The sequence below is a fragment of the Vibrio sp. 10N genome (genome assembly GCF_036245475.1).
GTDB lineage: Bacteria > Pseudomonadota > Gammaproteobacteria > Enterobacterales > Vibrionaceae > Vibrio.
This window is the reverse complement of sequence record NZ_BTPM01000002.1, coordinates 519,041-576,711: the sequence shown is the minus strand read 5'-3', so window position 1 is coordinate 576,711 and position 57,671 is coordinate 519,041. Positions and strand designations below refer to the sequence as shown.

Genomic DNA, 57,671 nt, shown 5'->3' with positions numbered 1-57,671 from the left:
GCAATGCCAAGGCGAAAATTGATTCTCTCATTGAGCTTGCTGGCGTGGGCGATAGGTTCAATGGCTCGCATTATGTCGGCGCGGTCCATCATCGAATTGATAAAGGTCAGTGGCTAACAACGGCAGAGCTAGGTCTATCCCCTATGTGGTCCACTGAACACCGAGATCTTGGCGCGCCACCAGCTGCCGGCTGGATACCACCAGCCGACGGTCTGCAAATTGGCGTGGTTAAAAAACTCGATGAAGACCCAGAGTCACAATATCGCATCCAAATTGAGGTACCAGCACTTGGCGATAGTGACAACCTCGTTTGGGCACGTATCGCTAACTACTATGCCACCAGTGAAAGTGGCAATTTCTTTATTCCTGAAATTGGTGATGAAGTCATCCTTGGTTACATCAATCAAGACCCGGGACAGCCAATCATCTTAGGTAGTCTATACAGCAGTAAACACACGGCCCCGTATGACCTGACCTCAGATAATTACACCAAAGCAATCGTCACCAAAAGCAAACTCAAGATTGAGTTTGATGATGAAAACAAAGTCATCACCATCACTACACCCGAAAATAATTGCGTCACTCTGAGCGACGAGGACAAATCCATCAAATTGTCGGACCAAAATAGCAACACCATCACTATGAATGAGAGCGGGATCAAAATCGATACGCCCAAAGATCTCACTCTTTCTGCCACTGGTGACATTTCCATTAAATCGACCGGCGGCACCAGCATCGAAGCCACATCGGATGCCAGTTTGAAAGGGCTTAACGTCACCGTCGAGGCGCAAACAGGACTGACAGCCAAAGGTTCTGCTACCGCCGAGTTTTCTGCTTCCGGCATCAACACCATTAAAGGTGCGATGGTCAAAATTAACTAACGCGATAGAGAGGAGACAAGGAATGCCCTTTGCAGCGCGAATTACAGATATGCACGTCTGCCCGATGGTAACACCGGGTCTGCCCCCTGTTCCTCATGTCGGCGGTCCCGTGATTGGGCCAGGTGTACCGACAGTCCTGATTGGCAGCATTCCTGCATCTATCGTTGGAGACATGTGCACATGCGTAGGGCCACCTTCAACGATTATTAAAGGCTCAGCTACCGTCATGATTGGTGGCATGCCAGCGGCAAGAGTGGGTGATACTACAGACCATGGTGGCAATGTTGCCATGGGCTGTCTTACCGTGCTCATTGGCGGTTAATAGGAGTCTATCAAGATGAGTCGTAACAATGGTTTTCTAGGCACTGGATGGGCGTTTCCGCCAAGCTTCGATTCTGAAAGCCGCAGCGCCAAATTGTGCAGCAATGAGCAAGATATTCGACAAAGCTTGACCATTTTACTCTCCACTGCACCGGGAGAGAGAATCATGCACCCTGAATTTGGCTGTGGCATTCAAAAATTTGTCTTCGCGGAACTTAATCGAACTACCCTCACCGAGCTGGAGTCGGAAATACGACGCGCCATTTTGCTGTTTGAATCACGAATCGACTTACGAACCCTTGTACTAACCCCTGAGCCATTAGAAGGAAAGATTGTTATAGAGATCGATTACGACATCGTCAGCACTAACACACGCGACAACATGGTGTATCCCTATTACCTGCAAGAAGGCACACTCATTAGTCCAGATCTTCTGCCTCTTGATGCCTCTGGGAGCCGCCTATGACCACTCAGGCCGAGCGCCACAATCCCGCTCTTGATAACGGTTTCTTCCAGCCGCATGAGCTTAGCTTCGAGCAATTGATATTGTGGGCTAAGCAGTTCGCCTCGCTTATCCCTTACCGTAATGAATTTGACCAACAAACCGGTGACTGGGGCGCGTTGTTTGAAAAGAACGAACTGGTTGTGTGTGCAGCAATCCTTTCTGTCGACGAAAAAGCGTGGAAACAGCAATTCAAACAAACTCAACATGGCGATGTTGAACAGACGCTCAGTTTTATACTGAGTGTGTTTAAACAGCTTGAAGATTGGTATCACCATCTGCCAACTACACCGGAGGTGAGCTATCGACTCAAGTTCACCCTTCTCAACGCATGCCAAACGCAATTACGAGAATCATTCCAACAGTTGTATCGCGTCACACCCACACAATATCACGCGCAATTTGTGCCATTTGATGCCATGTGGCAGCTTTCTAGTCCCAAAGCGACCAGTGGAAAAACCACTGTTTACGAAGAAGCGCAACATTGTCTGTCGCGCATTTTGGTGGTGATTGCCTCTCTCAAATCAGAATGTCGAAAGACGTTTGATGTGTCATTAAAGCATGGTGAGCACCCCCCTCAATTGGCGCTGTACCTTAGCTTTCTGAAACTATTTGAACGTGCGCAAGCTCGCATCAATACTTTCTCTCACCGTCATTTGCTGTTTTATTATCGCGATGTGCTCAAACAAGCACCTCAGCAAGCGACCCAGTCGCCTGTTTTCCTAAAGCTCTCAAAGAGCCAAGCAAGCCAAAAGCCGGTGGTTATCGAGCAAGGCCATAAATTCAGCCCGGGTAACGCGCCAGACTTTACACCGATTATCTATCACGCTGCTTATGGGATGAGCGTCACCGATGCCGAAGTGTGTAACCTTTTTCATTTTAGTCTGCGCCGTGACCCATTAATCTCACCAGAAAAAGAGCTGGGATTACCTTCAAGTGTGATCGGACAGAGACGAAGTCTCGATCCCGAAATGGCCGGGCATAAAAAAGACGAACAGAGTTCATTTGCACTGTTTGATAGCACTAAGCCGCTGAATGTCGGTGTCGACTCCGAACTGCAAGCAATGGGGTTAACAGTATCAGACCCAATCTTCGCGATGGCTGAGGGAGAGCGCTCTCTTAGCCTATTCTTTGAGCTTCAAGAAGTGGGCAGTAGCCAACTCTACCAAAGGTTGTCACTGCTTAGCCGAGAAGACAGTGATAACAATGCTACGACGTCAGATGACACCAGCGACGCATTAATCATAATCATCAAAGAGATCCTGGAGCTACAAATCCCTATATTCAGAGATTGGCAGATCCACATCGACAGCACTGAAATCGTTAATCATATTGACGAAACCGTGCTAAACAAGTTGCTTTCCATGCCTGCAGAAGCGCAGCTGCGTGCCCTCTATCGTGAGCTCTATCTCGCCCTTCTTTCCATCACATCACAAGCGCTGTTAGAGCAAGGCGTCAACACCAACGGTAAAGGCGACAAAGCACTACTATTTCGAGTAATAGGTCAACTCATCGCGAGGCAAGCGCTGTATAAGCAGCAATGGTTAAGCAAGGAACATATCACCACGGTCAGTACTCTCATTCAATCGCTAGTCGATGCGAAGCTCATCGATAAAACCGTGCATGCCACGCTAAGTCGATTGTTGGTTCACTCAAATACTCAAACCTTCTATGAGCTGTTTGAGGATGCATTTAACGTCGAGATCACGACAGAGGGCGGGTGGCAACATGTGAATCACGCCCAGCTCGTTCCCATTGAAGGCAGTCACAATGCTCAAATGGGTTTTGCACTGAATGTAACCTTGGAGCCCGGGTTCTCAGCGGTAAAACCAATAAAGCCCCTCAAACCGAATGCGCAAGCACAAGTCTATCCCGCTTTGCGCCTAACACTAAAGCCCCAGTGTCACTGTTTCCTCTATGCGGTACTCAGAGACTTTGAACTCGCAGAGGTGGTCATTAATTGTGAGGTATCAGGCGTATCTCAATTACAGCTGTTCAATCAAGATGGTCAAACAGATCCGAGCCAACCCTTCTATCCTTTTGGCGCTCAACCTAAAGACAACGCCTATTTGGTCATCGCCAGTAGAGAACTCGCCGCTAAACCTATTAAATCCATGTGTTTTCACTTCGATTGGGCTGACCTACCCCAGAGTCATGACGGCTTTAGGGCGCATTACGCTGAGTACCCATTTGATTTCAATAATCACAGTTTTCAGATCTCGACTCAGGTACTCAATAATGGGCGCTGGGGCGCCATCGGCCCCGACATGCAGCCTTTGTTTTCCCCTAAATATGGGCAATTAGAGCGCCACCACCACGTCCGAGTTAAGAGCATGCAAAACAGCTATCTGCCAAATACTCAGCCTTGGCCCATCATGCCTTACAGCCCACAGTCTCCGATTCGAAATGGGCTGTTCAAGCTCACTCTGAACGAACCAGATTGTGCATTTGGCCATAATGACTACGCCCTACTGCTCACTCAAACATTGAGTGAGAACGTCAAAACCAAAAAGCCTAAACCATTGCCAAATGCCCCTTATACGCCCTTGGTTGACAAACTAACAATAAGTTATCGTGCGACAAAGAAGGTTAACTTAACCGATATTAACGATGCACAAAGCTGCCGTATCGTTCATCTCCATCCTTTTGGGGAATCGCAAGTTTACCCACGCATCGGTAATCGTAGAGTCCATGTAGCAAGAATGCTGCCACAATACAGTGAAGATGGTCATGTGTTGCTTGGGATCCGAGCCTCCGACCTATCCGGCTATCTCAATTTGTATTTCTTGCTGGCTGAAGAATCCAGCCTACTTACACCGTTCTCGTCGCAGGATTACCAATGGTATTACTTGGTGGACAATATCTGGATGCCGCTGCCAGCCAAAAATATGATTCACGATACGACGCAAGGGTTCCTCAATTCTGGCGTAGTGACTCTCGACATTCCAGATGCAGCCAATACAGAACATACCGTAATGCCAACAGGCATGTATTGGCTTCGGGTCAGTACCAATAAAGGATTGGGACAATACCCTAAGTGCTATCACGTCGCGACGCATGTCATTCAAGCCAACCCGAGCGATGGCTTGAGCCAAGCGACCCAACCCTTTGCTCAATGGCAGCATCAACCAAAACTTGCCAATTTAGGCACGGTTGCTCAGCTCACTCCTATGGCGCAATGGCAGGCCAGTGAAGGTGAGCGCGAATGGATAACCAAAACCAGTGAATTACTCAGACATAAAGGAAAAGCAGAGAGTCCTTGGGACTATGAGCGCATAGTATTACAACACTTCCCTGCTATTGGTGCTGTCGATTGTTTCGCAGGCCGCCAATTTGATAGCGACAAGCCACAGCCAGGCCACGTTCTAGTCACTGTATTGCCCAACCAACTGAGCTGTGAACACGATCCGTGTGAGAGAAAAAACGTCAGTGCAGCCGACCTACTCGCCATTCAGACTTATTTGGCGGGCGTTAGTCGCCCTCAAACTCAGATTGCTGTCCGAAATCCCGGCTATGAAGAGATCCAAGTGCGCTGCACCGTCGCGTTTGCCGAAGGCGTTCATCATGGGTTAGCACTGCGCCAATTGGAGTACACCATCACGCAAGCATTATGCCCGTGGCATCAAGGTAGCCTCAACAAAGGTCTCGGCTGGACATTGTCCTTATCTAAGCTCACCGCGTTCATCAATCAACAGCCCAATGTCACTCATGTGAGTGGCTTATCAGTACTAAAGGTGACTCAGGATCCAAACAAAGAGTATGAGCTACTCGATAGCGCGCGCGTTGACGAACCCATATCCGCCAAACTGCCTTGGTACCTGCTCATTTCAGCCAAACATCATTTGATTAAACTGTCTTCACAGCCCCACTCTGTCGACCCAATACCCGCCGGCGTGGGCGATCTGACTATTGGCGAACAATTCATTTTAGCTGGACGTGACGGCGCTTCGGGAACCCTAGCAAACCGTCATACCAGCGATACGAACAAAGGGAGTCATTAACCATGCCTAAACGAAATCGAAGCACGTTAAAGAATTTCTTTCGCCCTGGAAACATGCCTTCTGCCGAGCACTTTTCGGATCTCATCGACTCTTGTGTTAACCAGGTCGAAGATGGATTTGAAAAGCCGCCCGCAACCGGATTACAACTTACCGCTCTCGACCAAGAACATTTACTCAGTTTCTATCAACAAAGTGATCGCGATACTGCACTTTGGCACATGGGGCTGGATGCCAAAACAACCAATCTGCACTTTAGGGCCAATCCCGCTGCAGATATCACCGATAGCCACATCGTCGCAAAGCCCAATCTGACTCTGACACCCACGGGTTTGGTTGGTGTTAACACCGCAGAGCCGAAGCAGGCATTAGACATCAACGGCACATTGGCATCACATGGCCGTGTCGGCGCACAAACGGTAGACACTCTGATCCCAGCCGACGGGCAATGGCATGACATCACTGAAAAGCTAGAAGGTTGCCAGATGCTGGAAGTCGTCGCCGGTATTGGAATTCGCCATACGGGGCGCTACGCAATGCTCCATGCTATCGCTACCAATACCTGCGCTCCGAACCATTGGTGGTGGCAGTGGCGACGCAAAAACCCAATCAAGGCACAGCATGCATTTTTCCGCTCTGCGGCGGATAAACTCCGACTTCGTTGGCTCCATGAAACTGAGTCTGGCACTGAGCGGCCGTACCGATTGCAAATTCGGACCAATACCAGCTATGGAGAGAATCGCTACATTCGCTATCACATCACTAAACTCTGGCACGACGACTACATGTCCGAATGTGAAGTTAGCAGTGATGATCAACAGGCATAACGATGACAAGCACCATATCTAGGCAAGCGCACCAAGAAGACCCAGACAAGTTTGAACGACTGTTCCAACTTGGGATCACTTATATCCAAGCGCTCAGTGGCAAGGTATGGACGGACTACAACACTCACGATCCGGGCGTTACGATATTAGAGCAGGTATGCTTCGCACTCACCGACTTAATTTATCGCTGTGATTTCGAGGTTCAAGACGTTCTTGCCAACGAATATGGTGTGATAGATTATGAACGGTTAGGGCTAGTCACTCACGACGCCATTTTTGCGGCACCACCACAGCTACCTTCAGAGTATGAATCTCTATTAAGCAACAGTATTCCAGAGTTAGAGAAACTCTGGTTCCAAGTGGATGACACTCACCCATACAGTGGCCTTTATCAAGTGTCGGGATTACTACAGCGCTTCTATCGCCAGCGTAGCAAAAACCAACAAGATGCCCATATTCAGAGCCCACCTCTCGATCACGCGAGTGTCGCCAGTGCCATTCGCTCTGTCTATTACTCCGTACGCGGCCTCAATGAAGACATTGCACACATCACAGTAACCGGTGAACACGAAGTCGCACTGCATGCTCGCATCGAGTTAAGTGACGAAGAAAGTGATGTCAACCACATCGCAGCCAAGGTCTATCAATATGCAGCTGAGTGGCTGCGTGAGAGGAACAATGACGATGTATCGGTATTACAAGAATCACTACTTTCTATATCGAGCGTCGTTTCAATCGCCAATCTAGTCGTCGTCCCGTATCAATCGGTCGAAGACGCACAAGCATCAAGCAAGCTTCCCAAACATGCCAGTTTGATCCTGCCTGAGAATCAAACTGAAATAGGCATAACACTGGTACAAAACCAACACGCGTTGCTGCTTGATGCCGCAGATATCATGATCCAGCTCGAACAGCTACGAGAATTGGAGACAGCCAATGAAAATCAAAACATTCCGTTTTACGACCTTCCTAGCGGACAATATCGCCAACTAGGTGGTTATGAATCGATTCAGACGTTATTTCCCCGTAACTATCAACTTGCGACTAAGCTGATCAATCGTTATGACCCTAAGTCTCAAGCTGAACGACATCAACTACGAAGCTACCTGCTGCTCTTTGATCAGTTAATGGCTAACTTTTGTGAAGACATTAATCAATTACCTGCTCTCTACTCTACGGAGTATCAAGGACTTGCCAGCTACCAACATCATGAGCTCCATGAGCATGAGTTTGTGAACATCGACAACCACTACCCGGCAAATGCGGAGGAAAGCCTTAAAGCACTACAGCAACACTTCGACCCTTACCCACAGCGAAAAGGACGTATATTTGATTACCTCATTGCCCTCTACGGAGAGCAATTTCCTGACGCCTTTCATCGAGCTTTTAATCCGTATTTCAGTGACAAGGAATTAGAATGGCGTCTGCTCGCTCACAAACAACACTTTATCCGTCATATCGCCACCATCACAAATCAGCGAGCAATCAGTGACAACCTACTAAACCCAGAACATCGCGGGGGCTATGCACAGAGGCTCTCCACACTATTGGGTCTCTCCTCGGCAGCGTACAACACAGAAAACCAAGACCGTACAGAGGGTGGCAAAAGCCATAGTGTTAGCCCAACGATCACTGAATATCTGCTAAACGTAGTCTCAGACGACGACTATCGTTGCAGTGACATTGGGAAGACCGCACTGTTTGAGCTTCAGCCCGCCGTTGAGCCATTCATGACGTCGATCCCTGAGCCTAGCGAACCTATCTCTCTCACCATTCAACAAAAACGTCAGTTGCGTGCTTCCGTCTATGCCATTAGTGGTCAAACACTGCCTGAATCTCTGCTGCAGTTTGGGGTAGACCATCGCCGCTATCGAATCTTACGAAATGGTCAGGAAGGTGAGTTTCGACTGCTGTTTGATATGGGAAGTGAACACCCGCAGCGCTGGCTCTATTTAGCGCGCTATAACCGTCACGACAAACTGGTGCGCTTTTGTGAGTGGTTACAAGCCTGGTTAATCGAATTGAATCAGCGCTCCGAAACCTTGTATGTCGTTGAACCGTTGATGTTAAGAAGCGATAAGGTCAATTCTCAAGGCGATAACAGTGTTGAAGATATCGATACGCTTGCCAATCGATTGTGTTTAGTCCTACCCAATTTCACCGCTCGCCACCAAAACTCCCTGTTTCAGAAACAGACAGAAGCAATGATACGCAGCAATACTCCTGCACACCTCTGTGTTCAAGTGCTTTGGTTAGATTTCTGCACCTTCTACGAATTTGAAAACCGTTATCATAGCTGGCGCCAGGCAAAATCCACCGCACTGACTTCACCGAATAACGAGTCCCAAGCTCACTGCGATGATGCCGCACAACAGTTATGGGCGCTTTTACGCCAGCCTCATGTCACCAGCGAGGCACTACTATTATGATGGACAACCAATCACTCGCACTCGATCCTAACGCTCAAAATCATGCCATTCATAAGGTGTTGCTAGAGGTAGATTTCGACAGCACTACCCATGCAGAGAGGTTTGCCGCCGAGATTTGTCCCAAGCTGGTTGCGGAGATCCTTCCTGCGGTGGAGGCAAAACTAAACGCCCTGATTCCCGCTGACACCGTAGTTAAGTTAGACGCGCTCACTATTGATTTAGGGACCATTTATCTAACGGATTCGGATAATGCTCACTTGTATTCTGTTTTGAAAGAACAGCTAACATGGCAACTCTATGACCAGCTATCGCATCAAATAAGTCACACGAACAGCAACCGCGATCGTTTACCTGCAGCGTCTAATCCACATCCGTCATCCTCCACGGCTGCAACAGAAACATTGAGCTTATTTGAATGGCAGCAAGCTTGGCATTTCCTCAATACAGGTCTACTGGAATGGCCATTTAAACAAACTCGTGACTGGCAGGATAACCAGCTGGAAAACGTATTATTAAATAACATTCAACGCTTTAGTCTAGCTATGTCTCAAAGTCGCAATGCGAGAGCCATCTATAAAAGAATGGCCCACCAGCTTTCTTCAGGGACGCTTTCCAAGTTGCTCCCTAGACTAAATTGTGATCAACGTATCTCTCTAATGAAGGTCTTGCTGGGCACCACCCACCATGAGCCCACTTTGCAATCAGCATTACACCAAGGCTGGCAAACTCGAATGTTAGACGCCATCCGTGCCCATCAGCTACAGCCTATGATGAGCATCTGGGATAGCCTGCTCACCCACTATCACAGTGCCATTATAAGTGCGCTATATCAGCAATCTCATAATAGCTCGCTACCCTTGCTACTGGTAAACTCGCTTTCCGTACCACAACGACTGGCGCTGCTGTATCGTTTGGAGCCATTAGAATACCCATTTCTACACCAACTCCTGAGTTTGCCTGACTTGTGGCAGCCGAAGGATAACCAACAGCAACCTAGTGACTCCCAATCATCTCGAGTCGTGCCGTCGCTTCTTTGGCAATTCACATTCCACTTTGTTTTAGTCGAGCGTGGCAGCCGATTTAATAAACTGCAGTACATGCGCAGCCTAATCGGACGTATGGCTGCCGAACGCAACGTGGACACCGCTACACTCATTAGTGAGCTTCGACGCCATCTCGACTCAACGCAAATTGACGGTGCACTGAGACAACAAATGTTGTTGATGCTGGACGACTTTTCAATATACGAACGTTCAGATCCCGATAAACGCGCTCATACACAAGGCCATCCATCAGAAACGAAACCGCACGGTAATCAGAACGCCGGTGCTGTGAAGCGCATTTCTCAGCTCGTCATACGTTTAAAAGCATCCAACATTGATCAGTCTTTGTTGAGCGAACTAGAGAGTGTGCTGAGTGAAGGCGCATTGTCCAAGGAGCTTTATAAGCAGTTTATTTCCGATGAAGATCTGCGCGAAGCGTTGTGGACATCGTTGTCTGATGATGCGTTAACGCTATTGCTGGACGTTTTTATCCAACAGCATTTTGATGAAAACCAGTCTGTCCCATTGGTTTCATCGTCAATCAATAAAATCGGTACTGACGATCCAGTAGACTCTTCTATTGAACAAAAATGGGAGTTACTAACTAAAAGCAAAACTGAGACAACAAGCTTTAATCATCGACTACTCATCGCCTTGCAATCAGGCAATGAAACCAGCCTTAAACAAGCATGGCCTAAAGATCCTAGCATCCTAAAATCATTATTGCTTTGGTCTGGTCAGCTCGCAGCTGTTCGCCGCCATTGGGTGGAAAGTTACACTAATCAAACGCTTCTCAACTTTACCGAACTCATTGAGCCTGCAGCGCTTCCAATCGTAAGCCAAGTGTTCAGTGAACAAGAAACGATTCGCCAGTCATTAATCGAATTGGTCACGCCAACCCCTGTCGAAACCCATATTCTGCGAGATAGCTTATGGGAGTTCACTTTTAGCTACTTGCTTATTGAACGCGGAAGTGAGTTCAACAATCGAAGTTACTTACTGTCTCTGACTGAGCAGATGGCAGCGCGGCGCAATATCGAACATCACGCATTACTGACGTCATTGATCACTGTGTTCTCCTCAGGTGCCAACGAAGTCCTTAAGCAAACCTTGCTCACGATGTCATCGCAGGTTAAAGCTTCCAACCAAACAACTGATGAATCCCCCATCACTGTTGCTCACTCTGTCGTTGAGTTCAACGTACAAACACATGAACTTTGGCTGGCAGTAACACAGCAGCTACCTAAGCTCTCCACGCAATTCTGGGTTGCACTGCTCAATGGACAACCAAAAGTTATCAAGTCATTCATTGATCATTCCAGCCGCGAAGCGAATGTGGATACTCGCCAAGCACAGAGGCTAATCCTAGCGATGATGAGTACGCCAAGGATTCAACATCGCTGGCTCAAAGCGATGTCTAACGAGGATCTGCTTACCGTAGTTAATTGGCTATTCCCCAATCAGCAGCCTCACCTGCAAACTTTGCTTTCACTCATCCAAACGCTGGAAACACACAAGGCAGCCCTGCGCTCACAAGGCTTGTCTTTTGGTTATATCGATACCAAGTCGCTCATTTGGACACCGCTATTTGTTAGGCTCTCCGTGTCAAGTTCTCAGCAAGCAATCCTAGAACAAGCAGTACTAGACTCGGCGCTACTTGCGCTGGTGTCAGCCATTGCAAAGCGCAGCCTTCAGTCTGAAGCTAACGTAGCCAGTAAACTGCTTAGTTTCGTTGCCGCTCACGCTCAAAGCCAACAGCGCGAATGGGTAAGCGACTTGTTAAGCTCGCTGTCAACGAGTCATGTCAATACTAATACGATGGCTCAGTGGCTAGATGAGATCCAAGCTTCAAACTCGGCCACCATTTGGCGCGCTGAACAGCGTCGACTCATTATCGCCGCGATCTTCGATACCCGCTCATCACTCGGTCAAAGTGCATTAACGCTAAATAGCCAAACAACTCAACGTGTTCTCACTCGCTTAGAGCAACCCATTAGCACGTCGCTCAAACAAAGCCTTGAGCTACTTTGTGGATTACTCGCTAAATGCAATGTTCCTGCTGTGTGGCTCTACCAACAGTTGCTGAGCACCAACCCGCCACAAACGCCAACCGAGTGGATAGAAGCCCTGTTTCACCAGCTCAATAAACAGTATCCCCAAAAAAGCCAAACCAAGCTTTACGCCGAGATGGTTGAGTGGATTAAGACCCAAGAACCTGCTCATCATCAAGTCTGGCTTTCAGCCGTGCCGGTTTCTTACCCCGCGCCTAAGTTAATTGAAACCTTGCTTGATGATGGTCAGACAGAATCTGCAGTGGCAGCCCTAGACGTCGCGTTAGCTTCGAAGCCACACACGATCAAAAGCCAACTGTCCAAAGCGCTACTCACTACTCACAAACTAGAACGCTGGATTACTGCGCTTTCTGCTTCAAGACATCTGTCGTTAATTTCAACATTGGCTCCAAACCTCTGGCCGATATTGGCTATCTATCAGTCACTTATGTCACACAGTCAAAACAACAAATATATTCATTTTGCGTTTTGGAAGATGCTATACCAACGAGTAATTGTAATCGGTGTGTCCGGTAATACATCTCAAACACTGGACTGGTTACTGACCGAACTATGCCAACTACCGCAGCTACAACAGATCTTCCAACTTTCCGCAGCAGACTCAACACAGCTTATGTCTAAACTCGAATTACCAAACTCTGTGATGGCGCTAGACAAAGTTTCGACCAGCAACGCTCAACGAGTGTCAAACATAGGCAGCTTTGTCGATCAGCCTAACAGCGTCGACAGCGCTCACCCTGTGGTAGAACAAATCAACCAAGCCCTGCGTCCTGCGCACAGCTTTGAGCGTGAAAAAACGGAAAGCGAACCTTTGTCCTGGCCATATCGCCAAGATGAGGTCGAAACATCAGAGCCCATCACCATCACCAATGCTGGGCTCGTTATTGCCGCGACTTACATCCCTGCTCTGTTTCAGCGCCTTGCCCTCACCCAAAACCAAGCGTTTGTTGATGAAGAGCACCAAGTCCAAGCGCTGTTTTGTTTGCAGTACTTGGTAGAAGGACTGACTGAGACGCCTGAGTATCTACTGGTGCTCAACAAACTATTGTGTGGAATGGATATACACCAGCCCATACCAAGCGACGTCGAACTTCCAGAAAACGCAAAACAAACCATCGATGGTTTGCTAACAGCAATGATAGCCCACTGGAGCGCCATCGGTTCCACCTCCATAGAAGGCTTACGAAGCACATTTTTACAACGCGAAGGCTATTTGACCAAAGAGGACAACCAATGGCAGCTACAAGTGATCCCCGGCACCTTTGACGTGCTGCTCGATCAACTGCCATGGAGTTTTCAGACCATCAAATACCCATGGATGGACCAACCCCTATTCGTGACTTGGCGCTAAGGATAACGTGATATGAACGACTATTTACTCGACTTTTACTATGACCCAAAGCGAAGACAGCGATTTACACAGCTGTGCAAGTTGGTTGGGTTAGTGTTTATTGTCTGGCTATCCTTTATTGCGCTCTCATCAAACATTGCTCACGGCGATACTGCGAGCACTCAACCTATAAGCTGCGAGGCAAGTCTGCCGACGAAGGACAGCCGTTATCAAGGGCGAGTCATACAGCAACAACTTAATGCGCTGTATCAGCACAACAAAGCCTTTCAGGCTGCGCTCAAAACCAACGGAAAAATGCTGACTGATGGAATTTTTGGCCCTGTCACTCATAAGTGGCTAGTGTACTTCTGCAGTGAATTCGATGTGGCCACCGCCTATCAAGTTGGTGGCGCGCGCAACACCACTTTTGTCGATACAACCTTAATTGATTTAGGTCGCGCTACCGAGATCAACGCACTATTCCCAGATTGGCGTGATAGTATCCCGGCCGCAGAGGTGCTCAGGTTAAGTTCCCAGCAGTTGCAACAGTTACTCGCACCTAACACGAATAACACCGAAAGTGCCCCTGTGGAGCCAAGTACCAGCAATACGGCAGCCATCACTAGCTATTATTTCCAACTCACTGACGAAGACCTTAATCGACAAGCGACTTTAAAAGCACTGATGGCACTTGCTAAACAACAGTTCCCCGAGCGAAGTAGCTTATATAACGAACTGGTCAAACTCATTGATCAGTTAGACGCCACGTTCAACCCAGCTCTCAATTTAAATACGTACATTCAATTGCAAAGCTTAAACCACACTAGTGAATCCAATAGTGAAACCGAAGCTACCAGCACCAGCCAAACAAGCAAGAATGCTGCCGCAAGCACGGATGCCAGTGCGACATCGGGCAATTCAAAACCCGCTAGTACCGCTTCTAGCTCTAGCACGAGTTCATCAAGTACCACTGCTGCGAGTTCTGACAGTACATCTAGCACTAGCACATCTGACTCGAGCGCCAGCAATAGCGACAGTCCTGTAACGCAAACCAACACAACGAGTACCACCAAAACCACAGCGCCACTGGTTCACTGGCAGCTAGACAGTAACGCCCTGTTTGCAGAGCTTAAAAAACAGGCGGTCTTCGCTATTCCCGCTAGCTTGCAAAAACAGTTGGTGCCGCTCGCCAATCAAGTGTTTGCCAGCCAGTATTTGTTTGAATCCGCGATGGCTCTTGAAGGCGTTGACCTCACCTCACCAGATGTCGCCAATGTCATCCAAGTCGCTTATAAGCAAGGAATAGCGCAAAACGACGCCTCTCCGATTCTATGGCAGGCGACTGAAGACTGCGGTTGCCAAGACAGTCGGCTGTCCATATTCAGCGATGCCACCTTTTACGGCTTTTACCCATATTGGGCAGGGGGTGATAATGCACAAGTCATCAATTTTAGTCAGCTAGACCGAATTGGCCTGTTTGGCGCCGTCGCAAAACCAAGCAGCAGCGGCAGTTTGTTAGCACTGCCACCTAATTGGCAAGCGGACAAACAGTACACAGAGTTTATACGTACTGCCCATCGCTATCGAAGCCAAGTGGACTTAGTGATAACGACACCCAGAGACCTCTCTGAGCTTGAGCTTATCGAGTTGCTCAATCAAAGTCTGATTGACCAAATAGTCGATGCTATCACGACACCTCTCGATAACACGCTGATTAACCGAATGAAACCAGTCATGACACTCGGGATGAAACCCGTGCCAACCATAGGTGACGGCGTCACACTTGACATTGATGTAAGCCGACTAACCACCACAGCTGGTCACAATGCTTACCTTAATTTCGTTCGCGAACTCAAACAGGCACTCCTTAAGAGTCAAGGTGATGACATAACGAAAAGCAGTGAGGTGATTGCTCAACCAAGTGATAGGTTTTTCCTAAACATCGTCGTGCCTGTTGATTCGCTACTGAGCGAGAACACTCAAAACTTCTATCAATTTAATCATGTCGACACACTTACTGAAATTGCCAACCATCTCATCATGCGCCCTCACGTGCAGCAAAGCAGTGACAGTCAATCACTGAGTGCAGCGGAGAAAGCACAACAGGAACGCCATCAAATACAACAGCTGCATAATTGGCTGAGCCATCAAAGTGAACAGCTTAAGGTCGAGCACATGTTTAAAAAAATGGTGCCGATGTTAATCACTCAAGACAACCGCCAATCAGAAACTGAACTCATGCAACTACTTCGGTTGTCGAGCTGGAGCTTTATCGGAGCGGCTTACCAGCCCATTCCTTTAAATGCGCTGAGTCAGGAGTTGGTGAACCAAACATTTTATCCAGACTCACCAGCGTTTTTACCGGCTTTTCAAGCTATGGAAGCCAAAATCACCGCATTGATGGATTGGGTTTGCCCCAACCGCTGGCTTCTTCGAGCCATCCTATTTGTCGTCTTTACCGCCATCGCTGCTATCTTGGTTATCAGCAAATGGTATTACCCAATTAGACCCTATTTGCTTAAACAACCCTTTGTACTGCTCTGTGTCGGTTCTCTAGCCACGCTGATGCTGGTGTTCATTGCTGATCCCTATTTTGCAGAATACCGAGTGGCAATCCTACTGGGTTTCATGGCGGTGATAATTTGGATATTGCTATTAGTGAGATGGTTAACTGTTGAGGGGGATAGGCCCTAAGTATCCAAAACTTAGGGCCTATCCAGAGGTGGATTCAATGGGCGCGCGGAGGTTACTTCACCGTCAAGGTGTCCGTTCGTTTGGCATCTTTGACTGCTTCTTTGGCATCATTTCTTAATGTTGTATAACTTGCTCGTCTTATTGGATTAATTTCACCGATGGTTGCAGCGAGATTATCCGCCCCATTATGGATATTTGCGATTTGTTGCAAATCCGTAAGGTGACTATCTCCGACTATGTAACCATTGTATCCTTTAGTTGGATTCGCCGTTTTGTATGCTTGGTTCTGCGTATGAATACCGGATATCTGTGTCAGTGTGCGAGCTAAAGCAGCAACCGCATGCATCCTTCCTAAAATTCGGTCTCCACCATGATATTTGGCCGCCGCAATATCCGTAATAAGTTGCTGCGATTGAGGGTTAGTGTGCACCGGCGCAGCCATAACTGCCCCTAGCCTTGCCGCTAAATGATTGAGCGTTTGGTTGAGGATATGCCCTAACCCATCGTTAATATTGCTCGTGGTGGTTCTGACCCACTGCTGCCTTGCAGATACTTGCTCCAAGCCTTGTGGTCCGGGTACCAAAACGTGAGGACTGGTTGGGTTGGTCGCGACTCTACTTAAAAATCCCGTTGTTTTTTCTGTATTCCATATCCCTTTAAGCGTTGCATCGGCATACTTAAGTACCGAAGCCTCATTCAACCCACAATGCTGCAGCACCGCAAACCCGCTCCCATTGGGGTAAAGCGCATCGACCTGTGCTTCAGTGATATTATGTTGTGCTGAAGACAGGGCAATAGATCTAAGAAAGACAGCCATATTACGTACTTGGGGATCTTCGATATGAGTTCTCGTGTCTTTCGGTGCTCGGGTTCCGCCTTCGGAGTGGCTGCCATACCCAATTAAGTTATCCTCCGCCCCCCATCTGGGTGAGTTGCCGCTGGCAATGCTCTCGGCATTTTGCATAACAGACTTAAAGTCGCCACTGGCCTCCATACTCGTCTTCATTAAAGTGCGCCAACTCCCTGGTGCATTCCAATGGTTTCTCTCAACCAATGCAGCGGCTAACTTACTCGGTTCGACTTTTACCGCCCATCCAAAACCTGAGCGCCCTAACAGGTTAGTGGTTCTTGTTACTTCTATTTTCTTTTCACCATGTGCTTCACCAATAACTGCCGAAGAAAAACACTGGATTGGGCTGTTGTCTGATGCGCTCCCTTCACCCAGCTTTGAAGATACACCGTACGACTGGCGTTGAAGTGCTTTGGCGCCTAATTCGTCCGCCTCTTTTTCTAACGCAGGATCGTCATTAATCTGCGTTTTTCCTTTTAGCTGTTTCGTCGGTTTGACCCGACCTTGCATCTGCTGAACAACGTGGCCTAACTCATGAGGGAGGTGTTTCTCTTGTCCGGATGCGAGATGAATGTCACTGCCTTGTGCATAGGCATGAGCCTGCACTGTCGCGGGTTTACTGGAATTATAATGCACTTTAACGTGGTCGAGATTCATGCCACTTAGGCTTTCCATGCCTGATTTTAGATTGTCTGGCAGTCCCGTTTGGTTTGCTTTTCTTTGCAATGCACTCGTAGCGCGATTATCTTCCAAAGCCAAAGAAGGGCTACTATTTTGCTTGCGTTGGACGGACTTACTTATGGCGCTTTTTTTTGCCGTCTCCTGCTCAGTAAACACAGTGATTACCTCGAACGATTACAATGAGTTAGTAAAAGTGTAGAAGCTCTCAGCCAATAAGCAACCAAATGACTATTGAGTTAATGTTCTCACCCTAGACAAGCTTATTATCTTTCTTTAACTCAGTTCGAATACTGTCAATGATATCTTGGTGATACACGACTTTCTCTCCACGTCGAATAGCGGTTAACGCACATTGACGCAGTACGTTGATGACCTGTCCACCAGCTATTGCATAGTCTTCAGCAATGCTCGTGAGGTTGACATCATCCGCGAGATCGCAAACATTGCTAAATGCTTTTTCCCAGAGCAATAAGCGCTCCTCTGGTCCTGGGATCGTAAAATAGACCATATTCTGAAATCGACGCGTAAAGGCCTCATCCATGTTACTTTTTAGGTTAGTTGCTACGATGACAGTCCCTGGAAAGTCCTCTATTTTTTGCAATAGGTACCCCGTTAGTTGGTTTGCATGACGGTCATTTGAACTGCTCGCTTCGGTTCTTTTTCCAAATAGAGCGTCGCCCTCATCAAAAAACAAAATCCAATCTTTGTAACTGGCAGCATCGAATACTCTCGATAAGTTCTTTTCCGTTTCACCAATATACTTTGATACCACCATAGATAAGTCGACCCGATACACTTCTCGACCTGTCACTTTGCCCAATAGAGCAGCCGTCAGTGTTTTTCCGGTACCCGGTGGGCCAAAAAAGACCGCTCTATAGCCTGGTTTTACCTTCTTGGCCAAAGACCACTCTTGCATCAGCGTATCGCCGTGGGATAACCATGCACGCAACTCCTCTATCTTGGACATGACCGAGTACTCCAACACTAAGTCGTCCCACTCTAATGGCGTATCAAGGTGATGAGCTGGAAAACTGGCACTCAACTCAGGGCGGTGTTGCTCCCCGCTGATAAAATAATTGAGCCACTGTTCAGACAGGTGAAAAACGCCTGCCAAAGCTGGGGCGCCTGGATCGACGTGCAATAACTCGATGACTTGTTCGGCCATGAGTTTGTGGTTACTGGAAAGTATTGATGCAGTGTGAAGACGCCATTCCGGATTATTGGCACTAAGAAGAAAGTTAAGCGTTTGTCCCGTAGGCACAAACCCATTGTGAGTACGGTCTACCACACCACCAAACTCAGTAAACGGCCTATCAATCAAGCCATTAACACCAAAAAAATAATCTAACGCATCAGGCCTTATAGAAGGGGCCATTGCCAATGCAAGTGCAAGTCTTTCAAATTGGTTTAAACGCCAATCCAAAATCGTATCGGCGTAGACACTATCACCACGTTTAAGCTGTGGCGCCTCAATATCGAGCCAGTGCTTCTCATGCCCTTCTTGCTTAAGGTAACTGCAAATAACTTGCCCGATGACTTGCGCTAACCAGTCTACCTCTCGATACAAGGCCAACAGGTTTTGCTGTTGCTGACCATTAACCGTTAAATCAGTATTCCAATCCAATACTGCCATATCTGCTCCTGCTATCCTTGCGCAAGCCTCATGACTAAAAATGGCTTCAGTCATGATTTAATTGAGCCTTTAATATCATGTGGTTAGCAGTATAGGAGAGATGATCAGAACCTCAAGCAAGAACCTTGGTTAAGAATGTGAGTTGAATTCAAAAAAGGCCAATGAAGTTTCAAGGCAACGAATACTATTCCGCTTCAGTAGAAACCGTGTAGAAACGTTTTACATTCACCGTCACTCGTCCCCAATCGGAATCGGCGACGCGCGCTTGGTGATACTCGAATGCCGCTTTGTTTACGAACTCTTCGTAAACACTAAATCGGGTTGGCTGATTAGTATCTTGCTCTACCGTAAACACCAGACAGCCCGGTTCGGCATAGGTCAGCGCTTTGTGTTGATGCAGCGCTTCTATCACGACAGAAAGCTCATCTTCCGGCACCTCGATATGACCTTTGAGGATCGTTTTTGACATAGTACTCCCTTACAACGTCACTTTGTTACACTGTCATTTTGTACCATCACTACGCTCAACATGCCAATATTTGTTTAATATTGAACTCCTTACCGGATAGAAGCCCCCATTCTTTACTTTGGCACTCAGGGCAAATGGAATGATTTTTCAAAACCGCAAAAACCTGCCCACACCCCCTGCAACGTGCATTCGCTTCAATGATCTCAATATCTAACTTAGTCTGTTCCAGTTCCGTGCCGTCCACTGCGACGGGATAACACGCCTCCACGTACTTGGGGATCATCGATGACAACTCGCCTATTTGCAGCACTATGGTATCTACGGCGGTAACCTGATGCTGCTTGGCAAAGCGCTGCACCGTTTTCACCACTTCAATGACGACTCCTAGTTCATGCATGGCACCTCCCTATCGGCTGGCAACCGTTCGATTGCCAGCGAATTTAGCTTACCTACCCTATCCAATATGCTATCCAATCGGCATCAAGGATTTGATTTTCTTGATTGGTTTATACATGGTCACTTTCACTTTACGCTTAATGGCATACTTGATAATTTGCTTACGTGCGTCACGCAGTTCACTGCCTTCCGCGTCATACGCTCTCACCAATGAGATGGCACCAAACTTACACTTGGTTGTACAAGAGCCGCAGCCTACGCACATAAAATCATCCGTAGTTACCACGCCACAGCCTAAGCAGCGCTCGGCTTCTTTTTGTACTTGTTCAGCGGTCAGATTACCGCGCAAGTCACGAAACGTAGTGCGAGACTGAGCGCCATCCACGTGGTGTAAAGTTTGACGCGGCGCCGTGTCATAGCCCGCCAATTGCACATTCGATTTATCAAAAGAAGTATAAGCCCGCTCTAGTCTGCCAAGTCGCAGGCTTTGACCTGGTTGAACATAACGATGAATAGAAATCGCCCCCTCTTTCCCCTGTGCAATCGCATCAATAGCAAACCTTGGGCCTGTTAACGCGTCACCACCGACAAAAATATCTGGCTGTGCCGTTTGATAAGTCACTTCGTCCGCCTGCACTTGTTGATTTGGCGAAACTGAAACATCACTTCCGTTTAATAGCTCGCCCCAATCAATTGCCTGTCCGACGGAAATCAACACACGATCCGCTTTGACATAGCGAACTTCGCTCTCATCAAACACAGGGGAAAATCGCCCTTCGGCATCTATCACCGACAAACAGCGTTTGAACACCACACCAACGACCCTGCCTTCTTCGCTCACGATACGTGACGGTCCCCAACCGTTGTTGATTGTGATGCCTTCATCTAGCGCCTCAGAGATTTCCTCTCCATGAGCGGGCATTGTTGCTCGACTTTCCAAGCAGTACATCGCAACATCTTCGACCTCCGTTCTTACAGCCGTTCGCGCCACATCAATTGCGACATTCCCGCCGCCAATCACCACAATGTTGCCCTCAATCGTTGAGGGGTGGCCAAGGTTGATATCCCGAAGAAACTCGACGCCCGTCATCACGCCTTTTGCATTGGCCCCATCAATGGGCAGTGCTTTGCCTTGCTGCGCACCGATAGCTAAGTAGAACGCGCGATAGCCTTGCTGACGTAACTGATCCAGCGTGACCGAGTGTCCGACATTCACACCGGTGCGAAACTCGACGCCTAGCTCTCTAAGTACCTCAATTTCCGCCTCTATCACATTCTTTTCTAAGCGATAAGAAGGGATCCCAAGCGTTAGCATACCTCCCAGCGCAGGCTGCTTCTCAAATACGGTCACGCTATAGCCTTCAACTGCCAAGAAGTACGCACATGACAAACCGGCAGGGCCGCTGCCTACTACCGCGATTTTCTTATCGGTATAGTTATGGCGCTTAGTGGGGATATAACGAGTGTCTGAATCTAAGTCTTGCTGCGCGATAAATTTTTTAATGTCATCGATGGCAACAGGATCATCGATATCTCCGCGAGTACATTCAGACTCACAATTGCGTGGACAAATACGGCCACAAACTGCCGGCAGTGGGTTTTCTTGCTTGATCAGCTCAAGAGCTTCAATGTATCTACCTTGCGACGCTAATTTAATGTAGCCCTGTATACCGATATGGGCAGGACAGCCCGCTTTACACGGTGCAGAACCGTCGTCGTTAGCGACCTGACGATTCACACGATAGTCGGGATTAAACTTATCGTCTCCCCACTCATTGGTGTATGGAAGTTCTCGTTCTGGTTTGATTTTGGGCTGAGTGGCACAAAGCTTTTGCCCCAGTCTGAGCGCGTTGGTTGGGCAGGTCTCAACACACTCTCCGCACGCTACACATTTGGTCTCATCAATCTTCACCACATAGTTGGATCGAATCATGTCGGGGTTTTGCCACTGCTCTGCCAACCGCAAAGCAAAACAGCCACATCCGCAACAATTGCAGATGGCGTGCGTCTCTCCTGAACCGTCAAAATTGGGGATTTGATGCATCAAGCCGTTTTCTTCTGCTTTGCGCAGTACCGCTTTGGCCTCATCTCGGGAGATTTCTTTGCCTCTGCCAGTGCGAATGTAGTACTCAGCGGCATGCCCCATCTGGATACAAATGTCGTCTTTGATATGCCCACAGCCCTCCCCCTGAGCTTCACGTGATGCTCGACATGCGCAATCGGACAGCGAGAACACGTGGTTGTCATCAAGGTATTTAGACACCTCCTCATAAGAAGCGCTCCTAGTATCCCCATTAATCGCGGTTTCGATAGGAATAACCCGCATCGGCCCTTTTCCAATGGGAACATTACCTGCAGCAATGGGGCCGCGCTTCTTACCAAAGTCATCAAACGCTTTGCCAAGCTGCGGGTATTGCTCAATAAGAGCCTTATTGTTGACCACCATCTCCATATGGCCCGGCACCCATACGTCATGCCAGTACTTGTCAACACCATCGATTTTATTCACGAACGCCGCACCTATTACGGCGAGTTCCCAAAGCAAAGTCTCTGTTACTTCGACAGATTTACCACATTTCTTGGCGACCTCAACTGCGCTCAGTGGCTGTTTTAATTCCAGTGCCAGTCCCACCTCTGCCATTTCATCACTCATGATGGGCTCAAAAATTCGGTACTCCGGGTCCGTGGCAGTGACAGCGCGCTTCGACCCATCCTTGACCATACTGATTTTATTCGCGTATGAGATTACCTTCTGCTTAACTACCTGTTCCATCGCCTTGCCCCTTAGTTAGCATTCCAATCACTCACTTGCTGACATAACCACCCAGTCCAATCCGCTATACCTGCGCCTGTTTTGGCAGAGATGGCAAAGATTTGAATGTCAGGATTAAGTGCTTTGGCGCGCTCTATGACCGCATCTAAATCGAAATCAAAATACTCCAGTGTGTCGATTTTATTAATTAGCAACACATCGCAGATCGAGAACATCAGTGGGTACTTGAGAGGCTTGTCGTCCCCCTCTGGTACACTCAAAATCATCGCGTTTTTTACTGCCCCAGTATCAAACTCAGCTGGACAAACAAGGTTGCCTACATTTTCGAGTATGACTAAGTCGAGTTCATCGGCTTGCAGTCCCTCCAAGCCTTGTGCGGTCATATCAGCGTCTAAGTGACACATGCCACCTGTATGAACCTGAATAACTTTAACGCCTTGCTTTGCGATAGTATGAGCATCAACATCCGAGTCGATATCCGCTTCCATGACACCAACACGAACGTCATGTTTGATTTGCTCTAAGGTTTGAACCAAGGTCGTGGTTTTACCGGATCCTGGAGACGACATTAGATTGAGAAGGAACAGCTTGCGTGCTTTTAGAGAGTCCCTCAACAAGTCTGCTTGACGATCATTGTTTTCAAACACACTCTCTTTAATTTCCATTACTTTGAAATCTGACATCACCCTTCCCCTCTAGCCAATAACGCCAATCAAAACACCACAACTCACAATAGCTGCTGCCAATTTTTGTGACGACACCAACTTCACCAATTGACTCCCTAGTACCATGATGACGACCGACCCCATCAACATCCCAATGGCAAATGTAGCTAGAGACGCATGACCCACTTCAACGCCGTGAGCCCAGCCATGGATGGAAACCGCTAACAATGAAGTTGTCACAAGTGCTTTTGCCAGCCAAGAGCCCGAGTTAAGCTTCCAGACAGCAAACCCGGCGACGAAAACTGAGCCTAGTATCAAGGCTTCCATCACACTGCGGGCCTCCCACCAAAGTCCAAATACAAAGCCAGCCCCCATCATGCAAAGAGCCGCTAGGATAAATAACCCGCCTTTTAACTTTTCAAAGCAAGACATTTGGCTAGCTATACCCATGGCAAGCAAGATCAACAGATGATCCAGCCCGAGGAAAGGGTGGAAAAAACCATTCAATAACGAAACTGATAGCCCGTCATGAATGCCGTGAGCGTGTGCGAATGGCGATACCAAAATCACCGCTACACTGAGTAACTTCATTACCTTTTTCATTGCAGTTTCCTTCCATATTTAAAATGAAATTAGAGTAAAAGCTCTATTTTGTAAAAACAATAATATGGAATCACAATGGTTTGCTGTGATTGCTCTCTCAAATACGAATTAGGGAAATGGCTAGATAAGAAACATGTTCAAATTTGCTACAAAGATCGAATTTATATGCGGCTATTTATTTAGGTAACGTCCAGGAATATAAAGAAAAAACCCGAAGCAAACTGCTTCGGGTAGATGCTTGACCAATGCGAATAACAAGTGAGTCAAGAAAGTGGAAGAACTATAGAGCTTCACAAAAAAGTTAGCAATCTCTTCTCGCATACCATTTAAATTAGGCAACACATCTTGTACTTCAACCAAAACTAACAATCTGATTGTTTGTTTACTATTCCACCTACTGTAGAACAGAACTTTGTGTTGCGTTCCCACTCTCTTGAGCAGCAAAGTACACCAATAATAATAGTGAACCTGCTGCACAAACTAAACAGACATAGAAAGCGTCGAAATAGCTATACAGCTCCCCGACCACACCAACGGAAAGACTCGCCAACAACATGCTAATTTGTAGCAGACTGGTGAACAGCGTTGATGCCGTACCTAAACGCTCTTTCATCATATCCTGCAACGCTACCATGCCGAGAGTGGCGGTAATACCAATGAAAATACCATTGAGGATTTGCGCGGCGAGTAATTGCCAAATCTGGGTAACATTGAGCATGACGAGATAGAATGCGGTACCACTAACTAAAGAAATAAGTAGCAGCTTCATGGTCCCAAACTTTATCGCCATGCGCCCTGCTTTTATCATGATTGGCAATTCGCACAGTGCTGCCATACCAAACATATAGCCCACCCAACTGGCATCAACGTTTAGCTCCTGTGATAAGTAAAGGGGCATACTGACGATATAGAGATTGTTGGCACAGAACATCAATATCAACGCAAGACAAAAAAGCGGTACCTTACTTCCAATCGGCGCACGAGGCTTGGGTTCTGACGTTTGTGGTTTAACGATACTGTTTGGCAAATAGAGCGCGGCAAGCACCATAGCGACTAACGTTGCGAAAGCTGCAATTAAAAACGAAGCGCTATAGCCAAAATGAGCTTTTAACGTGAATGCCATAGGAGGGCCGACTACCCAAGCAATCGCCGTTCCTGCTCGCATAATTGAAAGAAAGCTGGCGCTGTCCTTAATATGCTCATCGGCATACTCTCGCCCTAAAGCGAACAACTGGCCAAAAATAGCACCACTCACACTACCAAACACGACGGCAAAACCCACCGCGAGATAATAGTTACGAGTAAAGCTAAAACCCAGCACCGTAATTAAGTAGCAACCAAGCGCAACCAGCAGTATGTGTTTTCTATCCCAACCTTGATCAGACTTCATCGCGATGTATTGCGACACAATAACGGCCGAGAGAAATGAAGCAATCATGTAAACACTGAGCATGGTTGGGCTTGCGCCCAGCGCTTCAATAACAAACAGACTAGAAAGTGGATAGAAAAATGACCCACATATCCCAGCGACAAAGGTCATTATCAAAAAAATGATGGATTCTTTGGTTTTAAACATAGCGCGCTCCCCTCGCTTAGCCGTTTTACTCATTCGGTATAGTCGTTAGTTTACGGTCACTCCTCTTAAATCATTAATGGCAATCCGTCGATTGTTGATACTTTTCATTCATTTAATGAATTGGTTTTGACTGAATCGGCTAACTTTCTTATTCTGATGACAATTCAAGGACGAGAGTAAGGACGACAGAGCGTGAAGCCGCTGATAGAAAACGTGCTAAGTGAAAACGACTTTAATTGGTCGGTTAAAGAGTTTTATTGTCACAGTGGTAGCGCACAGCGCACCTGCACTTGGCATTACCATTCTGAGTATGAGCTGGTGTTGTATCGAGATCCTCAAAAGCAGGTCTCTGGTCACTATTTTGCTGGCGATTCCGTGAATGATATTCACCACAACTGTTTACTTTTATACGGGCCCGGCCTGCCTCATATGGTGACGGGCTCAATCAAAAATTGTCAGCAACCAGAGCACAGCACCCTAATTCTCTGGTTTCGACACCAATGGATAGAATCACTCATTGAAACGCTTCCTGAGTTCAGGCACTTAAAGCGAATACTTGCCAAAGCGGCCTGTGGCTTAACCTTTAGCGCAGAGACCGCAGAGTTTATTTATGAACAGCTACGCCATTTAGAGCAGTATGAGACGCACCATCAGCTTATCAGGGTGCTACGCGCACTCAGTGCATTAGTCGATGATGAAAATGCGCAAGCACTGTCGATTACGCCTTATGGAATGCAGCATATTGACGATCATGAATCAACAAGGCGTGTCGAACTGGCTCGACGTTTTATCGAGCAACACTACGCCGAACCAATAAAAGTCGGCGATTTGTGCCAAGCATTACACATCAGTGAGAGCTCCGCCTATCGATTGTTTGAGCGTCACTTTCTGGAAAATTTTAGTGAACACCTAAAAAGGTTTCGGATTGGGAAAGCGTGTGAGATGTTGGTCAATGGCGATATGCCTGTGGCATCGATTGCAGAGTTATCAGGGTTTAATAACGTCTCGAACTTTAACCGACAGTTCAAAGGCGTTAAAGGGATAACGCCATCCCAATTCCGAGCGCAGTACTTAACTGGCAAAGTGACCGCTTAACCGGCATCAATTACCGGTTAATAGTTGCTGCACGTTTCTAAGAGTTAGACGTCAACCACCATACTGCCATCTTCCGACTGGTAGCGAGACCATAGTTCAGCCAGAGTCTCTTTGTTAAGCTCAATTTCCTTATCCTTCAAAAACGCTTCATTGTATAACTTGGAGTACGAACGCTCAGCCAGATCGCAGCTGAAGGTAACAATAGTCTTTCCCTTACCCATTCTTGCGGCTGCATAGAGAGCCCCAGCTACATTTAGTGCAGAGCTACTGCCTAATAAAATACCGTCGTGCTCGGAAACTAGGCGCGATATCGTTACCAAGTCCTGATCCGGCAAAGTGATAGCATGATTGATTTTGGCCTGCCTGAAGTTCTCCACTTCTCGCATGATACCAATGCCTTCCGTGAAGGAACTGCCACTTGACTGATACTGCCCAGACTTCAGAAATAAATAAATACCCGAACCATCAGGGTCGACTAACCAGGTTTTACAGCTTGGCTTTTGCTGGGATAAATAATGAGAGTTACCCGCAATGGTTCCACCCGTCCCAGCCACCGTAACAAGAGCATCAATCTTACCCTCGGTTTGCTGCCAGATTTCCGGGCCAGTATGCAAATAGTGAGCTCGGTAGTTGCTCAAGTTCTCGAATTGATTGGCCCACCAATAGTCGTCGTGCTCAGCACCAATACGCTTAGCGGTATGGTAAAAATGATCCGGGTTTGAAAAAGGGCAAGGGTCGACCAACAGCAGGTCTGCACCATGCAAAGCAACCATACGCTCTTTTTCTTGCGCTTGCCCTTTTGGCATAACCACCAGCATTTTATAACCCATTGACTTGGCCACCAATGCCAATCCAATACCGGTATTACCCGCAGTCCCCTCGACAATCGTCATGCCCGGCTTGAGCTCGCCACTATCAATCGCATCTTTCACGAGCTGAAGCGCCGCCCTATCTTTTATCGAGCCTCCAGGGTTTTGATGCTCGCATTTAAGGAGAATGTCACAGCCGGATATTTCGGAAAGACTATTGATTCGAACTAAGTCGGTGTTACCGATGAGTTCACTAACATTGTTTGCGATAGGGGCAAAGGACATAACCGCTCCGTTTGGTATCAGATTCACTAATTAATCGATTTGTTACTTGAACATCATAAGCTTAGCCGCGCAGGGTGTGGAGTCAAGACTGGGCATTAGCGGGATCATAGCGACAAGTCGACTTACTTGTCATATCGACAGAAACGGATTTTAATAGAGCAAATCACCCAATTTTTGATATGTTACATCTGAGAACCTAGACAGCTGACCAAGAACTTGGCGAAAACTTAGGATTCAGGGATACCGTAAAAAGAGTAAAGGAATCAAATTTAAATGACACTCAAACCAAAACACGCTTTGGTCGTTGAAGGCGGCGCGATGCGAGGCATATTTGCGGCTGGGGTTTTGGACGGCTTTATCGATCATAACTACAACCCATTTGATTTCTGTATTGGTGTGTCTGCAGGCGCAACCAACATCGCTTCTTGGCTATCAAATCAGCGTGGACGAACCTATACCATCATTGCCGACTACTCTTGTCGTCCTGAGTTTATCAACTTTGGTAAGTTTGCGAGAGGTGGGCATTGGTTAGATCTCGACTGGCTCTGGGATCATATTGCATTGCACTACCCCTATGATATGCAAACCTTTAGCAAGCAATCTATTCCCTTCCATATTGTGACCACCGATGTCACTACGGGTGCCCCTGTCTATACATTAGGCACTGAAAGTAATTTAGAAAGCATACTCAAGGCATCTTGTTCACTGCCCGTTGCCTATCGAACCCCTATCAGTTACGAAGGTCGAAAAATGATTGATGGCGGAGTGGCTGACTCTATCCCAGTTGTTGAGGCATACAAAAAAGGGGCAAGAGTCATCACAGTAATCCTGTCTCAAAAGCAAGGCTATATAAAGCGTCCCCCAAAGGCACCATGGATACTCCGCCGGCTGATGAGAAACACACCCAAACTCGCGGAGGCTATGATTAATCGTGCCGAGCAATACAACCAAACGATGGCATTCATTAACAATCCTCCAAAGGATTGCACAATCAAAGTGATTACACCCGAAGATAGCTTTGCAGTGGGCAGGCTAACGACAAACAAGGACAAGCTTGAAGCTGGGTATCAAATGGGATTAAGCGCTGCGCACAAAGTGGCTGCGCAAGAGACCTAACTGCTGCTTCCCAATATTCGGCCTTGGCTTACTAACGGCTGACCATCAGGCAGCCTTCATATTCGACAACCATGGTGTTGGTTTTCTCTATAGTAACCCTGGCAAGCAACCTGTGATACATTTGTCTTCATAGCTCATTGTGTGGGGGAACTTTTCATGGATATGGCGAATTTCGTTGGGCCGATCGTCACAGCTGGCGACTACAACCAAGACATATTAATGAATCTCAGGAAGCTGTTCCGGCAGTTTAAAGTCGTCAATGCCGTAAGCGTAGAGATTGATCAGTTACTTATTGAAAATCAGAGTGTTGACATCGCTAGGCTTAAAACCTTGCAACGAGAATCAATAGAATCATTGATACGTGAAGGCCATTGTGAAGCCGGCTTTGCATTGGGGAAGTTATTTTCAATCGAGAGTTTCGGTAGCTTCAACATTGCATTACAAAGTTCACCTAATCTTTCCAGCGCCATTCGTTTACTCTCTTTGTATACACCTCAATTAGAAGCCATTTTAAAGATCAGGCTCTGTGAAACCTCTGGCACTCTATTCATCGACTTTCAACAACAAGAGCAAACCCAACCTTGGCAGTACGAAGATGCGCTTGTGGCTTGCTGGCAACTATTATTGCAATTAACTGGCGCTCCATTGAAAGCACAAAGAGTCAGCATACAGGCCCCGGAGTCCGGCAATCGCCTAGAGCTCACAACGGTGTTTTCTGTCGATATAAACTTCGATGCCAAGCAAACATACATTCAATTGTCTGCCGAAGATTGGGCAAGGCCAACGGGGGCGCCATCGCCGTTAATAACCTCACTGTTCCAGTCTTGGACTGAACAAGATGACCAAAGTAGTAACCAGTTTCTCTCGGATATTTATCGTTCCATTTATCAACTATTATCGCTGCGCGATCAGCAACTCACGTTACCTAACATCGCGAATCAACACCATTGCAGTGTTGCAACTATGAAACGGCGGTTAGCGAAGCACAACAAGACGTTAACTCAGATGAAAGACGAAGTTTCGATGCTGGTCTGCTACCACTACGTCACCATGACAGTACTGCCCTTTTCGAGTGTTGCCGAGTGGCTTAGTTTTAGTGATGGAGCGAATCTCTGCCGAGCATGTAAACGTTGGTTTGGTATGTCACCCAGTAAGCTCAGAAAACTAAGTAGCATGTAGGTTCATTTGTTTACCGCACACTCAACAACGTCAGTGCTCTAATCTACTGCACGCAATAAAAAAGCGAGCCATATAGGCTCGCTTTTTACACTGAAAGATAAAACTTACTACAGAAGTTCCACCGACTGCTGTGCAATCACAAACTCTTCATTAGTTGGGATAACCATCGCCACTGCATTTAGCATCTCAGATTTCGCGATAACGCCTGCGTTACCAAAGCGAGCGTCTTCGTTGCCTTTCACGTCTTCTTTAAAGCCAAGAAGTTTCAGGTTGTTTAAGATCTCGCGGCGAATTGGCATAGAGTTTTCACCGATACCACCAGTAAAGATGATACCGTCGAATGAATCTAGGGCCGCTAGGTAGGATGCAATGTACTTAGATACACGGTAAGTAAATACTTGGAATGCCAGCGCTGCACCTTCGTGACCCTGCTCCATTGCCTCTAGAATGCCACGAGCATCGCTCGTTAGACCAGACACACCCAGGAAGCCAGACTCCTTGTTAAGCGCATTGAACACTTTGTCTTGTGACCAACCTTTCTTAAGAAGGTACTCAATGATGCCTGGATCGAGGTCACCACAACGTGTGCCCATCATAAGACCAGATAGCGGTGTAAAGCCCATCGACGTGTCTACAGACTCACCGTTGTTAATCGCACATACTGATGCGCCGTTACCAAGGTGGACAGAGATGAAGCTTGCTTGCTCTACAGGCTTGTTAATCATCTTCGCTGCTTCACGGCTCACGAAGTAGTGACTCGTGCCGTGGAAGCCGTAGCGACGGATACCGTAGTCGGTATATAGCTCATTCGCGATAGCGCCCGTGTACGCGCGTTTAGGCATAGACTGGTGGAACGCAGTGTCGAATACAGCGAATTGCGGCAGTGACGGGAAAGCTTCCATTGCAGCGCGAATGCCGATAGCTCCAGCTGGGTTATGAAGCGGCGCAAGATCAGCCAGCTTTTCAATTTCAGCAGTCACTTCTTCGTTGATTCGTACAGTTTGAGTGAATTTCTCACCACCGTGAACAATACGGTGACCGACTGCAACAATGCTCTCTTGCAGGCCTAGCTCATCTGTAAGGCCAACGAGTTTACCGATGGCAATTTTGTGGTGGCTGTCATCGCCTTCGATTGCGATTTCAGTTTTTTCACCATTGAATTTCCAGCTCATACGAGACTCTGGAAGACCGAAACACTCACCGAGACCAGACAGTACAGCTTCACCAGTTTGAGAATCAATCACTGCAAACTTTAGCGATGAGCTACCAGAGTTGATGACAAGAACAAACGAATTCGACATTGGGGGGATTATCCTGTTATTGAGCATGGATGGAAGACGACTTCCTTACATTGATTTGTATTATTCAATATTTTTTGAATCATTCAACTTTCTTTTAAGGTTTTGAATGTATCAAAATGATATTTATTGATAATGATCAAACTAGGATTTAATTCATGAGTTGAATTTAATCGATTGCATCCCTTGATTATAGTAGCCTCAGAGACAGGCTGCTTAGCACAGATACAAAAAAGCCGAGCTTACGCTCGGCTTTCAACTATTTTTGAGTGCTCAACTTTAATTAAGCTTCATCACGACGGTTGCGTGAGAAAGAACGCTCGCCACGGTGGCTTCCACGGTGATCGCCACCACGGTTACGGTCAAAACGACGCTCGCCATCACGACCACGGCCACGACCGCCTTCACGGTTACCGTCACGGTTGCCACGGTAGCCACCGCCATCACGGTTGCCATCGCGGTTACCACGGTAGCCGCCACCATCGCGACGACCGCCGTCACGACGACCACGAGGCTCACGGAAGTCATTGAAATCAACCACTACTGCACCCGCTTCTTTTTGACGGATACGTAGTTTCTGTAGCTTACCAGCAACATCTGAAGTCATTGCTTTTGGAAGCTGAACGTAAGTTGATTCACGGTCTAGCTTGATAGCACCGATAGAACCTTTAGTTAGACCTAGCTCGTTTGCTAGTGCGCCAACGATGTCTTTAACTTGAACGCCTTGCTCGCGACCCACTTGAAGCTGGTATGTATCCCAGTCTTGAGTGTTGAAGTTACGGCCACCATCACGACCACCGTCGCGATCGCGGTTTTCACGGCGCTCTTTACGACGCTGCTTGTCACGCTCGATAGCAGCAATCATTGGGTCTTCACCAATGTAGAACAGTGGACGTTTCCCCTGCTGGCGCTTAAGTAGAATTGCCGCTAGAGTTGCTGCGTCAATTTCTAGAGTTTCTTGTAGCTTCTCAACAAGCTCAGCAAACTTATCAAGTGACTTGTGCTCAGTTTCTTGAGCTAGCTCTTCACCAAGTTTAACTAGACGAGCTTCTGCAACCTTGTCACGTAGAGGAAGTTGGATTTCTTCCATTGAAGACTTAGTTACGCGCTCGATAGTGCGAAGCATACGGATTTGGTTTGTGCGAACAAGAAGGATCGCTTTACCTTTACGTCCAGCACGACCAGTACGGCCGATACGGTGGATGTAAGACTCAACATCGAATGGGATGTCGTAGTTGAATACGTGTGTAATACGTGGAACGTCTAGGCCACGTGCAACAACGTCAGTCGCAACTAGGATGTCGATAACACCTTGTTTAATGTGATCAACAGTGCGCTCACGTAGAGACTGAGGAATGTCACCGTGAAGTGCTGCTGCTTTGAAGCCGCGCGCTGATAGCCAGTCTGCAAGACGCTCAGTGTCTTGACGAGTACGTACGAATACGATTGACGCGTCAGTTTCTTCTGTTTCTAGAAGACGAGACATTGCTTCGTCTTTTTCTACACCTTTAACAACCCAGAACTGCTGCTCTACTTTGTCAACAGTGTGGTTTTTACCAGCAACGTCGATGTACTCTGGCTCACGCAAGAAACGATCAACGATCTTCTTAAGCATTGGAGGCATTGTTGCAGAGAACAGTACGCGCTGTGCAGTTTCTGGAGCGTGCTCCATGATCTCTGTTACGTCGTCAACAAAGCCCATGTTTAGCATTTCATCTGCTTCATCAAGAACAAACGTGTGTACTTCGTCTAGGTGTAGACGGTCACGGTTGATAAGGTCTTGAACACGGCCTGGAGTACCAACAACGATGTGAGCACCAGATTTAAGCGCACGCATTTGATCAACGATAGATGCACCACCGTAGATCTCTAGAACTTTAAGACCAGCAACATTTTTACCAAGGTTCTTAACTTCAGCAGCAACCTGAATCGCAAGTTCGCGAGTTGGTGCAAGAACAACAGCCTGTGGCTTACGTTGACCAAGATCTAGCTTGTTAAGTAGAGGAAGAGAGAAAGCCGCTGTTTTACCAGTACCGGTTTGTGCTTTACCTAGCGCATCTTTACCTTCTAGAAGGTGAGGAATAGCTGCAGCCTGGATAGGAGTAGGAGAAACAAAACCCATTCCGTCAAGAGCAGAAAGGATTGCGTCGTTCAGCGCTAAATCGCTAAACTGGATAGTAGAATCTGTCATTGGGATCCCATTCTTAGATTAATAACTAGGTCCCACGAGCTCTACCAATTCCAAACTGATCCAGATTGTCTCTAAAAACAATCGATTAAGAGCTGATTCCATTCAGATGCGGAAAAGTAGCAAATCGCATCAAGCCGCTAGGGACGTAAACAAGGAGGCGGATTATTCCCTAAAAGCACAAAAAAAGCCAGAAAAAATTGAAATACATCACAATTTTCTCCTATCTAGCAAAAATCTGTATAAAGCATAGTCAAATTGACACACTTCCCGCCTACAAACTAAGCACATTGGTGTTTACGCTCATTTCTTTCACTCGTTCTCTTCGCGATAAGATCGTCGAATTGCCATAACTTGTGTGTGACGGCATTCCTTTCCAATGATAGAATCCAGCGCAATATTCGCTTCTCTTAAGCAAAGGTTAACAAACACTACATGTTCCAAGACAATCCGTTACTCGCTCAACTTAAGCAGCAAATCCAAGAAAACCTTCCTAAAAAAGAAGGTACCATCAAGGCTACTGAGAAAGGCTTTGGCTTCCTTGAAGTCGATGCCAAGAACAGCTTCTTTATTCCGCCTCCATACATGAAGAAATGTATGCACGGCGACAAAGTCGTTGCGATTATCCGTACGGAAAAAGAGCGTGAAGTGGCAGAGCCACAAGAGCTAGTCGAACAAGCCGTTACGCGCTTTATTGGTCGCGTTAAGCTATTTAAAGGCAAACTGAACGTTACTCCAGATCATCCTCAGCTTAAAAAGCTAACGCTAAAGGCGAAAACGACCAAAGGTCTTAAGTCTGACGATCTAAAAGAAGGTGACTGGATTGTTGCCCAACTGATTCGCCACCCATTGAAAGGTGACAACGGCTTCTTTGCAGAAATCACAGAGAAAATCACAGACGCTGACGACAAGATCGCACCATGGTGGGTAACACTGGCGCAGAACGACTTGCCGAATACTGAGCCAGAAGGTCTTGAGCAGTGGGACATCAAAGATGACGCAGCACTAGAACGCGTTGACCTTACCGAGATGCCATTTGTCACTATCGATGGTGAATCGACCAAAGATATGGACGACGCTCTCTACGTTAAGAAAAACGACAACGGTCAATTTGAACTGACCATCGCTATCGCAGACCCAACCGCTTACATCACTCCAGAAGATAATATGGACAAAGTGGCGCGCGAGCGTGGTTTTACTATCTATCTTCCTGGTCGCAACATCCCAATGTTGCCACGTGATTTGGCTGACGACCTGTGTTCATTAATTGAAAACGAAGTACGTCCAGCGATTTGCTGCCAAGTTACCGTTGACGCTGACGGCGTGATCGGTGATGACATTCGCTTCTTCGCAGCCAGCATTAAATCACACGCTCGCCTCGCGTATGATCATGTGTCTGACTGGCTAGAAAACGGCAGCAGTGACAAATGGCAGCCTTCTGAAGAAATTGCTACCGTTGTACGTGAGCTAAGCGAATTTGCACAAGCACGTGCGACTTGGCGCGAAACACACGCTGTTGTATTCCCAGACCGTCCAGACTATCGCTTCGAACTTAGCGAAGATAACGATGTAGTGGCAATCCATGCTGACATGCGTCGTACAGCGAACCGCTTGGTTGAAGAGTCGATGATCACTGCGAACATCTGTGCCGGCCGTGCGTTAAGTAAAGCGTTTGGTTATGGTGTCTTTAATACCCACCTTGGCTTTAAAGCTGAGAAGCTAAAAGACGTGGTAGAACTCGTAAACCAAGATAAAGAAGAAGCAGCTTACACAGCAGAATCTCTATCGACACTTGAAGGTTTCGCAGCGCTTCGTCGTGACTTAGGTGCACTGGAATCTAGCTACCTAGATAACCGCATTCGCAAGTACCAAGCGTACAGTGAAATCAGTAACCAACCTGATGCTCACTTCGCAATGGGTCTAGACGTTTACGCTACATGGACATCGCCTATTCGTAAGTACGGCGACATGGTTAACCACCGTCTTCTTAAGGCGCTTATTCTTGGCAATGAGCCAGTGCAAAAGCCAGATGACGAATTGGGCGAAGAACTGGCTATCCACCGCAAGCATCACAAGATTGCTGAGCGTACGGTAGGTGACTGGTTGTATGCTCGTACGCTAGAAAATGAGCCAAAAGCCGGTACTGAGTTTACTGCAGAGATCTTCGACATTAACCGTGCTGGTATGCGTGCTCGCCTTCTTGAAAACGGCGCAGGCGTGTTTATTCCAAACCCACTTATCGTTGCGAACAAAGAACGTATCGAAAGCAACAACGAAACAGGCACTGTCGCTATCGACAAAGAAGTGGTTTACCGCTTGGGCGATACTCTGAAAGTAGTATTGGCTGACGTTAACCAAGAAACACGTAGTCTTGTTGCTAAGCCTGTTGAAGTGTTTGCAGAAGCACCAGTGGAAGCTGAAGCTAGCACTGAAGAAGTGCAAAAGTAATTCATTGAAAATCAGTGTGTTAACGTAAAAATGGGAGCCTTTGGCTCCCATTTTTTATGTCAATAAAACTAACTAAATAACATCATTACCAAAAGTACGCCTTCGGATCTTTCTCAATTTCACGCATGACTGCTGTTAAATCTGAACTCTTGCCGAGAAACGGGTACGGTATCCACACTTCACCATCTTGTTCATCAGGAACATACAGTAGCCATTGATTATCATGAGTATCGAGCAAAACTTTCGCGACGGCGCTGGTGTAGCTTGATGATTTTGAATCGAGCAAGTAATGAGCTTTAGAGAACACAACGCCATGTTCCAACATTTCAAACTGAGACTTGCCAAGCTCTACGGGCATACTACGGTTTCGGTTACTACAAACAATTTCTGCACACCGCTCTAGGCGACACTGCGACATTTGAATTAACGTCATACACCCTTCCTCTCGATTATTACCTTTAATATAACTGCTTTTTGACCACTTTGTTAGCGTTGCATAAGCCAAATCGATGCATTTGAGAGATAACTCCACCACAAGCAAACCCGGTTCACAAAACTGTCACACTAACGAAATATGATGTGGCAAATTCGTACTTTACTTGGAGTTTCCCTATGCTTCGCATTGCGCTAGCCACCCTACTCTCAATTACTTGCATTGCTCACGTTCAAGCAGAAGAAGTGAACGTATCCGGTTCGACCTCTGTCGCTCGTGTGATGGATGTATTAGCAGAACAATACAACAACCAAAACTCAGATTCCTTCGTAGCAGTGCAAGGGATTGGCTCGACTGCTGGCATTACTTTGCTGGAAAAAGGCGCAACAGATATAGGTATGAGTAGCCGTTTCTTAACAGTTCAAGAAAACAACGAATCACTTGAAGTGTTTCCCATTGCTTATGACGGTCTCGCGGTGGTGGTTAACTTAGCGAACCCAGTCCAGAACGTGAGTCGCGAGCAACTGTTTGATATCTACAAAGGCAAGATCACCAACTGGAAACAGATTGGCGGCCCTGACCAAAAAATTGCCGTAGTGACTCGTGAGGCTTCTTCGGGCACACGCGCAAGTTTTGAAAGTCTGCTTGGTTTAACACGCGTGATTAACGACAGGACCGTTTCAGACATCAACCCAACCAACTTAGTTGTTAACAGCAACAGCATGGTGAAAACCATCGTGAACCACAACCCACATGCAATTGGTTTTATCTCAGAGGGTTCCGTCGATCGCTCGGTAAAAGCGATTACCTTCGAAGGTGTGGAAGCTAACACCAAGAATATCTCAGAAGGTAAGTACAAATTGGCTCGCCCATTCTTACTGCTGCATAAGAAAGACGACATCGATGACGATGCTGACAAATTCATTAAGTATGTGCTTTCAAAAGAAGGTCAGCTATTGATAGAAGAGTATGGTTATACGCCAGTGAAAAAGTAACGCTAAAACCCAAAAGAGCCCTCAAACTGAGGGCTCTCAGACTGCTGACAAAGGTCTAGCTTTCAAGCTAGACCTTTGATCTAATAGGAGTATCGAAATATGGATACTCCGATATGCTTCAAAAACCTTCTCCTCAGCAATACGAACTCGAAATGGTAACCATGGAACAGCTCGTTCCACAGAATCATCTCGTTCGTAAAATTGATAATGCCATCGACTTCGAGTTCATCAGAGACGAAGTGGCACATCTATACTGCAAAGATAATGGCCGCCCACCCGTAGACCCTGTGCGTTTATTCAAAATCATTCTGCTTGGCTACCTATTCGGCATCAAAAGTGAGCGCCAACTGGTCAAAGAAATTGAAGTGAACGTCGCTTATCGTTGGTTCTTACGAATGTCACTGACCGAAAAAGTTATCCATGCTTCGACGTTAAGCCAGAACCGAATTCGACGCTTCAATGGTACTGACGTCTTTGAGCACATCTTCAACAACATAGTGCTTCAAGCGATGGAGAAAGGCTTAGTCGCAGGACAGGAGCTCTTCACTGACAGTACACACCTTAAAGCCAATGCTAACAAGAACAAGCACATGAATCGTCTGCGTCCAGTTAGTGCAGGCGCTTATCTTGATATGCTGAATGAAGATGTGGCTGCAGACCGAGAATCTGAAGGTAAAAATCCATTCAAAGAGACGCCACCAAAGACAGACGTCAAAAACACTAAAGTCAGCACCACCGACCCTGAAAGTGGCTTTATGACACGAGACAATAAGCCTCAAGGCTTCTTCTATCTTGACCACCGAACCGTGGATGGTAAGCACGGTATCATCGTAGACACATACGCAACACCGGGGAATGTGAATGACTCACAGCCCTATATCCGTCGTCTCGATCACACACTAGAGCAGTTCAACCTCAATCCTATCGCAGTTGGTATCGATGCAGGTTACTTCACTGCGCCTGTTGCTGAATCACTCGAGCGCCGCAGTATATTAGGTGTGTTCGGGTATCGCCGCCCATCAAGAACTAAGAACAAATTTAAGAAGAAAGACTTCAAATACCAAAAAGAGACCGATACCTATCGCTGTCCAGAAGGGCAAGAACTTATCTATAAAACCACAACACGCGCAGGCTATCGCTCATACGCTTCAGACCCGAAACAATGTGCGTTTTGCCCCGTTCGGGACGACTGTACTAAGAGTGAAAATATGCAGAAGGTCATAACGCGTCACCTTTATAGTGAGACGGTGGAGCGAGCCAATCAAATGCGACTCTCTAGCTACGGAAAGAAGACGTATCGGAGGCGAAGTGAAACAGTAGAACGAAGCTTCGCCGATGCAAAACAACACCATGGCCACCGTTACGCGCGCTACCGCGGTCTCGCAAAAGTGCAAATGCAATGTTGGTTAGCCGCTGCCGCTCAAAACATCAAGAAGATAGCGTTGGTGGTGAGCTATCTGCGAAAAATGGGCCTAAATAAGGCAGAAATAAGTCAAATACTAGCCTCTGTATGCCGATTTAAGCCTTACTCACTTCAGAACGCTATCTAACAAAAAATATCGCGATCGCGGCCTACGGCCGCTCCGAAAAAAGAACCCCGCTTGAAAAAGCGGGGTTCGTCAGCAATCTGAGAGCCCTCAAACTGAGGGCTCTTCTCATTATTTATTGATATATAAAGGTTATCAGTAAGTCACCGCGCAGTACCCCATCACCTCAACATCCTAATCAGCAATATTGCCATTCCAATAAACATAATTTTACTCCGCCTATTTGATCTCTTTTGAGCAGTTTTAAGCTCGGAATGAACTCGAGCTATGGATGATTCATATTCGAAGTAGTTTTTTGGAGTAGTACTACACTGGGCAGCTTTTACTCGACTTTGTTCTCTATCAAGGTTCCTGATCATCTGTATACGAACGACCGAGTCTAAGGAACGGCAAAAATAGCGAAGACTCTCATTATCTAACCTAGATAAGTCTCTCAGCATAGGGTTGTTGATCATTTGGATTTACCAGAGTGTCAGTCAATCAGCTATCCAGAAATTGGCCCTTCTTTTGAAGGGCTAATTGAAGCTAGTTAACTACTTAAACGTATATTGAAGACCTGCGCCACCAGAGACTTGAGAGCTCGAGTAAGTACCAGAGGTTTCATAGTTGACAGTAAATGAGGCTGAAAGGTTGTCTGTCAATCCCATGGCACCACCGAGCGCTAATGCTTCTTTGCTACCCGCGAACCCGACACCAGCACCCATTGCGAATTCACCTTCTTGAACAAAAGGACGCGCGTTGGTAATAGCGTGCATAGATGCCGTCACACCGTCCATACGCTCATCAAGCTCGTTGAGTTGATGCGCTTGTTGTTCAAACGCTGCCTCTAGGTTGTCAATACGTTCATTTGTTACAGCTAAATCATTTTGATAGCTTGTTCGTGTAGACTCAATCTGTTCATTAATAGCATCTCGAACTGGCAAATCCGGTGTACCCACAGAAGGAGGCACAGGAGAGCCATTGTCACCATCAATGATTGGCTTGTGATTGTCATCTGGCTTGCCACCCGGTAGACGATCTGAATGAGGCGGCTCAATAGGTGCACCTTCCTCACCAGGTTTATTTGGGGTATCCGGTTTATCTGGTGTGCCGTCCCCACGTGGTGGCGCTACTTGAGAGCCATCATCACCATCAATGATTGGCTTGTGATTGTCATCTGGCTTGCCACCCGGTAGACGATCTGAATGAGGCGGCTCAATAGGTGCACCTTCCTCACCAGGTTTATTTGGAGTATCCGGTTTATCTGGTGTACCGTCCCCACGTGGTGGCGCTACTTGAGAGCCATCATCACCATCAATGATTGGCTTGTGATTGTCATCTGGCTTGCCACCCGGTAGACGATCTGAATGAGGCGGCTCAATAGGTGCACCTTCCTCACCAGGTTTATTTGGAGTATCCGGTTTATCTGGTGTACCGTCTCCACGTGGTGGTGCTACTTGAGAGCCATCATCACCATCAATGATTGGCTTGTGATTGTCATCTGGCTTGCCACCCGGTAGACGATCTGAATGAGGCGGCTCAATAGGTGCACCTTCCTCACCAGGTTTATTTGGGGTATCCGGTTTATCCGGTGTACCGTCAACACGAGGGGGCGTTACCTCTTGACCTTTCCAAACAGCCTCACGTTCAGCGATGTCCGCATTTCCTTGGACTGTATCTTTATAGTTATATCCTTCACCAGAACTACGAGTTTCAGTATAAATTTTATTCGCTAGTTGTTCGTTGCCATTATACTTCGCTGCATCAATAGCCACTGATGCTAGCATTGAGTTTGAACCATCCTTGTTCGCGTTAAGTGAAACCTCGCGAGCAGCTTGCAGCTGAGCGTGGGTGAACTTGCCATCTTTAATATCTTGAGTAATAGCAGCTGCCGCAGCTTGCTGAGCAGAAGAGTCGCGAAGAATACCAGCCAAAATATACTCACTCACGTTTTCATTTTCAGCTTGAGCTGCTAGAGCAACTTTTTGTGTATTATGTCTAGTATCTGTAACTATATCTGCCATCGCTCCAAACGAAACCGAAGAAATAATTGTAGCAAGGATAGTTTTTTTCATTTTCAAGTCTCAAATTAATTATGTATCAAATATCAATAGTAAAGCTATTTTAATTATTAACCCGGTTAACGTCGGGTTAGCCGCAGTAGTTTCATAGGATATTTAGGTACTAATCCTCCACTACTTTTTTGTTATCATTTTATCTCCACTATCCTTTATGGAACACAGTATAACCTCTGTTAACTTTCAAATGGGAATACCACTTCCAACCAGACATGTATATTTTAATGTATTATCCATGACTAGATTTGTCGAAACAGAAGCAAAGAAACAATCCTTCCCTGTAGTAAAAATTTAATATTCATCCTAACCACACTGACGATAGTGTTGCCTTTTAATTAAACTCAAACACTGTGATTTGTTGGCATTCATTTAGTTACAAACGAATGCCAATTAAATCAATAGATTTAGATTAGTTTTTCGTGATGCCTTTGAGAGAATACATTTCATCAGCTTGAGCTTTAACTTCCCAAGCATCAATAGGCAAATACATACGGATCAATAAGTTTCCACCAGCTTCAACAGTTGCATTGCTCGCTGAAGAATCACAGTTTGTGGTAAAGCTAAACGTGTCACCTTCATCAATCATACTTTCATGGGAAATGTAAAAATCTTCATCATGGATCCAGCCGTCTGCGCCATAAAATGTCGCTGACATATAGCCATTGTTATTCCAATCCAATGAAGGTTTTTTGATTGTCCAGGTTTGACATTCCGCCGACGTCACCTGAACGGGTACATATTGTGCAGTCGTCATTGGCAATCCACCCCAACCGTAAGCGGCTGCGTATAAGTAGTTATGTGGATTAACATCTGCCATTGTCTTACCAAAGGCATCATGTCCGGCAATAGGCTGCTCACCCGAATTGACACGACGAACTAACTCGTCACGCAACTTAATGACTTCATCAGCATTGAAGCCTTTGCTTGGGTAAGGTTTTGCAGAATTAGCTTCAAACTTAAGCTGAGCTTGACGTTTCTTAGTATCTTCATAATCACCGTTATCACGAGTGCGAGCTAATAGATAAACAAAGTCACCGTTAATATCATCAGAATCTACATACAATGACTCGCCATTCTTCACTACTTGGTGAAATAAGTGATGTTCATCGATGATGTGGATTATTTGAAACTCATCACTAGCTGGAACAGTAAATGTAGCGCCTTCAGACACATCTACAATAGCAATGGAATACACCACATCACGATTCGAACGAATGACTTGTTGATTATCAAATGAAACCGGGTCGTCATGCATCCAAGTATTAACACCTACTTTGCTTTGAACCCCATTGAAATACCAGTCAGACTCTGCAACAACATAATCCTCTTCAGTAACTGAAATATCATTTGCCATTGAAGTTAATGAGAATGTAGATATCGCAATTGCTAATAGCGTTCTTTTCATGTAAATAACCTTCCACTCGTATATTTAAACGTTCTGTATATGCCAAACGATCTGAGATAGTAAACACCTTGAAATGAAAGCCGGTATTTAATGTTCAGCTCAATTAGTTGATGCGGGAATTCTATATACTTTCATTTTGCTAAACGATAACGCGATCCCTATACTAGTTATAAGCACAACTTATGGATTAAAAGATGGACTACAACTTGCTTCAGGCTTTTATGAAAGTCTACGAATACATGAGCTTTACTAAAGCATCAGAAGACCTCGATATCAGCCAAGCGGCGGTATCTCAGAAGATTAAAAAGTTAGAGACTCAACTGGATAAGCAATTGTTTGTGAAGAAAGGCCGAGGAATTGAAGCGACAAGTTACGCTGAACACATGATGTCCAAACTAGAGCCTGCAGCACGCTTGGTTAAAGAGGCATTAGAAAAAGAACAGTTCAAAGTGTACGTCAACGAGACTCTAGTCTATGACCTAGATATCGATGCGCTTTTAGTCGATTCGCCAAAAAGCGAGGAGCAGATTATCGAAGATTTGCGAACTCGAAGAGCAGACATCGCCGTTGACTTCATCACGGCCCAAGACGCATCCATGGTCTACGAAGTCATATCAGAAGAGCCTATTCTCGTCATTGCTTCTGGGACACATCCTCGGGTTAATGGGGGTATTTCTCACAAGGACTATTACGAAGAACAACACATCGCATTACAGACCAAAAGAAACAATTCTGATTTGATAAACCTGATTACAGTAGATCCTAAACCCAGAGACGTCGTTTATCGCAGCAACTCTATCGCTTCCCAAATGGTGTACACCATGAACAGTGATTGCCTTTCTTTAATACCAGAAAGAATGAGAGGGGTGGCAGAAAAAATGGGGTTGCAGGTGTTTGAAGCACCATTTCCAATTCAAAAGATACCTTTTAACATGGTTTACCACCGTAGCTTCCTAAATGATGAATCACATAAAATGCTTAGAGAGAAAATCAAAGCTCAGTTAGAAAGATAGGTTCGGTAACTTATTGTTTTATAAAGGCGCATACACACTAGTTTTCCCAAAACACAAATAGCTGTTATGGTGTATTGAATACCACCCTATCAATGCATATAGGAGCATTCAATGATAGTAACAACGACTCAGACTGTTGAAGGCAAAAGAATTGTCAGCTACAAAGGCGTCATCGCTGGTGAAGCCATTCTCGGAGCCAATGTGTTTAAAGACATGTTTGCGGGACTGCGTGATATTGTGGGTGGCCGCTCTGGTACCTACGAACGCGAACTTCAACGAGCACGTGAAATTGCCTTGAAAGAGCTTGAACAAAAAGCGAGTGATATTGGTGCTAATGCAGTCGTTGGCGTGGATTTGGACTACGAAGTGTTAGGTACAGGTAATGGAATGTTGATGGTATCGGCGAGTGGTACCGCAGTCGTTGTCGACTAACCGCTTCTGTTATTCTCTACCTCCAATACGAAGAAAAGGCAGCGAATATCGCTGCCTTTTAAGTTAGAAATTACTTCAAATTATAACTGCGTAACAGTAAGCACTGGCGCACTCTTGTCTGCAAAGTTAACCTCAAAACGGTAGTCACCCGCACTTGGGATAGCAACGCCCAAATTCTTAGTGCCAGAGCCCACGCTTAGTGTTAGAGGGCTGCCAAACTCAACTGATAACCCTTCTGCGTCTGGCGCAAAGATAGTTGCATCTGACCAGTTAGAGTCCGCTACTTTCATTTCGAAATTACCTGCAGTTAAAGATACTTCAAGCGCGTAAACATCATTAGCTACGTAAGTAAACTTCGCCGAATCAATCGCCGCCCAACCGGAGTCGGTGACGTCACCACGTAGGTAGAGTGCAGTATCACCCCAAGTTGGCGCATCTGGTGCTGCAACCACTGAAACAACTGGTTTGTCTGCTGTATCGTTTTGCATGTAAGACGCATCAACAGTGAACGTGTACTTGCCTGCTGTTTCAACAGTTAGCTTACAGTTTCCTGCTGTACCAAGGTCGATTGAATCGCTTGCTTGGTCAGCCCAATCACATCCGATGTTCGCTGTAGACCAGTTAGCATCTGCAAACTTGAACTCATGATTGCCCGCTTCCAACCCAACTGTTAGCGTATAGATGCCGTTACCAACGAAGCTCATCTTGAACGCATCAATTGCTGGCCAGCTATCACCCGTTAGACTACCACGAACATACACATCAGTTTCGCCGTAAGGAGGTAGGTTTGATACATCTTTGTTCGACATGTCTACCGGTAGACCAGCACCTTGCGCGCCGTTTTGTGGCAGCACAAATACTGCTGTTGTTAGTGCCGGAACAGTGAACGTGCTATCCGCAAACTCTGCCGTCTTCACGATATCATCAGCCGAAGCTTTCTGAACATCGTGCAGAACAAACCCGGCAGTATCTTCGATAGTGAAGTCTTGAGTTGTAGCCGTTGAGTTAATCACAACAACAATCGCATCATACTTGCTATCGACATCACCACCAGCACTGGTGCCATCGTCAATCGTCATGACAATCAGACCTTGAGTTTGGTCTGCGCCAACATTACGGAAATCGACACGGTTCTTAATTTCAGCTGCAGTCGCTAGGCGGAACAGTTCACTGTCGTTACGGATAGTAAGTAGCTCCATGAACTGCTGCTTAGACAGTTCGATATCGTCTGCATCTGGCTTAGCCGTTGAGTCTGCAATGATCTCTTTGATCAACTTCCAGTTTGCGCCATCTTTGTCTTCACGCGGTAGACCAACGTTCCAGTTATTGTCTGAACCGTCAAAACGAACGCGGTTATACCAGTCACCAGAATCGTATGAGTCACGCTGCATTGACTTAGAACGAAGTAGCTCAGAGCCCATGTGGATAAACGGAATACCTTGACCCATCATCACAGTAGACAGAGAGACTGTTTGCATGCGCGCGCGCTCTGCCGACGATGTACCTGACGCAATCTTGTAAGCGTTGTTATCCCACAGGGTTTGGTTATCGTGCTTAGACACATAAGAAATGTTTTCTGATGGCTGCTTTGTGTAACCTGCTGGCGCACCATTGTAATCAACGTTCTTACCCAGAGTGGTGTTGCCTTCAGAATCAAGTAGAACGTAAGTCGCTAGGTTGCCTGCCATCCCCAAACGCACTAGGTCTTGGTTATGAAGCATCGCCTTAGTGGTTGCAGCAGAGTCCTCAACCTCATCATTCATGTAAGCTGCATTACCAAAGCCCTGGTTGTACTTAAGTGAGCGACGACCATCTTGATCTTCACCGCCATCAAACGGGCTACCACCGCGCACCGCGTCACGTAGACGATCTGAGAAGGTACCGATACCTGTTCCCGCCATCGCAATCTGTGTTGCTTGTTCAAAACGCGCGTGGTTTGCTACTTCACCGAAGTCCCAACCTTCACCGTAGAAGATAGTGTCAGGGTCGATTTTCTTGACCTCTGCTAGTGCCTCTACCATGAGCGCTTTTGGTTGATGCCCCATAAGGTCAAAACGGAAGCCGTCAACGTTATAGTCGTTCGCCCATACTTTGAGAGAGTCGACCATCAGTTTACCCATCATTAGGTTTTCTGTTGCTGTATTGTCACAGCACGTCGACATTTCTACATCACCCGTGTTGATGTTCAAACGGTGGTAGTATCCAGGGACGATTTTATCCAGAACTGATTTGTCGTTTACACCAGACGCATTGGTGTGGTTGTACACAACATCCATGACAAATTTCAGACCCATGTCATGAGTCGCTTGCACCATTTCACGGAACTCTTTAATACGAGCTGAGCCATCCGCATCACTTGCGTAACTGCCTTCTGGCACTGTGTAGTGGAACGGATCGTAACCCCAGTTAAAGCTATCAAGCATGCGAAGATCATTCATCAGCGCTTGAGCATCACCGGTTGAGCTATCATACCCCTCTAGTACAGACTCGATGGTGTCACCCATGTTACCTGTCGCACAAATTGCCGCGTCAGATTTAGCGTCACAAAGGTCGCCAACAGTGTCTGTAATATCGACTCGATTAACTTCGTCCACTGTTGCAATATCAAATGCTGGCAATACATGCAGCGTAGTCATACCAGCATCTTTTAGTGCTTGAAGGTGTTTCACTGATTCACGTTCCGCTTCTGTGAACGCAAGGTACTTACCATTACTGGCCGTCGTACCAGTCGTATCACTAAAACTAAAGTCACGGATGTGAGACTCGTAAAGTACATGATCGATGTCTTTACTCGTCGGGCTTTCAAACTCACCACCCCAATTAGTAGGAGCTAAAGCAGGATCACTAAGGTCTACAACATGTGAATAACGAGAATTGGCTGACACACTTAGCGAGTACGGGTCGGTGACTAGACGTTCTTCTACTTTACCCGTTGTTGGATGATAAACCGTTACGTGATAGCGATAGAATTTACCTACAGCGCCAGAAACCGGATCGCTTGACCAAACACCATTGTCTGTGTTTTCGTCCATGTCGATCGTTTGCTCGAGCTTCTTGTCTTCGTCATAGATTTCAAGCGCGACTTTCTGCGCCGTTGGCGCCCAAAGCTTGAATGTTGCTGAGCTACCTTCAACGACTGCACCAAGCGTTTCAGACATCGCATTACCTGCTTCTTCTGAAGCGTAGATAGCGTCTAGTGCACCCGCTGATTGGATTTCAGTGGCAGCCATAATGTCATCGTTGCTGTTATAAGCAACAAGAACTACTTGGCCTTTAAGTAGATTGTGGATCTCTTCATCGGTGAAGTTATTCGTTACCGTTTTTAAGCTTGCTAGGTATTTAAAGCGCTCTTTCTGCTCATCGGAGAGATCGCCGCCAATGGAAAGCTCAAGCTTTTCACCGCCAGAAATGTTCTTGTCTTCATCCAGCTCAATACCACCTGTTTTGCTGTGGTACAGTGCCACTTTGCTTGCGCTTGCCGCCGCTTCCCAAGCAATCGTGTCTGCATCAATCCAGTGCGCAGATCGACCGTCAATCACAACCGGACGTTCTTCAATCGGTGCGTAGTAAAGTTTGCTGCTACCGTGGAAGCCAAATATCCCTTTGCTTTCACTGTTTTGAAGATTGCGAAGTTCGACCTTTTGATTGTTACCGCCAAACGCTTTCTCATCACCTTTATGAAGAATGAAGTTCATACACTCATGGGGATCCGAGGCATCAGGGTTGACTTTTAGAACATAATACGCGCCATAAGTGTCACTCACTCCAGCATGAGCGAACGGTGCGTCCCATGCTGTGCCACCATTGGCAATGTTCATCGCCGCAAGATCAGTACTTTCACAACCTTCACCATTCCAAAGGTGCAAACCCCAACCGTCATAAGAGTCGCCAGATTGTGCTGCTACATCACGCTTATAATAAATGACAACTTCATTTTCAGCCGGGCTGTATAAGCCTTCGATATTACCAGTATTACCGCCCGCATCCGTGCCTGAATCGCTGCTACTTGAGTTACAGCCCGCTAGAACCGCTGCAGAGAGCAGCGGTATCAGGGTTTTAGCAACCACTGTCATGTTTAGTTTTTTATTGTCCACTTTCTAAACCTTTTGTTATAGAGGGAAAAGAGTCGTCTTACACATCAAAGACTTCACCTGTCTCTATCGTAAAAAAGGCCAACCTAAACAAACTGTGAAAAATGTTATTAAAGTTATTGAAATGGATAAAATAACCATCACATTGGAGACATTTCACACATGGCGCATGAAAAGCCCAACAAAACACAACCAAGCGCACAACATTCAGGCGCTATTGTCGACGGCGTAGTTGAGGGGGTGGAGGAAATCAGGCGTAGAATTCATCCTGCAATGAGATAGATAGATCTCATTTTTCAACACACTTTATTTCCTACAAAAAATAACTTTAAAATTCTATATTATTGAAGTTCACAAAAAAGCCTTCCAGTCATCGAATAGACAACTGGAAGGCGTTTAAAGGACAAGTTCTACCGTCATCGATTACTCTTGCGTGACAAGTTGAACCGTCACATTGCCGCTGACTGTATTGCCCTGCTCGTCTTTAACCGTTGCTACCACAGCATTACCTGCGTTAGCGTCGAAGTTAACAGCTGATACATCATCAAGGCCTGCTACAAAGTCAATAACAAACGCACATAGATAGGTATCATTACCTGAACCGGCATACTGAATGGTCTGATTCAATTGACATGCAGGGTAAGCAACTTCGTTGTAAACGCCCCCTACATTTCGGAAGGTAAAGCCATCATCGACCAAGTCGGCTTCAAGTACGTTTTGATCAAACAGAGTTAATCCTGCTAACTGTACATCCTCAATACTGGTATTTTTAATTTGCAATACCACGACAATACGAGGTGCAAAGGCAAGGTCAATCGTTGGTGGAAGGTCGGTGAAGTTAACGGTTTCAGTGGCAACCGCCATCACATTTTGACCATCGGCATCGACCCCTTTCACATCCGCTTTGTTAATGTGGCTGTCTCCAGCGTTACCTTGTAGGTTACGAGAGATAACACAAGAGAATACATCCCCTGGATTTGCCACGTACGCGCTCAACTTGGTCGTTCCGCCGACCAAACATTCATCGACAAGCTCACCAAATTTATCATCCAATAACGAACTAAATGTAACAGTGTCTACCCCGGAGCTGTTTACACTGATCGTAAAGGTATAATCAATAGCCCGAACAACTGACGGATCGTCCCCAGTTTCTGGTACCGAGTTCGGTGTTGCCTCTTTAGTGAGCGAGATACTGGACGGAACATCGAGTATCGCAACGGCATGTGAGTTACTGCCACTTGCCGTATCACCTTCATTGTCGGATATCGTGACGCTTGCAGTATTTACAATGGCCTCGTCGCCAAAGTTGCCCGTGATATTTTGGGTATAGGTACATACCGCTTGTTCACCGACATTGAGCGTCCCTCCGGTCGTACAGGTTCCGGTGCCCCCTGTAATATCAAACAAGTTGTCACTGAAAGCATCAATTGACACTGGAGAGTCAAAATACGCAGAGGTGTTAGTAACTGTTACGGTATAAGTCACTGGTCCACCCGGTTCAGTCACCGAAGACACATTACCCTCTTTGACGATGCTAACACTTGGCATCACGTTAGTTATGGTAACATCGATGGGCGCACTACAATTACTGCCATTTCCTGAAGTTAGCCATGTCGGACACGTCGAACCATCTCCCACCGGTTCATTGTTTTTATCCGCTAAGCCAACATTAACAACATCGCGATAGACTTCAGTTTTGGTGGTGTTATCTAGATCGACGTCTTTAACATACACAGAAAATGCACAACTAAACGTAGCGGAAGGCACAACTTCCGTTGATTGCTCATGACATGTATTCGCTACTAGGTAAACCCCATCCGGGTCAGATTGAGTAGGTGTTGAGACTGGCGATGACAGTAAATTCACTGAATAATCAGCTGGCGCACTACCCACAGGAACTACGGAAATCTCGTCAATCAACGAAGTCACGAACAGTGAAGAGGCCGTGCTAGGGTTATTAAAACTCAACGTATAGTCAAATTTACCACCAGGCTCTGGAACACTGGTTGGGGATGCCACTTGTTTGTTAATTACTGGTGGATTCGGTCTGATAAACAAGTCAATGTTGAAGGTGTCACAGTTACATTTCGACTTGGTGTTTGGGATCTGACCGGTAGAGAAGTTAGCATCTTCAACCGTACAGTTATTTCTCTCAATGTTGTCCCATGCGGCACAGTACGTGAAATCTGCGCGACCATCTTGATCATTGTCTACACAGAGCATATTAATACGTTCATTGGTCAGCACATACTGATCACCCGTGTTGGTTTTGACGATGTCACCACACTGGTCGCCATCAATGTCAACATCTTGATCCGCGCCGCTATCACCTGGTTTTGGCAAAATGATGCTACAGTTTTCCGCGCCTCCCTGTACGACTTGAGGAGATTCAGGAGTTAATGGAAGGTAGAAAGTTGTATCATAGCGCTCTTTCGCGTTGGTTCGAATGGTAACATCCGCATCAAAGCTTACAATTTTCCCTGGGGTACATTCGCTGATCCCCACAGGCACTACATTAGTGATCTCTACGTCGTTTGCGGTACAGTTCAGTTGATTTTGAGGTAACGAGTTTCCTGGTTTGAGAAGATAGGCATCCGCCATACATCGGCGTTCATAATCATCGCCAAAGTCCCAGCCAGCGGCTTGTGTATGAGATGGACTGGCATATAAAAACATACCAAGTGCGATTACTACCCCTTGCCGAGGCAGGTGCTGCAATAGACTGTTGTTCATCGTTCTGTCCTTCTGAGCAAAAGAATACGCATACTGCTAATTGCGCTTTGAGAGTCAGAAGCCAGTGAGCATAGTTTATGCCAATGGTTAACCTACTAATTTAAAGGGAATTATTATTTTGGAGAGGTTGAACTTGATACAGAGTGTAAAGCACTAGTGTTGTTAGCTAGGTTAACTACAGGAAATTATTGAAGTCTTTTGCTCTTACAAAGTGTAAACGTGCTTGTTAAGCCGAAACATTGTAGCGCTCTGAAAGGAAAATATTGGAGTAGAATTTAAAATAGAATGGAATGGAGGCGCCTCCCGGAGTCGAACCGAGGTCCACGGATTTGCAATCCGCTGCATAGCCACTCTGCCAAGGCGCCTTAATTTGATTGCCGTAGTCTAAGGTAACTACGTATCTCTTTAGAAGAGAGTAAGATGGTGCCCCGGGCCGGACTTGAACCGGCACAACGCGAACGTCGAGGGATTTTAAATCCCTTGTGTCTACCAATTCCACCACCAGGGCACACAAATTTCTTTGTGATGCCGTTTAGTCTATGTAAACACCATCTTTTAATTTTGTTTCTCTTGGGCTTCCCCGTGAGAACGAGGTGTACTTTAACGGATTGAGATTTTCCGTCAACAGGTATTTTTCACTTTATGAATCAAGTGATTAAATAGCGAACTTTACAGTATGAAGCACGTACAATTCGTCGATAATTACAGCAAGCTACAGGTTGGCAATCTTGCGATCCAGTTGATACTTTTCATCTGTGACTATCTTTTCAAGCACCTCTACCCGCTCTGACAGCCGTTCAACTTTCTCCAATAGTTCACTATTTGCTCGCTCAGTCTCCGAACTCGCATTCTCTAGTTCGATAACACGCATTTTCTCCCTATGCGTGGCAAAGGTGCGAATCATACCGCGACCAAAAATAGCGCCAAAAATAATCAGTACCACGAGAACTTCTGTCATAATCACCTCCATGCATAATGTTTCCAAGAGTAAGTAGCCACTCTAAGAATTGCAATTATTGCCAGCCTTTGAACACGACTAACGTGTGCCACGTCTCAACTCACCTACTGCGCCAGTCATTGAACTAAACCCCAGGTTCTACGTAACACTGAAAGTAAATATAGCCCGAGAGAGACTCTCTCTGGAGCTTTAAACGTCGTTCTGATGTTAAATTAGAAGCGCAACGAATCCTTACCCAGCATGTATGACCTGAATAAATGTGAAGAGAGTATTGAAGTTATGAGCGGCTATCGAAAACTCTAGAAAAGTTGACGACAAGTGTATGAGACTACAAAAGTTTCATAGCCCAGAAACGACGAAGCCCCGACATAATGTCGGGGCTTCTGAATAATGGAGGCGCCTCCCGGAGTCGAACCGAGGTCCACGGATTTGCAATCCGCTGCATAGCCACTCTGCCAAGGCGCCTTTCTTTTCAACACGTTAGAGAAGCTCTCTCGCCGTGTTCGAGGCATACTTTACGGATATGAGAAAATTAGTCAAACAAAAAATCGAAAAAACTTTTTGTTCGCTGACTTTACCACCAATGTGATGGACAATTCAGCGAATATCCCAAAAAACCATCAACAACCCTGCCTCACCACTTCTTCATTAATCGTCCAACCAAAGTTGGATGATATGACCAACAGTGGTCAAACATGCTCATCAGCGACGGGTTACCATATTTTGACAGGTTGATTGCGTGAAAGCGGTTCTTGCGCGATTTGAGCTCATCGACTTTTTCCATAAGCTCTTGCGACTGCTCTGGTGCAATGAAATCCGAAATCACCACCATGTCGGCGTTTTTATAGGTATCCCCCTGCATTAAGTCGATGGATTTTTCTAATACAGGTTCGAGATCGGTGCCACCATGGAAGGAATAACTAAGAAAGTCTGCCGCTTCACGAAGACCGTCTTGTTTGGTGAGTTCATAAGTGATGTGAGTGGTTGAGAACAGAATCACATAGCACTCTCGCTCCTCCGCCAAGGCAATTTGCATTAATGCATAAGCCATCGCTTTGGCGCACTGCTCTGGAAAGCCGCTCATTGAGCCTGAAGCGTCAATACAAACGATGAATGGGCCTTTTTCAAGCTCGACTTTACTGTTGTCGGGTGCCGTAGTGCGAACTTTCTTGAGCGTTCTCGATTTGCCTTGTGTTTTGTAGTTCATCAAACGCTTATCAGCCAAGTGTTTGTAGAACACCACCTCTAACTCTGGATACGCCAAGAACATGGTTTCGTTCGGTAACAGTTTATTGAGATCGTCTGATTCATGAATGCCGACAATATCATCCGTCGCTTCATCACTCTGTTCTTCGACCATTTCAACGTTATCCGCTTGTGCTTTATTCAGCTCTGGATCGTCCTGCTCACTGGCCATCCGCCCTAGTTGTTCGGCAATCTGTTTTAACGCATGATTCTTTTTCAGAAATTCAGCATGGCTGTGCATGGTCTTGAGGTCGGTTTTGGTCAACTTGGCGGCGGCCATATCCCATAAGCGCCCCATTGTTGCTTCATCCCCCTGCTGGGTGACGGTGTCCATATCCTTAATGGTTTCCATACGCTGGTACAGATCCGCCAAGAACTTTTCTTTACTGGCCTCGAGTTCCGTCACCTCGGCTTGTTTAATGGCATCGGCGAGACTTTTGTACCAAAGGTCACAGAAATAGCGGGGAAACATAGGGTTATTAACGGATTTGTTTTTTTCCAGAAGCCTTCTCGCTTGTAGGTAAAATGCAGAGTGCCACTCTAGCTTTTTAACCACCTCGGGGATACGTTCGAAAAATGTCGCTTCATCCAAATGAATCACTTCTTGGTATAGCGTAAGCTCTTGTTGGAAGCGCTCGGTTTCACAAACGCGCGTCATACGTTTTTTCACCGAGCCACGCCATTTAAGCAGATGGTTTTTGACGGAACTACGCATACCACGATTTTCACTAATCGCGAGCACTTGTGAGCGCGCCATCAAGTCGTTCACCGCCGAGTCAATGAGCCCTGACTCAGCCACCATTAACGCAAGGTTTAACCCATCTGCTCCCAGCATTCCTGCCTCCGTTCGATATATTAACCCTTAAATTCGCTATCGCGCTGTTACGCGATACTAGGCGAAAAAGGTTTGCAGTCCTTTAATTCGAGCCACGGCCTTTTCAGCTTCCGCATTGGTTGACTCGAGCGTTTGAGTGACATTTTGAATACTGATTTCCATTTCCGTTGGAATATCAGGCTGAATGAATCCGTGAGGCAATGCGCCGTGGAATTTTGAACGCACCGAACGCAAATGATGCTCAGCATGTTTTAATTGAGTCAGCACCTGCTCTGATTTAGTGATCCACTCTTGCAGCAATCCATCGTCAATACCGCTATTGGTGACCAATGTGGCCAGTACAGAACGATTGGCAATGTCCTTGATGACCAAATGGCTTGAAGCATTGATATCGAGTCTTAAACGGCATAGGTGGGTATTTTGATTGACGTAACCATAGACTTCACTGCCGCCCTCTTTGATAGCTCGGCTCAGCTCATCTTTAGCGATATACACCCAGCGACTATCCCCTTTCTCACTTTCAGACACTGACATATTGCTTTGCAACAACACCAGTTTCACCAAATCCGTTGCTGGTCCCACTTTGTATGACTTCGCATTGCTGATGTCGTATTGATAGACATCTTTTCTAAGCAGCCCTGTTGTGGTCTCCATGGAGAGCGGCATCGCAAATTCGGCTTCAATCTCATCTTGAATATCAGCCAACTGCTCCTTGCCCTCTTCGATTTGCTGAAACACTTCTTGCTGGTCAAAAGCATGATTGAGGGCAAACTCTTTGATTACGCTACGCACAATTTCCAGCGATTCTGGGCTGTTCCACAGACAGTCTTGCAACAGCAATAAATCAAGAGGATTGACGCTATCTCGACCATTAAAAAACGCGCTGGCTTTTAAAAGCTTGACCGCTTTTTTCCAGCGTCGGTCGGAGACATAAAGATCAGCTTCTGACAATGTAGAACGGTGCTCTTCAGCAGCCGATTCAAGCATCGTCTTAAGTTGATAGAGTTTCTCAAAGACATCATCGCTCAATTTGACATCATTGAGCTCACGCTGCCATTGGTGGTATTCACTGTCCGTAATAGCCAGTCCCTCAGGGATCTTAGCTTCTTCGGTTGTGCCAACCGTCAGCATCGATTTGAAGTTTTGTTTGTTCTGAATACGGTTAACAAAAATACGCACTAACATACGATCATACAGCGCTTCTAAGCCGCTATCTTCATCGGGTAACTCGTTAGATGCCGACACCAATAGACGCATTGGCACTTTTTCAATATCGCTGCCGTTTTTGAATGTTTTCTCATTCACGACAGTAAGTAGCGTATTCAAAATCGCTGGGCCGGCTTTCCAGATCTCATCGAGAAACACCACTTGTGCCGTAGGTAAGTAGCCTTCTGTTAATCGCAGGTAACGGCCGTTATCTTTCAGTTCTTGAATACTCAGCGGCCCAAACACCTCTTCTGGCGTCGAAAAGCGCGTCATTAAGTATTCAAAGTAACTGCTGTTATCAAACGCCTGAATAAGGCGCTTCGCTATCAAACTTTTGGCAATCCCCGGAGGTCCCAAAAGAAAAACACTTTCTCCAGCAAGTGCAGCCAACAGACAAAGTTTGATGGTCTCTTCACGCTCATAAACACCATCGGAAAGTGCTGAGGCGAGTTTATTAATTCGTTCTGAAAGCAACGCCTTATCAGCGTGTGAAACTACTGTGGGCTTAATCATGCCAATACCTCAGTGCACAAAATTGGAATGCATTTGTAATTTTATACATTTGTTATCATTATGTTACAAGATCTTTCAGTGGCGATATTTTTTTGCCTGCCTTATAACTCATAGTTATCGTGTTGATTTTATTTAGATTATGAAGAATACAACGGTAGGCCATACTACCGATATTAGCCAAAAGTATGAGAGAAGGCTTGTCTGGCGCGATGCAATCCAACGGTCGGCTTTTTGACAATTTTACCCATTAGACTTGGGTGGTAACGCCACTGGCTATCGAACAGTGACAGCACCTCTGGGTTACCATATTTAGACAGGCACAATGAATGAAAACGGTTATAACGACCTTTGAGTGACAGCATATTTTCAATCGTTTCTTGTTCTTGCTGTGGAGCGATGAAGTCGGAAATAACGAGTAAGTCAGCATTTTTGTACTGCTCACTTTGCATTGTTTCTACCGCGTAGTTGAGAACTTTCGCAAGATCTGTTCCTCCTTTAAAAGTATACGAAAGAAAGTCGCACGCTTCTTTCAGCCCCTTTGAGCCCGATAAATCGTAGGTGATGAACGTTGATGAAAATAAGATCACATGGCAAGCTCGCTGTTGCTCTGCCGCCATCTTCATCAATGCATAAGCCATAGCCTTCGCCGATTTCTCCGGTGCGCCCTGCATAGAACCAGACACATCCACCGCAATCACCATAGGGCCTTTTTCTTTGACCGCTTCACCATGTGATTGTGTTGGTGCATGCAATTGACGGATGGTTCGCTGCTTACCTTCAGCTTTATAGGTCAATAAACGTTTCTCGACCAAATGCTGATAGAACACCGTTTCAAGCTCTGGATAAGCCAGATACATGGTTTCATTTGGTAGCAGCTTATTGATATCGTTACTGGTGTGAATGCCAACGATGTCATCGGTGGCGAAATCTGATTTTTCTTCCACGACAACATCTTCGTGGCTCTCAACGCGATTTAATTCCGGCGCATCCACTTCTTCCGCCATTCGCCCTAATTTATCCGCTATCGCGTTAAGTTCACTGTGTTTTGCAAGATAGTCTGCGGTCTGTTCAATCGACTTCCGGTCCTGTTTGGTCAGTTCTGCACCCGCCAAGTCCCAAAGTCGCCCAAGCTGCGTGTTCTCACCAGACTGAGTCAGGTTTTCCATGTCTTTCAGGGTATCAATACGTTGATAGAGCTGCTTTAGAAAGCGGGACTTTTGCTCATCAAGTGTCACTTGCTGCTTAGTTTCCACGGCGCTTTTTAGGCTCTGATACCAATGTGTACAGAACTGCCTAGCAAACAAAGAGCTTGGGTAGCTCTGTTTGGTTGCAGCAAGCTGACGGGCTTTATCGTAAAACGAAGAGTCCGGTGGCAGTTTAGTTAAAATATCATCGAGGTTTTTCTCGAACTCTGACTCTGTGAGATATACCGCATATTGATATAAGTTGAGCTCAGCTTGAATGGAGTCGGTATGTTGAGTTTTCACTAGCTTTCGTTTGACGCTCTTGGTCCACTTAGCCATCGAAGCCGTGAGGCTTTGCTTGACACCTTCTTCGTTGCCAAGTGCCATTAACTCAGTGTGTTGCATGATTTCGCGCACTGCCGAATCGATCATTCCCGACTCTGCCACCATCAATGCTAAATTTAACCCGTCTGCCCCTAACACGCCTGTCTTACCTCGACTAAAACTGCTCGAACACTCTGATATACAGAAACTTACTGAATCAAAACAGTGGGACAATCAGAGTTTCCATTTTCGATGTGCTTCCAAAAGCAAATATTGCAGTAAGTTTGCCCATCGACATTTGATAGTTTGTATGCTCATATTAGGTGTTCAACATCGAAGTCACGGAAGCTTTATGACTCACAAAACCCTTCACCAATGGAAGTCAATTGCACTCATTGAGGAGCAGGTCACCCTACCCAACCAGCAAATCATCACTCACACTACAATCAAGCATCCAGGTGCTGCGGTCATACTACCTGTTACCGCTGAAGGTGAGATTTTGCTGCTTAGTCAATACCGCCCATCGCTTAAGAAATGGT

The 57,671-nt window shown here is 46.4% G+C and carries 37 protein-coding genes and 3 tRNA genes (2 of these 40 running past the window's edge); 17 read left to right on the top strand and 23 right to left on the bottom strand.

Annotation, left to right across the window (positions count from 1 at the left end):
* The 8 genes in view from vgrG to AAA946_RS18675 are tightly spaced (at most 22 nt apart) and all read left to right on the top strand, a layout consistent with a single transcriptional unit that may run on beyond the window.
* Positions 1 to 881 carry the 3' end of a type VI secretion system tip protein VgrG gene (vgrG, locus tag AAA946_RS18710; RefSeq protein WP_338166289.1) on the top strand. The gene continues 913 nt to the left of window position 1, outside the view, so 881 of the gene's 1,794 nt are visible here — the last part of the coding sequence; the start codon falls outside the window, past its left edge; it ends in the stop codon at positions 879 to 881.
* Between the two features lie 22 nt (positions 882 to 903).
* Complete coding sequence (locus AAA946_RS18705) at positions 904 to 1,203, top strand: PAAR domain-containing protein (RefSeq protein ID WP_338166288.1); 300 nt, start codon at positions 904 to 906, stop codon at positions 1,201 to 1,203.
* A gap of 15 nt (positions 1,204 to 1,218) precedes the next feature.
* Entirely contained in the window at positions 1,219 to 1,668 is a 450-nt protein-coding gene (locus tag AAA946_RS18700) for a GPW/gp25 family protein (protein WP_338166287.1), read from the top strand.
* Complete coding sequence (locus tag AAA946_RS18695; RefSeq protein WP_338166286.1) at positions 1,665 to 5,705, top strand: hypothetical protein; 4,041 nt, start codon at positions 1,665 to 1,667, stop codon at positions 5,703 to 5,705. Before AAA946_RS18700 ends, AAA946_RS18695 begins: the two co-directional genes overlap by 4 nt.
* A gap of 2 nt (positions 5,706 to 5,707) precedes the next feature.
* Positions 5,708 to 6,529, top strand: coding sequence for a hypothetical protein (locus tag AAA946_RS18690; RefSeq protein ID WP_338166285.1), 822 nt, complete (start codon positions 5,708 to 5,710; stop codon positions 6,527 to 6,529).
* Between the two features lie 2 nt (positions 6,530 to 6,531).
* Positions 6,532 to 8,958, top strand: a complete 2,427-nt coding sequence (locus AAA946_RS18685; protein ID WP_338166284.1) for a hypothetical protein — start codon at positions 6,532 to 6,534, stop codon at positions 8,956 to 8,958.
* Complete coding sequence (locus tag AAA946_RS18680; RefSeq protein ID WP_338166283.1) at positions 8,955 to 13,424, top strand: contractile injection system tape measure protein; 4,470 nt, start codon at positions 8,955 to 8,957, stop codon at positions 13,422 to 13,424. The genes AAA946_RS18685 and AAA946_RS18680 overlap by 4 nt, the downstream gene beginning before the upstream one ends.
* Before the next feature lie 12 nt (positions 13,425 to 13,436).
* Entirely contained in the window at positions 13,437 to 16,097 is a 2,661-nt protein-coding gene (locus AAA946_RS18675; RefSeq protein ID WP_338166282.1) for a hypothetical protein, read from the top strand.
* 52 nt (positions 16,098 to 16,149) lie between these two features.
* Here the strand turns inward: AAA946_RS18675 and AAA946_RS18670 are convergent, their stop codons facing one another.
* From AAA946_RS18670 to AAA946_RS18635, 8 genes are all read right to left on the bottom strand, one after another.
* Complete coding sequence (locus AAA946_RS18670) at positions 16,150 to 17,673, bottom strand: eCIS core domain-containing protein (RefSeq protein WP_338166281.1); 1,524 nt, start codon at positions 17,671 to 17,673, stop codon at positions 16,150 to 16,152.
* A 205-nt stretch (positions 17,674 to 17,878) separates the two neighbouring features.
* Positions 17,879 to 19,261 carry an ATP-binding protein gene (locus tag AAA946_RS18665; RefSeq protein ID WP_338166280.1) on the bottom strand — a complete coding sequence of 461 codons (1,383 nt, stop codon included), beginning with the start codon at positions 19,259 to 19,261 and terminating at the stop codon, positions 17,879 to 17,881.
* Between the two features lie 184 nt (positions 19,262 to 19,445).
* Positions 19,446 to 19,730 carry a putative quinol monooxygenase gene (locus tag AAA946_RS18660; protein WP_338166279.1) on the bottom strand — a complete coding sequence of 95 codons (285 nt, stop codon included), beginning with the start codon at positions 19,728 to 19,730 and terminating at the stop codon, positions 19,446 to 19,448.
* 55 nt (positions 19,731 to 19,785) lie between these two features.
* Positions 19,786 to 20,127 (bottom strand): hydrogenase maturation nickel metallochaperone HypA/HybF, encoded by a 342-nt coding sequence (locus AAA946_RS18655; protein ID WP_338166278.1) that lies wholly within the window; start codon positions 20,125 to 20,127, stop codon positions 19,786 to 19,788.
* A gap of 69 nt (positions 20,128 to 20,196) precedes the next feature.
* The gene (locus AAA946_RS18650) at positions 20,197 to 22,899 is read right to left on the bottom strand and encodes an FAD-dependent oxidoreductase (protein WP_338166277.1); all 2,703 of its coding nucleotides are present in this window, start codon (positions 22,897 to 22,899) and stop codon (positions 20,197 to 20,199) included.
* Positions 22,900 to 22,910: 11 nt separating this feature from the next.
* Positions 22,911 to 23,582, bottom strand: coding sequence for a hydrogenase nickel incorporation protein HypB (gene hypB, locus AAA946_RS18645; RefSeq protein ID WP_338166276.1), 672 nt, complete (start codon positions 23,580 to 23,582; stop codon positions 22,911 to 22,913).
* A 12-nt stretch (positions 23,583 to 23,594) separates the two neighbouring features.
* Positions 23,595 to 24,167, bottom strand: coding sequence for a HupE/UreJ family protein (locus AAA946_RS18640; protein ID WP_338166275.1), 573 nt, complete (start codon positions 24,165 to 24,167; stop codon positions 23,595 to 23,597).
* A gap of 394 nt (positions 24,168 to 24,561) precedes the next feature.
* Entirely contained in the window at positions 24,562 to 25,743 is a 1,182-nt protein-coding gene (locus tag AAA946_RS18635; protein WP_338166274.1) for a sugar efflux transporter, read from the bottom strand.
* Positions 25,744 to 25,935: 192 nt separating this feature from the next.
* On the opposite strand from AAA946_RS18635, the gene AAA946_RS18630 reads away from it, so the two are divergent.
* The gene (locus tag AAA946_RS18630) at positions 25,936 to 26,838 is read left to right on the top strand and encodes an AraC family transcriptional regulator (protein WP_338166273.1); all 903 of its coding nucleotides are present in this window, start codon (positions 25,936 to 25,938) and stop codon (positions 26,836 to 26,838) included.
* A 44-nt stretch (positions 26,839 to 26,882) separates the two neighbouring features.
* Here the strand turns inward: AAA946_RS18630 and AAA946_RS18625 are convergent, their stop codons facing one another.
* Positions 26,883 to 27,932, bottom strand: coding sequence for a cysteine synthase A (locus tag AAA946_RS18625; protein ID WP_338166272.1), 1,050 nt, complete (start codon positions 27,930 to 27,932; stop codon positions 26,883 to 26,885).
* A 273-nt stretch (positions 27,933 to 28,205) separates the two neighbouring features.
* Here AAA946_RS18625 and AAA946_RS18620 point away from each other — a divergent pair, with 273 nt between their 5' ends.
* Together AAA946_RS18620 and AAA946_RS18615 are read left to right on the top strand one after the other, a co-directional pair.
* A complete protein-coding gene (locus tag AAA946_RS18620; RefSeq protein WP_338166271.1) occupies positions 28,206 to 29,048 on the top strand; it encodes a patatin-like phospholipase family protein in 843 nt (280 codons plus the stop codon).
* A gap of 156 nt (positions 29,049 to 29,204) precedes the next feature.
* Positions 29,205 to 30,227: an AraC family transcriptional regulator gene (locus AAA946_RS18615; RefSeq protein WP_338166270.1), complete on the top strand. Its 1,023-nt coding sequence runs from the start codon at positions 29,205 to 29,207 to the stop codon at positions 30,225 to 30,227.
* Between the two features lie 107 nt (positions 30,228 to 30,334).
* Here the strand turns inward: AAA946_RS18615 and AAA946_RS18610 are convergent, their stop codons facing one another.
* Together AAA946_RS18610 and AAA946_RS18605 are read right to left on the bottom strand one after the other, a co-directional pair.
* A complete protein-coding gene (locus tag AAA946_RS18610; RefSeq protein ID WP_338166269.1) occupies positions 30,335 to 31,528 on the bottom strand; it encodes an acetate/propionate family kinase in 1,194 nt (397 codons plus the stop codon).
* A 280-nt stretch (positions 31,529 to 31,808) separates the two neighbouring features.
* A complete protein-coding gene (locus tag AAA946_RS18605; protein ID WP_338166268.1) occupies positions 31,809 to 33,716 on the bottom strand; it encodes a DEAD/DEAH box helicase in 1,908 nt (635 codons plus the stop codon).
* A 432-nt stretch (positions 33,717 to 34,148) separates the two neighbouring features.
* Here AAA946_RS18605 and rnb point away from each other — a divergent pair, with 432 nt between their 5' ends.
* Positions 34,149 to 36,161, top strand: a complete 2,013-nt coding sequence (gene rnb / locus AAA946_RS18600) for an exoribonuclease II (RefSeq protein ID WP_338166267.1) — start codon at positions 34,149 to 34,151, stop codon at positions 36,159 to 36,161.
* A gap of 85 nt (positions 36,162 to 36,246) precedes the next feature.
* On the opposite strand, the gene AAA946_RS18595 is transcribed toward rnb, so the two are convergent.
* Positions 36,247 to 36,594, bottom strand: a complete 348-nt coding sequence (locus AAA946_RS18595; RefSeq protein WP_338166266.1) for a DUF3024 domain-containing protein — start codon at positions 36,592 to 36,594, stop codon at positions 36,247 to 36,249.
* A 179-nt stretch (positions 36,595 to 36,773) separates the two neighbouring features.
* On the opposite strand from AAA946_RS18595, the gene AAA946_RS18590 reads away from it, so the two are divergent.
* Entirely contained in the window at positions 36,774 to 37,589 is an 816-nt protein-coding gene (locus AAA946_RS18590) for a phosphate ABC transporter substrate-binding protein (protein ID WP_338166265.1), read from the top strand.
* Between the two features lie 113 nt (positions 37,590 to 37,702).
* Positions 37,703 to 39,139 carry an IS1182 family transposase gene (locus tag AAA946_RS18585; RefSeq protein WP_338166264.1) on the top strand — a complete coding sequence of 479 codons (1,437 nt, stop codon included), beginning with the start codon at positions 37,703 to 37,705 and terminating at the stop codon, positions 39,137 to 39,139.
* A gap of 530 nt (positions 39,140 to 39,669) precedes the next feature.
* On the opposite strand, the gene AAA946_RS18580 is transcribed toward AAA946_RS18585, so the two are convergent.
* Both AAA946_RS18580 and AAA946_RS18575 read right to left on the bottom strand, forming a co-directional pair.
* Complete coding sequence (locus AAA946_RS18580) at positions 39,670 to 41,190, bottom strand: YadA C-terminal domain-containing protein (protein ID WP_338166263.1); 1,521 nt, start codon at positions 41,188 to 41,190, stop codon at positions 39,670 to 39,672.
* 412 nt (positions 41,191 to 41,602) lie between these two features.
* Positions 41,603 to 42,598, bottom strand: coding sequence for a hypothetical protein (locus AAA946_RS18575; RefSeq protein WP_338166262.1), 996 nt, complete (start codon positions 42,596 to 42,598; stop codon positions 41,603 to 41,605).
* A 194-nt stretch (positions 42,599 to 42,792) separates the two neighbouring features.
* Between AAA946_RS18575 and AAA946_RS18570 the strand changes: the two genes are divergently transcribed.
* Together AAA946_RS18570 and AAA946_RS18565 are read left to right on the top strand one after the other, a co-directional pair.
* Positions 42,793 to 43,611 (top strand): LysR family transcriptional regulator, encoded by an 819-nt coding sequence (locus tag AAA946_RS18570; protein ID WP_338166261.1) that lies wholly within the window; start codon positions 42,793 to 42,795, stop codon positions 43,609 to 43,611.
* A 111-nt stretch (positions 43,612 to 43,722) separates the two neighbouring features.
* Positions 43,723 to 44,043, top strand: a complete 321-nt coding sequence (locus tag AAA946_RS18565; RefSeq protein WP_112462795.1) for a heavy metal-binding domain-containing protein — start codon at positions 43,723 to 43,725, stop codon at positions 44,041 to 44,043.
* A gap of 80 nt (positions 44,044 to 44,123) precedes the next feature.
* On the opposite strand, the gene pulA is transcribed toward AAA946_RS18565, so the two are convergent.
* The 9 genes from pulA to viaA (AAA946_RS18520) form a co-directional block, all read right to left on the bottom strand.
* Positions 44,124 to 48,137, bottom strand: a complete 4,014-nt coding sequence (pulA, locus tag AAA946_RS18560; protein WP_338166260.1) for a pullulanase-type alpha-1,6-glucosidase — start codon at positions 48,135 to 48,137, stop codon at positions 44,124 to 44,126.
* Positions 48,138 to 48,557: 420 nt separating this feature from the next.
* Positions 48,558 to 50,867 (bottom strand): DUF7507 domain-containing protein, encoded by a 2,310-nt coding sequence (locus tag AAA946_RS18555; RefSeq protein WP_338166259.1) that lies wholly within the window; start codon positions 50,865 to 50,867, stop codon positions 48,558 to 48,560.
* 291 nt (positions 50,868 to 51,158) lie between these two features.
* A tRNA-Cys gene (locus AAA946_RS18550) sits at positions 51,159 to 51,232 on the bottom strand.
* A 56-nt stretch (positions 51,233 to 51,288) separates the two neighbouring features.
* Positions 51,289 to 51,375 (bottom strand) — tRNA-Leu (locus AAA946_RS18545).
* A gap of 204 nt (positions 51,376 to 51,579) precedes the next feature.
* Entirely contained in the window at positions 51,580 to 51,825 is a 246-nt protein-coding gene (locus AAA946_RS18540) for a nitrite reductase (RefSeq protein ID WP_338166258.1), read from the bottom strand.
* Between the two features lie 391 nt (positions 51,826 to 52,216).
* Positions 52,217 to 52,290, bottom strand: a tRNA-Cys gene (locus AAA946_RS18535).
* 169 nt (positions 52,291 to 52,459) lie between these two features.
* A complete protein-coding gene (gene viaA / locus AAA946_RS18530; protein WP_338166257.1) occupies positions 52,460 to 53,905 on the bottom strand; it encodes an ATPase RavA stimulator ViaA in 1,446 nt (481 codons plus the stop codon).
* 57 nt (positions 53,906 to 53,962) lie between these two features.
* Entirely contained in the window at positions 53,963 to 55,624 is a 1,662-nt protein-coding gene (locus AAA946_RS18525; protein WP_338166256.1) for an ATPase RavA domain-containing protein, read from the bottom strand.
* Between the two features lie 173 nt (positions 55,625 to 55,797).
* Positions 55,798 to 57,291 carry an ATPase RavA stimulator ViaA gene (gene viaA / locus AAA946_RS18520; RefSeq protein ID WP_338166255.1) on the bottom strand — a complete coding sequence of 498 codons (1,494 nt, stop codon included), beginning with the start codon at positions 57,289 to 57,291 and terminating at the stop codon, positions 55,798 to 55,800.
* A 193-nt stretch (positions 57,292 to 57,484) separates the two neighbouring features.
* Between viaA (AAA946_RS18520) and AAA946_RS18515 the strand changes: the two genes are divergently transcribed.
* Positions 57,485 to 57,671, top strand: partial view of an NUDIX hydrolase gene (locus AAA946_RS18515; RefSeq protein WP_338166254.1) — the 5' portion only. 332 nt of this gene lie beyond the right edge of the window; the window shows 187 of its 519 coding nt (coding positions 1–187); its start codon is at positions 57,485 to 57,487; its stop codon lies off the right edge, out of view.

Bases quoted from the DNA above. Each gene is read 5' to 3' on its own strand.
- AAA946_RS18660 (WP_338166279.1), bottom strand. From the start codon at position 19,730: ATGTCAAAAACGATCCTCAAAGGTCATATCGAGGTGCCGGAAGATGAG.
- AAA946_RS18655 (WP_338166278.1), bottom strand. From the start codon at position 20,127: ATGCATGAACTAGGAGTCGTCATTGAAGTGGTGAAAACGGTGCAGCGC.
- AAA946_RS18640 (WP_338166275.1), bottom strand. From the start codon at position 24,167: ATGAAAAAGGTAATGAAGTTACTCAGTGTAGCGGTGATTTTGGTATCG.
- AAA946_RS18620 (WP_338166271.1), top strand. From the start codon at position 28,206: ATGACACTCAAACCAAAACACGCTTTGGTCGTTGAAGGCGGCGCGATG.
- viaA (WP_338166257.1), bottom strand. From the start codon at position 53,905: ATGCTGGGAGCAGATGGGTTAAACCTTGCGTTAATGGTGGCTGAGTCA.
- AAA946_RS18605 (WP_338166268.1), bottom strand. From the start codon at position 33,716: ATGACAGATTCTACTATCCAGTTTAGCGATTTAGCGCTGAACGACGCA.
- AAA946_RS18650 (WP_338166277.1), bottom strand. From the start codon at position 22,899: ATGGAACAGGTAGTTAAGCAGAAGGTAATCTCATACGCGAATAAAATC.
- AAA946_RS18705 (WP_338166288.1), top strand. From the start codon at position 904: ATGCCCTTTGCAGCGCGAATTACAGATATGCACGTCTGCCCGATGGTA.
- AAA946_RS18690 (WP_338166285.1), top strand. From the start codon at position 5,708: ATGCCTAAACGAAATCGAAGCACGTTAAAGAATTTCTTTCGCCCTGGA.
- hypB (WP_338166276.1), bottom strand. From the start codon at position 23,582: ATGTCAGATTTCAAAGTAATGGAAATTAAAGAGAGTGTGTTTGAAAAC.
- AAA946_RS18665 (WP_338166280.1), bottom strand. From the start codon at position 19,261: ATGGCAGTATTGGATTGGAATACTGATTTAACGGTTAATGGTCAGCAA.
- AAA946_RS18585 (WP_338166264.1), top strand. From the start codon at position 37,703: ATGCTTCAAAAACCTTCTCCTCAGCAATACGAACTCGAAATGGTAACC.
- AAA946_RS18700 (WP_338166287.1), top strand. From the start codon at position 1,219: ATGAGTCGTAACAATGGTTTTCTAGGCACTGGATGGGCGTTTCCGCCA.
- AAA946_RS18685 (WP_338166284.1), top strand. From the start codon at position 6,532: ATGACAAGCACCATATCTAGGCAAGCGCACCAAGAAGACCCAGACAAG.
- AAA946_RS18570 (WP_338166261.1), top strand. From the start codon at position 42,793: ATGGACTACAACTTGCTTCAGGCTTTTATGAAAGTCTACGAATACATG.
- AAA946_RS18615 (WP_338166270.1), top strand. From the start codon at position 29,205: ATGGATATGGCGAATTTCGTTGGGCCGATCGTCACAGCTGGCGACTAC.
- AAA946_RS18680 (WP_338166283.1), top strand. From the start codon at position 8,955: ATGATGGACAACCAATCACTCGCACTCGATCCTAACGCTCAAAATCAT.
- AAA946_RS18610 (WP_338166269.1), bottom strand. From the start codon at position 31,528: ATGTCGAATTCGTTTGTTCTTGTCATCAACTCTGGTAGCTCATCGCTA.
- AAA946_RS18525 (WP_338166256.1), bottom strand. From the start codon at position 55,624: ATGATTAAGCCCACAGTAGTTTCACACGCTGATAAGGCGTTGCTTTCA.
- rnb (WP_338166267.1), top strand. From the start codon at position 34,149: ATGTTCCAAGACAATCCGTTACTCGCTCAACTTAAGCAGCAAATCCAA.
- AAA946_RS18540 (WP_338166258.1), bottom strand. From the start codon at position 51,825: ATGACAGAAGTTCTCGTGGTACTGATTATTTTTGGCGCTATTTTTGGT.
- AAA946_RS18555 (WP_338166259.1), bottom strand. From the start codon at position 50,867: ATGAACAACAGTCTATTGCAGCACCTGCCTCGGCAAGGGGTAGTAATC.
- AAA946_RS18675 (WP_338166282.1), top strand. From the start codon at position 13,437: ATGAACGACTATTTACTCGACTTTTACTATGACCCAAAGCGAAGACAG.
- AAA946_RS18625 (WP_338166272.1), bottom strand. From the start codon at position 27,932: ATGTCCTTTGCCCCTATCGCAAACAATGTTAGTGAACTCATCGGTAAC.
- AAA946_RS18595 (WP_338166266.1), bottom strand. From the start codon at position 36,594: ATGACGTTAATTCAAATGTCGCAGTGTCGCCTAGAGCGGTGTGCAGAA.
- AAA946_RS18635 (WP_338166274.1), bottom strand. From the start codon at position 25,743: ATGTTTAAAACCAAAGAATCCATCATTTTTTTGATAATGACCTTTGTC.
- AAA946_RS18590 (WP_338166265.1), top strand. From the start codon at position 36,774: ATGCTTCGCATTGCGCTAGCCACCCTACTCTCAATTACTTGCATTGCT.
- AAA946_RS18565 (WP_112462795.1), top strand. From the start codon at position 43,723: ATGATAGTAACAACGACTCAGACTGTTGAAGGCAAAAGAATTGTCAGC.
- AAA946_RS18580 (WP_338166263.1), bottom strand. From the start codon at position 41,190: ATGAAAAAAACTATCCTTGCTACAATTATTTCTTCGGTTTCGTTTGGA.
- AAA946_RS18575 (WP_338166262.1), bottom strand. From the start codon at position 42,598: ATGAAAAGAACGCTATTAGCAATTGCGATATCTACATTCTCATTAACT.
- AAA946_RS18695 (WP_338166286.1), top strand. From the start codon at position 1,665: ATGACCACTCAGGCCGAGCGCCACAATCCCGCTCTTGATAACGGTTTC.